General features: G+C 39.0%; 66 protein-coding genes and 3 pseudogenes. 54 read left to right on the top strand and 15 right to left on the bottom strand.

Translation table 11 applies throughout. The features are described 5' to 3' along the window. Nucleotides 1-190 precede the first annotated feature (190 nt). From B0I26_RS12255 to B0I26_RS12225, 8 genes are all read left to right on the top strand, one after another. Nucleotides 191-517 carry an STAS domain-containing protein gene (locus tag B0I26_RS12255; RefSeq protein WP_111645717.1) on the top strand — a complete coding sequence of 109 codons (327 nt, stop codon included), beginning with the start codon at nt 191-193 and terminating at the stop codon, nt 515-517. 74 nt (nt 518-591) lie between these two features. After that, nucleotides 592-957 (top strand): PP2C family protein-serine/threonine phosphatase, encoded by a 366-nt coding sequence (locus tag B0I26_RS12250; RefSeq protein WP_111645716.1) that lies wholly within the window; start codon nt 592-594, stop codon nt 955-957. A gap of 14 nt (nt 958-971) precedes the next feature. Next, nucleotides 972-3,023: a flagellar assembly protein A gene (locus tag B0I26_RS12245; protein WP_111645715.1), complete on the top strand. Its 2,052-nt coding sequence runs from the start codon at nt 972-974 to the stop codon at nt 3,021-3,023. A 20-nt stretch (nt 3,024-3,043) separates the two neighbouring features. Beyond that, nucleotides 3,044-3,370: an STAS domain-containing protein gene (locus B0I26_RS12240; RefSeq protein WP_111645714.1), complete on the top strand. Its 327-nt coding sequence runs from the start codon at nt 3,044-3,046 to the stop codon at nt 3,368-3,370. Nucleotides 3,371-3,402: 32 nt separating this feature from the next. Next, complete coding sequence (locus tag B0I26_RS12235; RefSeq protein ID WP_111645730.1) at nt 3,403-4,146, top strand: LytR/AlgR family response regulator transcription factor; 744 nt, start codon at nt 3,403-3,405, stop codon at nt 4,144-4,146. 312 nt (nt 4,147-4,458) lie between these two features. Further along, nucleotides 4,459-4,629, top strand: coding sequence for a hypothetical protein (locus B0I26_RS18355; RefSeq protein WP_181502885.1), 171 nt, complete (start codon nt 4,459-4,461; stop codon nt 4,627-4,629). A gap of 398 nt (nt 4,630-5,027) precedes the next feature. Then, nucleotides 5,028-6,962, top strand: a complete 1,935-nt coding sequence (locus tag B0I26_RS12230; RefSeq protein WP_111645713.1) for an ATP-dependent DNA helicase — start codon at nt 5,028-5,030, stop codon at nt 6,960-6,962. Nucleotides 6,963-7,102: 140 nt separating this feature from the next. Continuing rightward, entirely contained in the window at nt 7,103-8,620 is a 1,518-nt protein-coding gene (locus B0I26_RS12225) for a carboxypeptidase M32 (RefSeq protein ID WP_111645712.1), read from the top strand. A gap of 33 nt (nt 8,621-8,653) precedes the next feature. Here B0I26_RS12225 and B0I26_RS12220 read toward each other — a convergent pair whose 3' ends face one another. From B0I26_RS12220 to B0I26_RS12210, 3 genes are read right to left on the bottom strand one after another with little or no spacing between them, the layout of a single operon-like run. Further along, entirely contained in the window at nt 8,654-10,300 is a 1,647-nt protein-coding gene (locus tag B0I26_RS12220; protein ID WP_111645711.1) for a b(o/a)3-type cytochrome-c oxidase subunit 1, read from the bottom strand. Further along, a complete protein-coding gene (locus B0I26_RS12215) occupies nt 10,297-10,773 on the bottom strand; it encodes a cytochrome c oxidase subunit II (RefSeq protein WP_111645710.1) in 477 nt (158 codons plus the stop codon). The genes B0I26_RS12220 and B0I26_RS12215 overlap by 4 nt, the downstream gene beginning before the upstream one ends. A 21-nt stretch (nt 10,774-10,794) precedes the next feature. After that, nucleotides 10,795-10,947 (bottom strand): cytochrome c oxidase subunit 2A, encoded by a 153-nt coding sequence (locus B0I26_RS12210; RefSeq protein ID WP_111645709.1) that lies wholly within the window; start codon nt 10,945-10,947, stop codon nt 10,795-10,797. 630 nt (nt 10,948-11,577) lie between these two features. Here B0I26_RS12210 and bluB point away from each other — a divergent pair. Continuing rightward, nucleotides 11,578-12,270 carry a 5,6-dimethylbenzimidazole synthase gene (bluB, locus tag B0I26_RS12205; protein ID WP_062898383.1) on the top strand — a complete coding sequence of 231 codons (693 nt, stop codon included), beginning with the start codon at nt 11,578-11,580 and terminating at the stop codon, nt 12,268-12,270. A gap of 83 nt (nt 12,271-12,353) precedes the next feature. Here the strand turns inward: bluB and B0I26_RS12200 are convergent, their stop codons facing one another. Then, nucleotides 12,354-12,809, bottom strand: a complete 456-nt coding sequence (locus tag B0I26_RS12200; protein WP_111645708.1) for a chemotaxis protein CheX — start codon at nt 12,807-12,809, stop codon at nt 12,354-12,356. A gap of 199 nt (nt 12,810-13,008) precedes the next feature. On the opposite strand from B0I26_RS12200, the gene B0I26_RS12195 reads away from it, so the two are divergent. The 14 genes from B0I26_RS12195 (at nt 13,009) to B0I26_RS12140 (ending at nt 22,767) form a co-directional block, all read left to right on the top strand. Continuing rightward, the gene (locus tag B0I26_RS12195; protein WP_111645707.1) at nt 13,009-14,082 is read left to right on the top strand and encodes a type III polyketide synthase; all 1,074 of its coding nucleotides are present in this window, start codon (nt 13,009-13,011) and stop codon (nt 14,080-14,082) included. 5 nt (nt 14,083-14,087) lie between these two features. Further along, nucleotides 14,088-14,648, top strand: coding sequence for an isoprenylcysteine carboxyl methyltransferase family protein (locus B0I26_RS12190; protein WP_111645706.1), 561 nt, complete (start codon nt 14,088-14,090; stop codon nt 14,646-14,648). A gap of 101 nt (nt 14,649-14,749) precedes the next feature. Beyond that, nucleotides 14,750-18,430: a dynamin family protein gene (locus tag B0I26_RS12185; protein WP_111645705.1), complete on the top strand. Its 3,681-nt coding sequence runs from the start codon at nt 14,750-14,752 to the stop codon at nt 18,428-18,430. Between the two features lie 27 nt (nt 18,431-18,457). Beyond that, complete coding sequence (locus B0I26_RS18350) at nt 18,458-18,634, top strand: hypothetical protein (protein ID WP_181502883.1); 177 nt, start codon at nt 18,458-18,460, stop codon at nt 18,632-18,634. 15 nt (nt 18,635-18,649) lie between these two features. Next, nucleotides 18,650-18,949: a YpbS family protein gene (locus B0I26_RS12180; RefSeq protein ID WP_111645704.1), complete on the top strand. Its 300-nt coding sequence runs from the start codon at nt 18,650-18,652 to the stop codon at nt 18,947-18,949. Next, nucleotides 18,927-19,766 (top strand): sulfurtransferase, encoded by an 840-nt coding sequence (locus tag B0I26_RS12175; protein ID WP_111645703.1) that lies wholly within the window; start codon nt 18,927-18,929, stop codon nt 19,764-19,766. The genes B0I26_RS12180 and B0I26_RS12175 overlap by 23 nt, the downstream gene beginning before the upstream one ends. A gap of 60 nt (nt 19,767-19,826) precedes the next feature. Continuing rightward, complete coding sequence (locus B0I26_RS18345) at nt 19,827-19,967, top strand: hypothetical protein (protein ID WP_181502881.1); 141 nt, start codon at nt 19,827-19,829, stop codon at nt 19,965-19,967. 141 nt (nt 19,968-20,108) lie between these two features. After that, nucleotides 20,109-20,522 (top strand): hypothetical protein, encoded by a 414-nt coding sequence (locus B0I26_RS12170; protein WP_111645702.1) that lies wholly within the window; start codon nt 20,109-20,111, stop codon nt 20,520-20,522. 14 nt (nt 20,523-20,536) lie between these two features. After that, nucleotides 20,537-21,049, top strand: coding sequence for a peroxiredoxin family protein (locus B0I26_RS12165; RefSeq protein ID WP_111645701.1), 513 nt, complete (start codon nt 20,537-20,539; stop codon nt 21,047-21,049). Nucleotides 21,050-21,160: 111 nt separating this feature from the next. Beyond that, nucleotides 21,161-21,292: an FbpB family small basic protein gene (locus tag B0I26_RS12160; RefSeq protein ID WP_111645700.1), complete on the top strand. Its 132-nt coding sequence runs from the start codon at nt 21,161-21,163 to the stop codon at nt 21,290-21,292. 50 nt (nt 21,293-21,342) lie between these two features. Then, the gene (locus B0I26_RS12155) at nt 21,343-21,486 is read left to right on the top strand and encodes an acid-soluble spore protein N (protein ID WP_111645699.1); all 144 of its coding nucleotides are present in this window, start codon (nt 21,343-21,345) and stop codon (nt 21,484-21,486) included. A gap of 105 nt (nt 21,487-21,591) precedes the next feature. Next, complete coding sequence (tlp, locus tag B0I26_RS12150; protein WP_111645698.1) at nt 21,592-21,825, top strand: small acid-soluble spore protein Tlp; 234 nt, start codon at nt 21,592-21,594, stop codon at nt 21,823-21,825. Nucleotides 21,826-21,933: 108 nt separating this feature from the next. Further along, nucleotides 21,934-22,368, top strand: coding sequence for an acyl-CoA thioesterase (locus tag B0I26_RS12145; protein ID WP_111645697.1), 435 nt, complete (start codon nt 21,934-21,936; stop codon nt 22,366-22,368). A gap of 6 nt (nt 22,369-22,374) precedes the next feature. Continuing rightward, complete coding sequence (locus tag B0I26_RS12140; RefSeq protein ID WP_111645729.1) at nt 22,375-22,767, top strand: hotdog fold thioesterase; 393 nt, start codon at nt 22,375-22,377, stop codon at nt 22,765-22,767. 85 nt (nt 22,768-22,852) lie between these two features. Here the strand turns inward: B0I26_RS12140 and B0I26_RS12135 are convergent, their stop codons facing one another. Then, nucleotides 22,853-23,140, bottom strand: a complete 288-nt coding sequence (locus tag B0I26_RS12135; RefSeq protein ID WP_111645696.1) for a HesB/YadR/YfhF family protein — start codon at nt 23,138-23,140, stop codon at nt 22,853-22,855. Nucleotides 23,141-23,250: 110 nt separating this feature from the next. Beyond that, the gene (locus tag B0I26_RS18340; RefSeq protein ID WP_181502879.1) at nt 23,251-23,415 is read right to left on the bottom strand and encodes a hypothetical protein; all 165 of its coding nucleotides are present in this window, start codon (nt 23,413-23,415) and stop codon (nt 23,251-23,253) included. Between the two features lie 187 nt (nt 23,416-23,602). Between B0I26_RS18340 and B0I26_RS18335 the strand changes: the two genes are divergently transcribed. Together B0I26_RS18335 and B0I26_RS12130 are read left to right on the top strand one after the other, a co-directional pair. Beyond that, complete coding sequence (locus B0I26_RS18335) at nt 23,603-23,740, top strand: hypothetical protein (protein WP_181502877.1); 138 nt, start codon at nt 23,603-23,605, stop codon at nt 23,738-23,740. 435 nt (nt 23,741-24,175) lie between these two features. Further along, nucleotides 24,176-25,114, top strand: coding sequence for a magnesium transporter CorA family protein (locus tag B0I26_RS12130; protein ID WP_111645695.1), 939 nt, complete (start codon nt 24,176-24,178; stop codon nt 25,112-25,114). A 60-nt stretch (nt 25,115-25,174) separates the two neighbouring features. On the opposite strand, the gene B0I26_RS12125 is transcribed toward B0I26_RS12130, so the two are convergent. Then, a complete protein-coding gene (locus tag B0I26_RS12125; RefSeq protein WP_111645694.1) occupies nt 25,175-25,753 on the bottom strand; it encodes a DUF502 domain-containing protein in 579 nt (192 codons plus the stop codon). A gap of 421 nt (nt 25,754-26,174) precedes the next feature. Here B0I26_RS12125 and bioB point away from each other — a divergent pair, with 421 nt between their 5' ends. The 6 genes and pseudogenes from bioB to B0I26_RS12100 all read left to right on the top strand — a co-directional run bounded on the left by bioB (nt 26,175) and on the right by B0I26_RS12100 (nt 29,802). After that, a complete protein-coding gene (gene bioB, locus B0I26_RS12120) occupies nt 26,175-27,173 on the top strand; it encodes a biotin synthase BioB (RefSeq protein ID WP_111645693.1) in 999 nt (332 codons plus the stop codon). Between the two features lie 146 nt (nt 27,174-27,319). Next, entirely contained in the window at nt 27,320-28,240 is a 921-nt protein-coding gene (locus B0I26_RS12115; protein WP_245934777.1) for an NAD(P)/FAD-dependent oxidoreductase, read from the top strand. Nucleotides 28,241-28,313: 73 nt separating this feature from the next. Then, a pseudogene (locus tag B0I26_RS18635) lies at nt 28,314-28,487 on the top strand (transposase); the annotation flags it as partial. Between the two features lie 75 nt (nt 28,488-28,562). Then, a pseudogene (locus B0I26_RS19015) lies at nt 28,563-28,661 on the top strand (CoA transferase subunit A); the annotation flags it as partial. A gap of 116 nt (nt 28,662-28,777) precedes the next feature. Then, nucleotides 28,778-29,008, top strand: coding sequence for a YozE family protein (locus tag B0I26_RS12105; RefSeq protein ID WP_111645691.1), 231 nt, complete (start codon nt 28,778-28,780; stop codon nt 29,006-29,008). A gap of 110 nt (nt 29,009-29,118) precedes the next feature. Next, a complete protein-coding gene (locus tag B0I26_RS12100) occupies nt 29,119-29,802 on the top strand; it encodes a BAR domain-containing protein (RefSeq protein ID WP_111645690.1) in 684 nt (227 codons plus the stop codon). 3 nt (nt 29,803-29,805) lie between these two features. Here the strand turns inward: B0I26_RS12100 and B0I26_RS18470 are convergent, their stop codons facing one another. Then, the gene (locus tag B0I26_RS18470) at nt 29,806-29,937 is read right to left on the bottom strand and encodes a DUF3930 family protein (protein ID WP_220084981.1); all 132 of its coding nucleotides are present in this window, start codon (nt 29,935-29,937) and stop codon (nt 29,806-29,808) included. Nucleotides 29,938-30,075: 138 nt separating this feature from the next. Between B0I26_RS18470 and B0I26_RS12095 the strand changes: the two genes are divergently transcribed. Next, on the top strand, nt 30,076-30,252 hold the full coding sequence (locus tag B0I26_RS12095; protein ID WP_111645689.1) for a YozD family protein: 177 nt from the start codon (nt 30,076-30,078) through the stop codon (nt 30,250-30,252). A 154-nt stretch (nt 30,253-30,406) separates the two neighbouring features. Here the strand turns inward: B0I26_RS12095 and B0I26_RS12090 are convergent, their stop codons facing one another. Then, nucleotides 30,407-31,561, bottom strand: a complete 1,155-nt coding sequence (locus B0I26_RS12090; protein ID WP_111645688.1) for a DUF2515 family protein — start codon at nt 31,559-31,561, stop codon at nt 30,407-30,409. A 92-nt stretch (nt 31,562-31,653) separates the two neighbouring features. Here B0I26_RS12090 and B0I26_RS12085 point away from each other — a divergent pair, with 92 nt between their 5' ends. From B0I26_RS12085 to B0I26_RS18330, 5 genes are all read left to right on the top strand, one after another. Beyond that, the gene (locus B0I26_RS12085) at nt 31,654-31,836 is read left to right on the top strand and encodes a hypothetical protein (RefSeq protein WP_111645687.1); all 183 of its coding nucleotides are present in this window, start codon (nt 31,654-31,656) and stop codon (nt 31,834-31,836) included. Then, complete coding sequence (locus B0I26_RS12080; RefSeq protein WP_111645686.1) at nt 31,836-32,669, top strand: serine/threonine protein kinase; 834 nt, start codon at nt 31,836-31,838, stop codon at nt 32,667-32,669. The genes B0I26_RS12085 and B0I26_RS12080 overlap by 1 nt, the downstream gene beginning before the upstream one ends. Next, on the top strand, nt 32,656-33,426 hold the full coding sequence (locus B0I26_RS12075; RefSeq protein WP_111645685.1) for a sporulation protein: 771 nt from the start codon (nt 32,656-32,658) through the stop codon (nt 33,424-33,426). Before B0I26_RS12080 ends, B0I26_RS12075 begins: the two co-directional genes overlap by 14 nt. 173 nt (nt 33,427-33,599) lie before the next feature. Next, on the top strand, nt 33,600-33,917 hold the full coding sequence (locus tag B0I26_RS12070; protein ID WP_111645684.1) for a YodL domain-containing protein: 318 nt from the start codon (nt 33,600-33,602) through the stop codon (nt 33,915-33,917). A 130-nt stretch (nt 33,918-34,047) separates the two neighbouring features. Further along, complete coding sequence (locus B0I26_RS18330; protein ID WP_181502889.1) at nt 34,048-34,218, top strand: hypothetical protein; 171 nt, start codon at nt 34,048-34,050, stop codon at nt 34,216-34,218. A gap of 23 nt (nt 34,219-34,241) precedes the next feature. On the opposite strand, the gene B0I26_RS18325 is transcribed toward B0I26_RS18330, so the two are convergent. Continuing rightward, complete coding sequence (locus B0I26_RS18325) at nt 34,242-34,385, bottom strand: hypothetical protein (protein ID WP_181502875.1); 144 nt, start codon at nt 34,383-34,385, stop codon at nt 34,242-34,244. Nucleotides 34,386-34,483: 98 nt separating this feature from the next. Here B0I26_RS18325 and B0I26_RS12065 point away from each other — a divergent pair, with 98 nt between their 5' ends. The 3 genes from B0I26_RS12065 to B0I26_RS12055 all read left to right on the top strand — a co-directional run bounded on the left by B0I26_RS12065 (nt 34,484) and on the right by B0I26_RS12055 (nt 36,736). Continuing rightward, nucleotides 34,484-34,882 (top strand): hypothetical protein, encoded by a 399-nt coding sequence (locus tag B0I26_RS12065; protein ID WP_111645683.1) that lies wholly within the window; start codon nt 34,484-34,486, stop codon nt 34,880-34,882. Nucleotides 34,883-35,057: 175 nt separating this feature from the next. Then, a complete protein-coding gene (gene deoD, locus B0I26_RS12060; RefSeq protein ID WP_111645682.1) occupies nt 35,058-35,762 on the top strand; it encodes a purine-nucleoside phosphorylase in 705 nt (234 codons plus the stop codon). A 146-nt stretch (nt 35,763-35,908) separates the two neighbouring features. Next, nucleotides 35,909-36,736, top strand: a complete 828-nt coding sequence (locus B0I26_RS12055; RefSeq protein ID WP_111645681.1) for a M15 family metallopeptidase — start codon at nt 35,909-35,911, stop codon at nt 36,734-36,736. A 181-nt stretch (nt 36,737-36,917) separates the two neighbouring features. On the opposite strand, the gene B0I26_RS12050 is transcribed toward B0I26_RS12055, so the two are convergent. After that, entirely contained in the window at nt 36,918-38,243 is a 1,326-nt protein-coding gene (locus B0I26_RS12050) for a Na+/H+ antiporter family protein (protein WP_111645680.1), read from the bottom strand. A gap of 399 nt (nt 38,244-38,642) precedes the next feature. Here B0I26_RS12050 and B0I26_RS12045 point away from each other — a divergent pair, with 399 nt between their 5' ends. The 11 genes and pseudogenes from B0I26_RS12045 (at nt 38,643) to B0I26_RS12000 (ending at nt 45,510) form a co-directional block, all read left to right on the top strand. Beyond that, nucleotides 38,643-39,518, top strand: a complete 876-nt coding sequence (locus B0I26_RS12045; protein ID WP_111645679.1) for a cation diffusion facilitator family transporter — start codon at nt 38,643-38,645, stop codon at nt 39,516-39,518. Nucleotides 39,519-39,696: 178 nt separating this feature from the next. After that, nucleotides 39,697-40,620 (top strand): cysteine synthase A, encoded by a 924-nt coding sequence (gene cysK / locus B0I26_RS12040; RefSeq protein ID WP_111645678.1) that lies wholly within the window; start codon nt 39,697-39,699, stop codon nt 40,618-40,620. A gap of 93 nt (nt 40,621-40,713) precedes the next feature. Further along, nucleotides 40,714-40,854 (top strand): annotated as a pseudogene (locus tag B0I26_RS12035) (YeeE/YedE thiosulfate transporter family protein); the annotation flags it as partial. Nucleotides 40,855-40,943: 89 nt separating this feature from the next. Then, on the top strand, nt 40,944-41,903 hold the full coding sequence (locus B0I26_RS12030) for a magnesium transporter CorA family protein (protein ID WP_245934776.1): 960 nt from the start codon (nt 40,944-40,946) through the stop codon (nt 41,901-41,903). A 24-nt stretch (nt 41,904-41,927) separates the two neighbouring features. After that, nucleotides 41,928-42,287 carry a Sir2 family NAD-dependent protein deacetylase gene (locus tag B0I26_RS19010; RefSeq protein ID WP_111645726.1) on the top strand — a complete coding sequence of 120 codons (360 nt, stop codon included), beginning with the start codon at nt 41,928-41,930 and terminating at the stop codon, nt 42,285-42,287. A gap of 108 nt (nt 42,288-42,395) precedes the next feature. Beyond that, nucleotides 42,396-42,485 (top strand): YjcZ family sporulation protein, encoded by a 90-nt coding sequence (locus B0I26_RS12020; RefSeq protein ID WP_111645677.1) that lies wholly within the window; start codon nt 42,396-42,398, stop codon nt 42,483-42,485. A 333-nt stretch (nt 42,486-42,818) separates the two neighbouring features. Beyond that, nucleotides 42,819-42,980 carry a hypothetical protein gene (locus tag B0I26_RS18320; RefSeq protein WP_181502871.1) on the top strand — a complete coding sequence of 54 codons (162 nt, stop codon included), beginning with the start codon at nt 42,819-42,821 and terminating at the stop codon, nt 42,978-42,980. Between the two features lie 158 nt (nt 42,981-43,138). Next, complete coding sequence (rarD, locus tag B0I26_RS12015; RefSeq protein WP_111645676.1) at nt 43,139-44,074, top strand: EamA family transporter RarD; 936 nt, start codon at nt 43,139-43,141, stop codon at nt 44,072-44,074. 211 nt (nt 44,075-44,285) lie between these two features. Beyond that, the gene (locus B0I26_RS12010) at nt 44,286-44,384 is read left to right on the top strand and encodes a YjcZ family sporulation protein (protein WP_111645675.1); all 99 of its coding nucleotides are present in this window, start codon (nt 44,286-44,288) and stop codon (nt 44,382-44,384) included. Between the two features lie 99 nt (nt 44,385-44,483). Next, nucleotides 44,484-44,621 (top strand): YjcZ family sporulation protein, encoded by a 138-nt coding sequence (locus B0I26_RS12005; protein WP_111645674.1) that lies wholly within the window; start codon nt 44,484-44,486, stop codon nt 44,619-44,621. Nucleotides 44,622-44,751: 130 nt separating this feature from the next. Next, nucleotides 44,752-45,510: an SDR family NAD(P)-dependent oxidoreductase gene (locus B0I26_RS12000; protein ID WP_111645673.1), complete on the top strand. Its 759-nt coding sequence runs from the start codon at nt 44,752-44,754 to the stop codon at nt 45,508-45,510. Nucleotides 45,511-45,587: 77 nt separating this feature from the next. Here B0I26_RS12000 and B0I26_RS11995 read toward each other — a convergent pair whose 3' ends face one another. The 3 genes from B0I26_RS11995 to B0I26_RS11985 form a co-directional block, all read right to left on the bottom strand. After that, entirely contained in the window at nt 45,588-46,958 is a 1,371-nt protein-coding gene (locus B0I26_RS11995) for an MATE family efflux transporter (RefSeq protein WP_111645672.1), read from the bottom strand. A 137-nt stretch (nt 46,959-47,095) separates the two neighbouring features. Beyond that, a complete protein-coding gene (locus tag B0I26_RS11990) occupies nt 47,096-48,364 on the bottom strand; it encodes a two-component system sensor histidine kinase NtrB (protein WP_111645671.1) in 1,269 nt (422 codons plus the stop codon). Nucleotides 48,365-48,430: 66 nt separating this feature from the next. Further along, entirely contained in the window at nt 48,431-49,186 is a 756-nt protein-coding gene (locus B0I26_RS11985; RefSeq protein WP_111645670.1) for a TatD family hydrolase, read from the bottom strand. A gap of 424 nt (nt 49,187-49,610) precedes the next feature. Between B0I26_RS11985 and B0I26_RS11980 the strand changes: the two genes are divergently transcribed. Then, complete coding sequence (locus tag B0I26_RS11980) at nt 49,611-50,816, top strand: MFS transporter (protein WP_111645669.1); 1,206 nt, start codon at nt 49,611-49,613, stop codon at nt 50,814-50,816. A gap of 242 nt (nt 50,817-51,058) precedes the next feature. On the opposite strand, the gene B0I26_RS11975 is transcribed toward B0I26_RS11980, so the two are convergent. Further along, nucleotides 51,059-52,231 (bottom strand): MFS transporter, encoded by a 1,173-nt coding sequence (locus B0I26_RS11975; RefSeq protein ID WP_111645668.1) that lies wholly within the window; start codon nt 52,229-52,231, stop codon nt 51,059-51,061. Nucleotides 52,232-52,715: 484 nt separating this feature from the next. Between B0I26_RS11975 and ilvA the strand changes: the two genes are divergently transcribed. Both ilvA and B0I26_RS11965 read left to right on the top strand, forming a co-directional pair. Continuing rightward, entirely contained in the window at nt 52,716-53,924 is a 1,209-nt protein-coding gene (gene ilvA, locus B0I26_RS11970; RefSeq protein WP_111645667.1) for a threonine ammonia-lyase, read from the top strand. Nucleotides 53,925-54,152: 228 nt separating this feature from the next. Further along, nucleotides 54,153-56,060 (top strand): HD domain-containing phosphohydrolase, encoded by a 1,908-nt coding sequence (locus B0I26_RS11965; RefSeq protein ID WP_111645666.1) that lies wholly within the window; start codon nt 54,153-54,155, stop codon nt 56,058-56,060. The last annotated feature ends 3 nt before the right edge of the window (nt 56,061-56,063 follow it).

Here is a 56,063-nt window from a genome sequence, read left to right as displayed (position 1 = left end):
GGATGAAAAAGCTATATTCTATTAATCGAACTACTTCTACTTTGATTGGGTTATACCTTGCTCATTCAGAAGGTGGAGTCTTCTCGCTTAAGATAACTAAAGTTTCCATTTTGGATAGAAGATGATCGTGAAGTTTCTGATGATATAAATTGCGAAAATAACTAATAAATTGCTGAAAGGAAGGATTCGTATGACGTTGTCAATTCAAAAGGAATCCTCAGGCGGAACGACTGTTTTAAAGATTCATGGAATATTAGATATATCAACAGCATTTATGCTCGAACAGTTCATTCAAGAGATGGAGAATGTGCGAGAGCTGATTATCGATTTCTCTAATCTTGAATTCATAGATTCTACTGGAGTAGGAGTCATTATGGAATTTATTTATTTGTCGCAAGAAAAATGTTTTACTATTCGATTTCAGGGGATCGATGAACAAACATCCGAAATCTTTGAAACAATCGGTTTGTTTAAAGTATTAGAGGTATTTCAGGGAGGTCACTCCAATGTGTTCTAATAGCTCTGCATTTTTAATGACCTCTCTGGGCTCCAAACAAAAAACTTTTTACTTATGCAACAGCTGGACATAACATGCCGTTATGTTTTAAAAGTAAAGAAAAGAAAATAAAAGATCTTCCAAAAGTATCATTATGGTTGGTGTTCTTCGGAATCAAGGATTATGAAGAAGCGAGCATACAACTCGAAGCAAATGATACAATTCTTTTTTATACCGTTGGGATTGTCGAAGCTGAAAATAAATTAGGTGAACCGTTTAAGAGAGAACGACTTACTTTTGTTTTATCGCAACATGGTGATGAAGATGTAGATGGCATTCAAAATTCGCTCATTCATTCTATTTATGAATTTACAGGAGATGTTATCCAAAAAGACGACATTACAATCGTTATTTTTAAAGTAACAGATGAACAAAAGGGGAATGCATCTACTTTTTTATAAAGGGGTAGATTAAAATGGGTCAATCCATTATTGCAAAAGGACGTACGATTCATGATGCTATTCATATCGGTCTTGATATACTCGGGGCAACGCGTGAGCAAGTAGAAATTGAAATTATTCAACAAGAAACAAAAGGGATTTTGCGCATCGGCTCAAAGCCGGCCATCGTAAAGCTAACAAAAATCGAGCAGGCAGAAAAAACAGTACCGGATATAGAGGATATGATTCAAAGCATAGATATAAGTGAAGATTCAAAGACAAATAATCCTGCTAAAGAGGAACATAAAGAAGTGATATCAGATGATCATTTAGAAGGAAAAGTATGGGTTCATAACGGGAAAATATTTTGCAAGACGTCACCCTTATATTATCCGACGATTACAGCCGGACGCGGAATAAAACTTTATAAAAATAATGAATTAGTGAACGGTACTATTGTAGTGACAGAAAATGATACGTTTGAAATCAAGACAGAAGAAGAGGTTGTTGAGACAAAATGGAAGATTATGATAGATGAGAATAAATTAAATGCGATTTTATATATCGAACCAGGGATGCGAAAAACGTATACCATTCAGGATATTGATCCTAGTCCGCATATTGAGCTTAATGGCGAAGAACATATTGAAGTGATAAACGACCTCGATTATGAACAAGTATTGCAAGAACTTCAGCGATTAGATATTGTTCACGGAATTAATCATGAAGCCATTCTGGAAGCGTTGAATGTGACGAAAGCTGAAAAGTTTGTCATTGCTAGCGGTATTAGCCCGATACAAGGGAAAGATGGCTATATTGAACTGTTGATAGAGATTGATTCAGAAAACAAAAAGCCAATGATTCGTACGGATGGTACGGTCGATTTTCGAGAACTGAACAATATACCTACAGTCAATAAAGGACAGGTCATTGCTGTTGTCCATCCGCCGGTACAAGGTACACCTGGCATTACTGTGACAAATGAAACCATTTTGCCGAAGCAAACGCAGCCTATTTTTGTTCAGCTCGGACAAGGAGCCGCATTTGTTGAAAATGGAACAAAAATTGTTGCAACAGAAACTGGCCGGCCATATTTCGAACAAAATGGACTTCTTGTAAAAGTATCTATTGTACCAAAACTTATTCACAGTGGAGATGTAAATATAACTACCGGAAACATTCGTTTTAAAGGTGATGTCGAAATATTGGGAAGTGTTGAAGACAGCATGAACGTACAAGCAGACGGAAATGTTTCCGTTTTAAAAAATGTAAATAAAGCGAACATTACTGCGAAACAGTCCGTTTATATTGGACAAAACGCCATTGGCAGCACGATTATTTCCGGAAATCATAATATTTTTGTTTCCGAAGCCGCTCATTTACTGATGCAAATTCAGATGCAAATGGAAAAATTTATTCTTTCCATTAAGCAAGTCATGAATGCATCCGCGTTTAAAGTGACCGATTTTCATAAAAAAGGGCTGCTTCCTCTATTCAAATTGTTATTAGATCATAAATTTCGCACGTTGCTGACAACAATAAAACAATATATCGAAATGTGCAAACGCGGAAACAATCTTCTCGATGCGAAATGGGCTAAATTAGGCGAGAATTTGCACAGCTGCTTCTTATCCTCTGTTCCAAACGAATGGCATTCGCTAGAACGGCTTAATCAGCTGCTCAATGATATAAAAGAACTGTTGGTCGAACATTCGATACCGAATGAGAAGTATTGTTCGATTGAATTAATGTACGCTTTAAACAGCGTCATTTATTGTTCAGGAGATGTTACAATATATGGTAAAGGATGCCATCATTCAAAAATACACGCCGGCGGAGTTTTAAAAGTGAATGGAATTGTCCGGGGCGGAGAACTATATGCCCGGTTAGGAGCGATCATAAAAGAAGCCGGTTCCGAAGGCGGAGCGCCGACACGCATCAGCGTTCCAGCTGACCAAAAAATAAGAATTGACCTTGTTAGAGAAGGAACCATTATCCAAATTGGAAAAATAAGATATACATTTCAAAAAGAAGAAAGATGGATTGAAGCATTTTTAGATGAACAAGACCGAATCATATTTCGTTAAAAAGGGAGAGAAAAGGGAGTATGTTTTCATATGAACTAATTGAAAGTAACGAAAGAGCAGTCGTTTATTTTAAAGGTGATTTAGACATTGAAGTAACAGAAATTATGGAAGAACAAGTCATTCCTCTTTTAAAAAATTATAAAAAAGTTGATATTAATATGTCTGAAGTGCTCTTTGTTGATTCGACCGGGATCGGTTTATTAATCAATTTAGTCGATACGTTAAGAAATACGGAAAATGGTATAAAAGTGACCATTTCCGATATTCAGCCTCAAGTGCAAGAAGTGTTTGACATCATCCAGCTAAAAGAAATATTAGGTGAGGAGGTTTTTGTGTTAAGTACGTGACAATCATGCAAAATCGAAAAGGGACAATAAAGGTGGAAACGTTAACGGTACTAATAGCTGATGATGATGCAGTTTCACGGTCCCTCTTGCGTCATTTCATCAACCTGTTGCCACAATATCAAGTGGTTGGTGAAGCGGCAAGCGGGGAAGAATTCATCCAACTGGTAATGAGGGAAAAACCGGATATCGTTTTAGTCGATATTCATATGCCTGATTTAAATGGGCTTGAGGCTGTGAAATCGTGCAAAGAAATACTTCCTACGCTGCAAGTTATTTTTACAACCGGCTATGATGAGTTTGCTGTAGAGGCATTTAATATATCTGCTGTTGATTATATTGTTAAACCGATTGAAAGAACCCGCTTATTCAGCGCTTTAGAGAAAGCAAGAACATTTATTCGTCTATTAAGGGAATCGAAATATTCTTCCGAAACGAATCAGAATAAAAAGATTGGCATAAAATCACAAAACGCATTCCTTTTCCTTCCAATGAAAGATATATTATTTATTGAAAAAGAAGGACGTAAAACGGTTATTCATACATGCGATGAAAGATATGAGACGAATGAGTCGCTGCAAGAACTTAGTGCAAAATTAGACGATTATTTTTATAAAACACACCGTTCATTTCTTGTAAATTTAAAGAAGGTTGTAAAAATCGAAAGTGTTGGAGAGACTTTTTTAGCTCATTTTTCAAACAGCAATAAAGTGGCTCATATTTCTAAGTTAAAAATTAACGAAGTTCAAGAGAAAATTCTTAAATATCACGATATATGATCGTTAGCGGATTTTTCATGCGAAATCATTCTGAACACGATTCAGTTTCCGGTGAGGCTGACCCAAAAGACGAGTGTCCGACCCCATAACACGATGGGACATATTTAGTGGTGCGTGAGGTCGGATACTCATGGGTCAGCCTTAATAATGATTGCTGAGAAGTTAACATTGCCAGAAATATTGTCCCCGTACTTTATCCTTCTTTATCGGCGATTTCCGCTTTTATCAACGAATTTTTCGGAATGATTTTTTGTTTTTTACATACAATACAAATATTGTCAAAATATTACTTTCTCGGAGAGGTGATTAAGCATGAAACACCCGTCCATTGATTTAATCAAAATTTCACAAGCGATCGACCATACTTATACTCTTTTACAAAAACATGACGTTGCAACGGAAGGAATCAAACAGATCGAAGTGGCCAAAGATGTATGGAAACAGGCGTTTACACATGTATTGTCAAATACGTTACGGGTATGATAGTGTTACGATTAAAAATAGTCAAACAGCTTTCAAAATACACTATTTTCTTGTCTTTTGCAGATGAGAACGTTTTTTCACTACCTATTGCATAAGGAGAGAATAAAATAGTTGAGAGCAGTTCATTAATAGAACAACTAAACATCAGAATAAAGCAAGAGGCTGTCTCAAGCCCAAGGTCAGATCCCGCAGCACAATATAGGACATCTAGGATAAATGAGCCTATATATTGTGAAATACGCGTAAGGTCAGACCATGATGAGACAGCCTCTTCAATTGTCATGGAGGGAAACAAACATTTTAGGGGGAATGATTTTATTATTGTTATTGACTTATTTGTAAATATCGATGATAATAATAGCTTGTTATTCTTAATTTTTTGGAGGGTTTTGTCGACGATGAGCCATGAGCGATATCCGTTTTCTGTAGGGAAAAACGAGAATTTTTTTGACAAATTAAATGAATGGATTGGCGATGTGTTTTATGATATTTTACCTGAAGCAGGATTTGAGCTGCGCGATGAACAAGTTTATATGGCCTTTCAGCTGGAACGGGCTTTCAAGGAAAAGAAAGTCATTTTTGCCGAAGCAGGGGTAGGAACGGGAAAAACGATTGTTTATTTGCTTTATGCGATTTGTTATGCACGCTATACAGGGAAACCAGCCATTATTGCCTGTGCGGATGAAACGCTGATCGAGCAGCTCGTGAAAAAAGAAGGGGATATTGCTAAGTTGTCAGATGTGCTACAGATGCAAATTGATGTTCGCTTAGCCAAATCCCCTGACCAATATTTATGTTTACAAAAACTAGATAACGCTTTGCTGGAAGATGAAGATATAGAGCTTTATGAGCAAATATTTGACGAACTCCCTGTCTTTGTGCATGATACGCAGCCATTACAAAGTTTTTACCATTATGGCGATCGCAAAGAGTATCCGCACTTAAACGATGAGCAATGGAGTAAAATTGCGTGGGATCCGTTCCAAGACTGCTTTACGTGTGAAAAGCGTCATCGTTGCGGACAAACGTTATCGCGCGAACATTACCGAAAAGCGGCCGATCTCATTATTTGCTCCCATGATTTTTACATGGAGCATGTGTGGACATATGAAGCACGCAAGCGGGAAGGGCAGCTTCCTCTTTTGCCGGAAGCGAGCTGTGTCGTATTTGACGAAGGGCATTTATTAGAGTTTGCCGCGCAAAAAGCGCTCACGTATCGGATGAAAGAAACAACGCTTGAAAAATTGCTGAGCCGTTTATTAGAAAATGATATTCGTGAAGAGTTAGCATATTTAATCGAAGAAACGCTGGAAATAAGCGCGCACTTTTTTGATGAGTTAATAAGATGCGGACGCGAAGTCGTTGGCTCAAATCGGCAAGAAATCCATTATACCGATGAATTAATTCGCTTGGCAAAACAGTTACATAGCAACATTGTGCAAATCGGTAACGAACTTGTTTTTGAAAGTGAAACATATACCATTGACCATTATGTATTAAATATTGTTGATGAATATTTAGAGCAAATTGAACACTCTCTCACTCTTTTCATTCATAATCGAGAAGCGATTACATGGCTTGAAGCGACAGAGGAAGAAAACACGCTTGTGATTATGCCGCGCACCGTTCAAGAAGTGCTGCGCGAAAGAGTGTTTTCCAAACGCATACCGTTTATTTTCTCCTCTGCTACATTATCGAATCAAAAATCATTTGCATATATGGCAGAAAGCCTTGGCATTGATGAATATTTATCATTTAGTGTTGACTCGCCTTTCAACTACGACGAGCAAATGACCATCTATATGCCGGTCTTTAAAAACGATGAAAATTTATTTGCGAATAAATATGAATATGCTCTCGCGAAACTTAGAGAAACAAACGGTCGCGCTCTTATCTTGTTTCCTTCTAAACAGGAACTGAAACAGTTTAAAAATGCAGTGAACGAAGAGCATCAATTTACGTTTTTGTTTGAAGGAGATATGGAAATAAGTGAACTTGTGAAAAAGTTCCAACATGAAGAAGAGACGATTTTATGCGCAGAGCATCTATGGGAAGGATTGGATGTACCAGGACCATCTTTATCGAACGTCATTATTTGGTCGCTTCCATATCCGCCAAATGATCCAGTGTTTCAGGCGAAGCGGAAATCAAGCGATAATCCATTTTGGCAGGTGGATGTACCATATATGATTTTGCGCCTTCGTCAAGGAGTAGGCCGCCTTGTGCGCAGCCACCAGGACAAAGGCATTGTTTCGATTTTTGTGACGAGCGATGAAGACGCAAAAGTCATCGAAACGATTAAAAACGTATTACCGACTGATGTAAGCGGCTGAGTCTAAAGAAAAGTGTCAGACCCCGTACCACGATAGGGCATATTAGTGGTGCGTGAGGTCAGACACTTTTTTATATTAAAAAAAGGATTTTTTTTCATTTTATCGAATGATCTGTTATGAGTGAGAATAGGAGGGACAGCATGGTGAATCGTATTCAAAAAATAGAAGAACAATTTTTAAACTATGTAAGAAAGATGATGAGCTATAATGAAGCAATTAGTTTAATGTATTGGGATTTGCGCACCGGCGCTCCGAAGAAAGGTGTCGAGCAGCGTTCTGAAGTGATTGGCGTGCTTTCGCAAGAAGTTTTTAAAATGTTGACATCAGAGGAAATGGCAGCGTATATCGCCAAGCTGTCGCCAAAAGATGTGCAGGAACAGCTTTCTCATATCACGCGTTATACGTTAAGAGAATGTATGAAAGAATATGAACGAAATAAAAAAATTCCTGCTGAGGAATATAAAGAATATGTTGTGATGCAATCGAAAGCTGAAGCGGTATGGGAAGAAGCGAAAAAAAGCGCCGATTTTTCCATGTTCCGGCCTTATTTGGAAAAACTGGTACAATTCAATCAAAAATTTATCCACTATTGGGGATACAAAGATCATCCATATAATACGCTTTTAGATTTATATGAGCCTGGCATGACGGTTGAAATATTAGACGACGTCTTTAGCTGCCTGCGTGAGCGCATTGTTCCGCTTGTTAAAGCGATTGTACAATCAAGCAATAAACCGAGAACATCGTTTTTATTTGCAAAGTTTCCAAGAGAGAAGCAGCGCGAATTAAGTTTAGCCTTGTTAAAAGAGCTTGGTTATGACTTTGAGGCAGGACGTTTAGACGAAACGGTTCATCCGTTTGCGATCGGCTTAAATCCAGGCGATGTGCGGATTACAACGAAATATGATGAAAACGATTTCCGCACGGCTTTATTTGGAACAATTCATGAGTGTGGGCACGCCTTGTATGAACAAAACATATCAAAAGAGCTTGTCGGCACCCCATTATGTTCGGGGACATCGATGGGGATTCATGAGTCACAATCGCTTTTTTATGAAAACTTTATTGGCAGACATTATGCGTATTGGAAACGAAACTATCGTTTATTAAAAGAATATGCCCCGGAACAGTTCGCTAATGTTTCACTTGATGAATTTTATCGTGCGATTAATGAAGCAAAGCCTTCACTCATTCGCATTGAAGCGGATGAATTAACGTACCCGTTGCATATTATGGTTCGTTATGAAATTGAAAAAGGATTGTTTAACGGAACGATTGAAGTGAAAGACTTGCCGGACATTTGGAACGATAAGTATGAAGAATATCTCGGCATTCGTCCTGACAATGATGCTGTTGGTGTGCTGCAAGATGTGCATTGGGCAGGGGGAAGTTTCGGCTATTTTCCTTCTTATGCGCTTGGTTATATGTATGCGGCTCAATTGAAAAATGCGATGGTCAAAGATCTCCCGCACTTCGATGAATTGTTAGAAAAAGGCGATCTTCTTCCAATTCGTGAGTGGTTAACAGCGAAAGTACATTGTTTTGGAAAAATGAAAAAACCTCTCGAAATTTTGCAAGAAGCAACAGGCGAAGGGCTCAATGCCGATTATTTAATTTCTTATCTGGAAGAAAAGTACAAAACGATTTATCGGTTGTAATAAAAACCCGCCCTCTTAGAGGACGGGTTTTTATTACCATAGCTTATAACCTTTGGAGCCTGGCGGAGCGTTTTGAATCATATCGATAAACGGAATTGTGTAAGCAATTAAAATGAGCGCTACGGTAATGCCAATCCAAAGTTTCCAGTTTTCAAAAACAAGCGGCGTACGTTCTGCTGTTTCTGCGACTTCGCCGACAGGGAACTCTGTTTCACCTTTAGGCGCAAAGAACGCTAAGTTAGTAACAATGATGAGTACTAAAATAATACCGATGAAAAGAATTGTTCCACCGATTGCTTGAGCGATTTGATATGGAATCCACTCCAATGCCTGCGGTGAGTTGCCGTATGTTGAGAACGCAGAGCGGCGCGGTGCACCAAGCAATCCGGCAAAATGCATCGAACCGGACATGAATAACATGCCAACTGCCCAAACAACAGTTTGTACAATCGCTAAACGATTCATTGTTTTTGTCATGACACGTCCTGTTAAGTGCGGAATGAGCCAATATGCCGCCCCGAAGAATGTTAAAACGACAGTTGTTGCTAATGTTAAATGGAAATGTCCTGTTACCCAAATTGTATTATGGACGACTTGGTTTAATTGGTGGGAAGCGTTTATAAGCCCACCTGCTCCAGCAGGAATGAAGAATAGCATCCCAACAAACGGCGCGAAGAACCGTGCATCGCCCCAAGGAAGTTTGCGCAACCAGCCGAAAAGTCCAGCAGCACCTTTTGAACGGCCGTACATTTCAAATGTCGCAAACATTGAGAACGCCGTCATTAAAGATGGAATCACAACCATGAATGTCAAAACAACCTGCAAGTATTTCCATGCCGGATCAATACCTGGTTCCACTAATTGATGGTGAAAGCCGACCGGGATTGAGAAGATTAAGAATAAGATAAACGATAAACGAGCTAATGAGTCCGAGAAAATTTTTCCACCAATGATTTTTGGAATGACAACATACCATATCATATAAGCTGGTAATAGCCAGAAATAGACAAGAGGGTGACCAAAATACCAGAATAATGTCCGGCTTACTAATATGTTAATTCGCTCAACAAAACCTAAAGACCATGGTAATAATTGAATAAGCACGGTTGCTGCAACACCAAGAGAACATACTAGCCATAAAATCATGTTCACAACAGACATAAATGTAAGCAGCGGACTTGTTTTTCCTGGGTTCGCTTTTTTCCATTTCGCATAATGAGCAAACATTGCAAAGCCGCTAAGCCAACTTCCGACAACAACGAGTGTTAAGCCGATATAAAAGCCTGGATGCGCTTGCAATGGAGCGTAGAATGTATAAAGGACAGATGCTTCACCAATAAGAATATAGAAAGCAGTTAACGCTGTACCGATTGTCATTACCCAAAAACCGAGCCAGCCGGTCGTGCGTGCCTTATCAGAAAGAGTGCCTGCTGTCCGGCTCACTGCTGCAAATTGGAAACCGATGATAAAAAATGTTGTTAACACAAGACCAAGCAGTACACCATGAGTAGTTAATATGGTATAATAATTAATGTTTGCCGGCAGAGTAAATTTTCCTGACCGGACTAATACTTGCAATAATCCGGCTAAGCCACCGAGTGCTAATGCGATAAAGGCAACGTATATATGTGCCATTGCCAGTTTTGCATCGCGGCGGTCGACTTTCATTGTTTCGTTCATTGTTTATCCACCACCTTTACTTTTGCTGTCATCAAGTGATGACCTGTACCGCAATATTCGTTACATAAAATCGTAAATTCGCCTGTTTCGTTAAATGTTTTTGTAAACGAGTTCACATATCCCGGTTCAACCATCATATTCACGTTTGTGCCTACCATCTCAAAACCGTGGATCACATCTTTTGTTGTCACATTGATGGTCACTTTTGCTCCTTTTGGAATTTCAATTTGATTAGGCGTATAAGCAAAAGCAGAAGCAACAATGTTTAATTGATATTCGTTATCTCCGGTTTTCACTAAACCTGGTTTGTTAAATGGAGGAGTTTGGTCTACTTTTTCAGGATCAATCGTTGTTAAACAGCTTGGGGGCTGATTTCCTTGGGCAAATGCGCTCACACCGACAATGGTTAAAAACAAGAATAATGAACCGATTCCGAAAAACAACCAAATCTTCTCATACTTGTGCATATGCATATCGTCTTACTCCCCTTTCTCTCATAGACGATCTAAAAACAGAAAATATACGCCAACCCATGTGAAAATAAGGAAAAATCCAAGTAAAAACACAGATGCAAGAGTACCTTTTAATGAGGAATGTTCCTCTGTTTTTACTTTTGTTTTCTTATCAGTAAGCTGTGGCATTGCCATCCTCCCATTCACTCCTTTCCGTTAATCCCCAAAAAAATCAACATCTACACTTTGATCATACAAAACGCTTTGTAAAATGCTAGGTGATTTTCAACGTTTCACAAATTGTTCATTGATCACTTTATCACTATGATAAACGTAAGAAATTGATATGATAGGGATTTTTCTCACCTATCGCATCATTTAAATGTGAAGATATTGTGAACATAAAAAATGGAGAAAGTGATGATTGGAGAGTTTTAAATGGTTGCCCTTTAGAAGGAAAACGCGTTATTGTACAGTGCGGAAAAATGAAAATGTATTTGCATCTAGAAAAATGCCCATTAGAATCAGTTGATTAGAGAACAGTTAATCGAAAAAAATAATTAATTAAACGAACATTAAACAGAAGTCTAAATTTTTTATTTTTGTCATCACCTCTCTCACTGTTTTTTGATACAATCTATACAAATGTTAAATTTTATGACTAACACGTCAAAAATAAGACACTTGGAGTGTTTCCAATCGTCTCAATGGAGGGCGGATATGGCACTTACAAATAATCACAATAAAACAGAACGTCATTATCAATTTAACAACTTAACAATAATCTGAATTACATAAATTAATTATAAAAAGGAGGGAGAAGCGGTGAATCGTCTTTCAAAGGAAGAAAAAATGGGGGTATATAAAGCGATTTATAATCGTAGAGATATTAGAACGTTTTTAAAAAATCCCATTCCTACAGAAAAAATTAAAAACATATTGCTGGCAGCTCATCATGCACCTTCCGTTGGTTTTATGCAGCCTTGGAATTTTATTTTAGTAACAGAAGATCACATAAAGAAGCAGTTAGCGGAAATTGTGGACAAGGAGCGGCGTGCATTGGCCATTCATTATGAAGGTACAGAGCGGGAGCTAAAATTTCTTGAATTAAAAATAGCAGGTATTACTGAAGCTCCTTTAACGATCTGTGTAACGTGTGATCCATTTCGGGGCGGTGATCACGTATTAGGAAGAAATTCAATCCCCGAGACAGATATTATGTCCGTTAGCTGTGCAATTCAAAATATGTGGTTAGCGGCATATGCAGAAGGATTAGCAATGGGATGGGTGAGCTTTTATAAAAAAGCGGACGTTAGAAGAATCCTTCAAATTCCATATCATATAGACCCAGTTGCACTAATTTCCATTGGTTATACCGAAAATTATCCGGAAAGACCAATACTCGAAATGAAAAACTGGGAAACACGCAAAGAATTACAAAAATTAGTATTTGACAATACATGGGGAAAAGAAACAGATATGTTATTGAATACAGATGAAACAAACGAGGTTAAATAATTTTAGCTCGGTTCATTTATATAAAAAACGTCATTTTCTTTTTCTGATAGATGAAAAGGAAAATGACGTTTTTACATTAAAAACTAATCCGATTCAACCGTTACAATAATTTGAATTTCTCCAATATTTTCAATAAGGATAGGAACACGGAACGCTTTCTTAAATCCGTACAGTTTCGCTTGCCCGACTAAAACAGTCGGCGGGGTAATATCCATTGTGATTCCTTGTTGAGATAAAGTAGTCGCAAGATTTCCGGCAATCATATTGCCAAGTTCGCCTGTAAACGATTGGAGCATTTCTCCTTCAAGTGCCATTCCGAACATCATTTCGCCGATATGGCTGAACGAAGAGACATCTCCTTCGATAATAAGCCGCCCGCGTACATCGCCTGTCATACCGATTAATACACCAATGGATGATTGAGTAAGCGGAGCGGTAAAATGAGAAGGTTTGTCGACGGTAAATTGAAGTGGAATTATTCCTTTTGCTGCTTCAATTGTTCCGTTTAAAATAATCATCACCTTGTCCCCTAAAGACATCATCACCCATCTCCCTTGTACACCATGCGAACTTACTTTATCATAACAAATATTGATACAGTTTTACATAGAAATTGACCAATTCGCAAAATTTTTTATATTTCATCAACAAATAGTGCCTTTTTTACGATCATAATTTACATAATTATTACATTTTTGGATAAAGTAACATTATAAAAAGCGTTGCGAGGTGTTGCCAATGCCAACTATTGTATCGGTAGGGACAGCGAAATTACCGCATCAGCTGAATCAAGATACGGTTAAGGAATATACGAAGCAGCTGTTCAGCCAAGCCTTTCGCGATATTGATCGCTTAAGGGGCATTTTCGATAATGGACAAATTGAATCGCGCTATTTTGTAAAAAATCTAGACTGGTATAAAGAAAAACATCGTTTTTCGGAAAAAAACGATACGTATATTGAGAATGCCTTGCAATATGGTTGTGAAGCCATTAAAAATTGTTTGCAAAATCCGCGTTTTTTACCGTCGCCCATTGATTATGCAGAAATTGAGGCGATTTTTTATATATCGACAACCGGGCTTGCAACGCCAAGTATCGAGGCAAGGTTGATGAACATGCTGCCGTTTTCGCCGCATACGAAACGGATTCCGATTTGGGGGTTAGGATGTGCCGGAGGAGCGGCGGGGTTGGCTCGCGCTTATGAATATTGTCTGGCTTTTCCGAACGCAAAAGTACTTGTGCTTGCGGTTGAATTTTGCAGTTTAACGTTTCAGCCAGAAGATCGTTCAAAAAGTAATTTAATTGGGACTTCTTTATTTGCTGATGGTGTTGCTTGTGTTTGCGTTGCGGGGGATGGGTCCGCTGCTCAGAGGAAAAGACCGCGTATTTTGGCTTCGCAATCGACGCTGTTGCACAATGCGGAGGATGTCATGGGCTGGGATATTCGCGATGATGGTTTTTTTGTCGTTTTTTCAAAAGATATTCCTTCTCTCATTTTGTCGTGGCTTAAACCGAATGTCGAACAATTTTTGCGCTTGCATTGTTTGACGATAGCTGACATCGACTATTTTATTGCTCATCCCGGTGGCAAAAAAGTATTGGAAGCTTATCAAACAGCGCTCGGAATCGATGAAAAGAAAACAGCTGTATCATTTCAAATTCTCAAGCAATTTGGAAATATGTCGTCCGTCACCGTCTATTTTGTACTGGAACAATTTATGAAGCAGCCGGTGAAAGAAGGAGAACATGGTTTGCTGCTTGCGCTCGGTCCGGGGTTCAGTTCTGAATTGGTGTTACTGCGCTGGGGGTGAAAACAATGGTTTTTTATGCATTCTTTCTGTTCATCATCGTTGAACGGCTTAGTGAACTGGTAATTGCGAAAAAAAATGAACATTGGCTGAAGGAAAAGGGAGCAAAAGAATTTGGCAAAGACCATTATAAATATATCGTCCTTCTCCATGTTTTATTTTTACTATCGTTTTGGCTCGAAGCAACGCTGCAGGGCGCCGAGATATCGCCGTTTTGGCCCGTCATTTTATGCGGATTTTTCATTACGCAGCTATTGCGCGTATGGACGATTTTATCACTTGGCCGCTTTTGGAATACGAAAATTCTTGTCCTTCCGAATGCGAAAGTAGTAGCAAAAGGACCTTACCGTTGGCTGCGTCATCCGAACTATGTGATCGTTGCCTTTGAATTTGTTCTCATTCCTTTGTTGTTTCAAGCATATTGGACAGCTGTCATTTTTAGCCTGCTAAATATCATTGTATTATCGGTTCGCATTTCTGTTGAAGAGCAGGCGCTATGCATAATGACAAATTATAAGAGTGAGTTTCATCAACGCAATCGCTTTTTCCCTGTTCGTCCCATCAAATAAACGGATGGGATTTGTTATTTTCTGTTGGGAAAATTGCGTAAATACAGTAAAATGAGTGTATACGATGTTAAAGGGGACAAAGGACAAAGGGGTTATGTTTTATGATTGGTACAAAAGAAACACCGTTATTGCAACAATGGATGAGTAAGTTACTTTATGTTTACGATGAAATGACAAAAAAAGGGGATTATGTAAACGCGGAAAAAGTGAAACAGTTGATGAAAAAAGTGAATAATGAAGAGTTTATCATTGCTTTTTGCGGGCATTTTTCCGCGGGAAAATCGAGCATGATTAATGAGCTGATTGGTGAACCGATTTTGCCATCAAGCCCAATTCCAACGAGCGCTAATTTAGTAAAAGTAAAGTCAGGAAAAGAATACGCCCGTGTATATTACAAAAACGAACCGCCCATTGAATATCCGGCACCGTACAATTATGACGAAATTAAATCATACTGCAAAGACGGAGATGCGATTGAAGCGATTGAAATCAGCCATCGTACCGACAGGCTGCCGCACGGTATTGTCATTATGGATACGCCGGGAATCGATTCAACAGATGATGCGCATCGATTAGCTACTGAATCCGCGCTTCATTTATCGGATGTTGTCTTTTACACGATGGATTACAACCATGTCCAATCAGAACTGAATTTTCAATTCACAAAAGAACTAACCGACCATGGAAAATCGGTGTATCTCATTGTCAACCAAATTGACAAACATCGCGAAGAAGAATTATCGTTTGCCGATTTCAAGCAGTCGGTTGTTCAGGCGTTTCGCGATTGGAACGTCAAGATAGAAGAAATTTTCTTTACGTCATTAAAGCAGCCGGATTTGCCGTACAATGAATTTAACCGCTTATGTAACTTTTTGCAAAAACTTTTTCATGAAAAAGACGAACGGTTTGCCTTAGGAATCAAAACAGCACTAAAGCAATTGCTGCATGACCATCTGTTCTTTTTGCAAGAACAAGACGCTTATGAGGAAGAACAATTAAAGGCACAGCTTCGTGATGAAATCCAGCTTGATGATTTGTCTGAACGAATAAGCCGCATTGAGCAGGAAATCAAAACAGTCGAAAAACAAGGCGGGGAGCTCGAACGGCAATTTACAGCTGAATTAAATAACGTACTAGAGCACGCCTATATTATGCCGTTTGAAACAAGAGAGCTTGCCCGATCGTTTCTTGAATCAGTGCAGCCGGATTTTAAAGTAGGGTTATTTTTTGCAAAAGCGAAAACGGCAGCCGAACGGGAAAAAAGGCTTCTTTCGTTTTATGAAAATGTAAAAGAAAAGGTTCGCACCAATATGGAGTGGCATGTTCGTGAGCTGCTCGTTCGTTTTTTGAAAGAACATCATATGGCTGAACATGATTTATTACAACAATCCCAACAATTAACCGTGCCGTTTACTGAGGAGCTGCTCGTACGCATTGTGAAAAAAGGGGCAGGAGTAACAGGCGATTATATTTTGACATATACGAGCGATGTCGCAAACGAATTCAAACGGCTCTATCGCGATAAGGCGATGCGCCTATTTGAACAATTTATCATGAAATGGCGGGAAAACGCGGAAGCCGAAATCAAAGCCTTAGAGAGCCGCTTGAATAAGGAAAAGGAACAACGGAACATCCAGGCTCGTTTAGAAGAATTGAGTCAACTCCGCAAAGAGGCGTACGAAAAACTTGTTGAAGTGATTGAAAGAGATGTCCCGCTTCAGGAACATGCGGAAGAACGGATCGCCCGTCTCGTTAATGAAACATTTGTCATCGGCGCAAGCAAACATCAAGAAAACACGACAAATGTGAAAAAAACAGAAGAGCGCCAAACGAATGAAGCGAAAAGCGGAAAAACAGCTGTCAAGCTCGAAGCAGAAAAAGCGATCGCAGATTTATATCATACTGTTGAGCTAATTAAAGATGTGAAAGGAATGAAGCGGTTTATCGACGAGTTAAACGAAAAAGCGCAACGATTAAAAAACCGTTCATTTACCGTTGCATTGTTCGGGGCGTTCAGCGCAGGAAAATCATCGTTTGCCAATGCGCTGATCGGTGAAAAAGTCTTGCCTGTTTCACCGAATCCGACAACGGCAACGATTAATAAAATTGTCCCGCCTGCGCCGGGCTATCCACATGGTACAGTTATTGTGCAATTAAAGACGAGAGAACAAATTTTTAACGACTTGCAAATGTCATTACGTTATTTTGGTCTTAAAGCAGAAACGTTAGAAGAGGCATTTAAATTGAGTAAAAAAGCGCTTGACATCGAATCTGTTGATGCCCGGGAAAAACCGCATTATTCGTTCATTAAGGCTGTTGTACATGGATATGAAGCGATTGAAAATGATCTTGGTACAAAGCTTTGTGTCGATTTGGAGGCGTTTGGGCAATATGTTGCCGATGAAACGAAAGCATGTTTTGTTGAATGGATCGAGCTGTACTATGCCTGCCCGCTTACGGAACAAGGAATTACGCTCGTCGATACGCCGGGGGCCGATTCTGTCAATGCGCGCCATACCGGGGTTGCCTTTGAATATATAAAAAATGCCGATGCGGTGCTGTTTGTCACCTATTATAATCATGCTTTTTCAAAGGCGGATCGCGAATTTCTCATTCAGCTCGGCCGCGTCAAAGATGCGTTCAGCATGGATAAAATGTTCTTTATTGTCAATGCCGCTGATTTAGCCCATTCACACGATGAATTGGCGGATGTGCTTGCGTATGTGAAAGAGCAGCTTGTTCGCTTCGGCATTCGTAATCCGCGGCTTTATCCGCTTTCCAGCCGCTTTGCCTTAGAAGAAAAAACAGGAAAGACAGGAGAAACAAACTACGGTATTTTAACGGAATCAGGCATACGCCGTTTTGAAGCGGATTTTCAACGCTTTATTATTGATGAATTAACTTCTCTTGCCATCGAGGGTGCTTATGCGGAAATGAACCGCGTGCGCCGGACAATTTCCGAATATATTGCCCAGGCGCAGTTAGATATGAATGCAAAACAAGCGAAATTACAAAAAATTAGGCAGGAACAAGCAGAGATGAAGGAGTTGTTTCAGGAGGCGGCAGCAGAAACGGAATTATATGCGCTTGAACAGGAAATTGCAGAATTAGTTCACTATATTAAGCAGCGTATTTTCCTCCGCTTCGGAGATTGGTTCAAAGAAATATTTAACCCGGCTGCCTTGCGTGAAGATGTCCGTGATGTAAAAAAGGCGCTTGAAGCGTGTCTTGACGAATTATTAAGTTCCATCGGTTTTGATTTAGCGCAAGAAATGCGGGCGACAAGTCTCCGTGTTGAAAAATTTATTGTCGAACAATTGCGTGAACGATTTAAAAGACTTTATGCGAAAGCAGCAGCGATTCATCACGGGATCACTTTCACTGATTTTGAACATTACGAGTTTGCAGCATTACAATTTGAAACAGGTTTACATAATATTGACCGTTCCCGATTCAAAAAAGCATTATCTTTTTATAAAAATGCTAAATCTTTTTTCGAGCGTGATGAAAAACGTTGGATGAGAGAGGAATTAGAAAAGCAATTACAAGAACCTGTTGACGATTATTTACAGGAGAATAAAGAATTTCTTTTACGTGTCTATCTCGAGCAATATGTTCATGCCGTAAACAGATTGAACGAACATCTTCAGCAGCAAAGTACGGACTATTTTGCCGGCTTCATTTCCGCGCTGACAGAGCCGGTCAATATGGAACATTTGCAATTGATTGAAGCAAAACTGGCCGATATGTCAGCTCATATAGAGACAGGTACAAATGATTAACCATTTAACTAAGCCGGAGGAATGTGGATGAACAATCGCTTTCGCGCCTGTGCAACCTGCGTTCATTATGGAATTATCAAAACTGCAGCCGGACAGCAATTTCTTTGCACACGTTTGGGCTATGAGACAAAGCCTTTTTACAAATTTAATTGCTGGGTGCCGAAAGAACAAGTAAAAAGGCGGATGGAGACAGAGGGATTATGAAAGGAGTATATAAATATGAGTGAGGTACATCATGCCATTACCGCGCATTCAAATAAACAACATATGATTGTGAAAAGATTTTTGCAGTTAGATACTGAACGTGAAAAATATATTGAAGAAGCGGTATCTCTCTGCTTAAAAGGAGAGCCGTTTACGGTAGATCGGATCAATGCGGTCACAAAGCAAATCAATGACTTGGCGAAACAAGGAATCGTTCCGCAGCGGAAGTATGTGACGCCTGCGATGGTTCAAGAATATGTCGAAAAATTGCGGATAAAGGGGGAGATGAGTCATGAAATATGTTGTGACAAATGAGTGGCTGGCGAATCGGTTAAATGACGAGCAAGTTCGCATTATTGACTGCCGTTATTACATGGGAGATGCATCGCGCGGACTGAAAGAGTATATACGAGGCCATATACCGGGAGCTTTATATTTTGACTTGGAAATCGATTTATCCGCCCCGGCGGGAGAGCATGGCGGCAGACATCCATTGCCGAATATGGACGAATTTATTGAAAAGCTATCGACGGCAGGAATCGATAAACAGACGATTGTTGTTGCTTATGACAGTCAGGCAAGCTCCATGGCTTCCCGTTTTTGGTGGATGCTGCGCTATCTTGGTCATGAACAAGTCTATGTGTTGGACGGCGGATATGAAAATTGGGTCGAGGAAAGTTATCCGGTGACAACGGATGTTCCGCTTTTTCCAAGAAAAACATTTGTCGCCAACATTCAGCCGCAAATAGTGGCTACCGTGGAAGATGTTCGGGAGGCAATGAAAAATAAAACAGCACTATTGATTGACTCACGCGAGCCGAAACGTTATTTAGGAATCGAAGAACCGATTGACCGAGTTGCGGGACATATTCCAAGCGCAAAAAACTATTTTTGGCGAGAAGGCCTAACAGAGGATGGGCATTGGAAAAAATCCATCGAACAAGAGCAACGGTTTGCGGATATCCCAAAAGATCAAGCGGTTATCGTCTATTGCGGTTCAGGTGTCACAGCCTGCCCGAATGTGCTTGCATTAACTGAAGCAGGTTACACAAATGTTAGGTTATATGTCGGCAGCTGGAGCGATTGGATTTCCTATCCGGAAAACCCAATTGCGGCGGGAAAAAATGAGTAACATAACTTGCCTGCACCCCGCTCATACTACAAATGAATTTCTTGACAAGGGGTGATTTGCATGGGACGCACAAAGCTTGGCAACGCCAATGCGCAGCGAAATAATAACGCAAAACAAAAAAACGGCTTTAACAATGAATTCGCTTCATATGCGGAAGTAGAAGCGGAAAAAATGAAAAATAAACATAAAAACATTCGTTAAATAATGAATGGGGCTGGCACTTTGCTTTTGAGTCAGCCCCATTTCCATGTTTGCTTGCATGTTATCAAGCAAAAAATACAACTTTTTTTACTTTTTATGATTAAATAAAAATGGTATAAAGATGAAGGAGAAAGTCAGCTCATGCTTCAGGAAACGATCCAATTGGGATCGATTTTAATCAAAGTTTCTTGGCTTGTCATTCTTTTTTCATTATTGTGCGCATATGCTGTTATTGTCATTTATTTGCGAAAGGACGAGCGGTTATTAGACCAATTAAGTTCCATTCTCGGCCATGCATTTTTTCTCTACGTTCTTATTTTCAAATTCAGCTTTTTACTTTTCCGTCCTTCTATTTTGCTTCATAATTGGAAAGGGCTCTTATTTTTTACCGGGGGAACAAAAGGAGCGATGCTGGGGCTTGCCATAAGCTTATTGTACATAATCGTTCAACTTTATAAACGCCGATTATTTGTGCGTAAAGTGTTATTGGCCCTGTTTTACGGAGGAATGACGGCATTAACAGCAGAAAGTACATGGATAGTTGTTTTGCAATAAGGAGGAAATGAAAGATGAAAAAATTGCTTGCAACATTATTGCTGCTTGGACTTGTTAGTTATGGGCTGTGGCAAGTATTGGCAGCGGGCAATGAAAAAACAACCGGACTGGATATCGGAAATGCTGCACCGGATTTTGAATTGAAAACTCTTGATGGGAAGTCGATTCGTTTATCTGAGTTACAGGGAAAAAAAGTAATTCTTAATTTCTGGGCGACATGGTGTCCGCCATGTCAAGCGGAAATGCCGGAGATGCAAAACTTTTATGAAAAATATAACGAAGATGTCGAAATTTTAGCTGTTAATTTGACATCGCAAGATTCCCGGGATAAAGTTGCTTCTTTTATTAAAGAATATGGCTTGACGTTTCCCGTTGTGTTAGATGAGGAGGGCGATGTATTAAAGCTGTATAAAATCTCGCCGATTCCGACATCGTATATGATTGATCGTGAAGGAACGATTCGCCATAAGTACGTCGGACCGATGACATATGAGCAAATGGTTGAATTCACGAAAAATATTAAATAAGAGAAAAAGGCGTCCGTTTAGGATGCTTTTTTATTATTTTCGAAAATTTGTAATAATTTTTATGAATTGTGGGAATTAATAAAATTATAATTAATAAATGAGGTGGGAAAAATGAGAAAAATACGGAAAGTGACGTTAGAAGAATTAATATTGGAAAACAAACAGCAGTTGTTAAATGATCGCGAGGCAATGGAAAGAATTGAAGAAAAGCTGGAAGAGCGGATATTGAAAAAAGTGGAATAGCACATACTGTGAATCTTTGCGGGCAGACTAGATGGTGAGGAGGCGAGAAAATGAGCAATCCAAAGAGACATCCAGAGCATTTCGTTCCGAACCATCTAGGCACACAACCGCGTGCGGCGGGTGGAAATAAAGGAAAGAAAATGCAAGACAATTCAGGACAACATGCACAAGTCATTCAAACAAAAGGCGAGTAAAATTTGTTAACATAATATATTTATTGGTAAATAAAATCTCTCATAAACTTCATCACAATGTTTTATACTACTTTTGTACTACCTTGAGCATACAGGAGGGTTATGATGGCACACAATCGACCAAATCCGGACGATCGCAGCGATAATGTCGAGAAATTGCAGGATATGGTGCAAAATACAATTGAAAATATTGAAAAGGCACATGAAACAATGCAGTTTTCAAGCCCGGAAGAGAGAGCAAACATTGAAGCAAAAAACGAACGACGCGAAGAAGCGATCGCCGCAATGCGCGCCGAAATGAAAGATGAAGCTGCCGCACGTGAGCATGGATATCAATAATAGCGAAATTAGCCGCCGATTTGTGCGGCTTTTTTCCTTTCTATCCTTTTTGCGGTGAATATGTTAAGATAACGTTAGTATATAAAAATGGAAAATGGGGGAAGAAGCTTGAAAGTCGCTGAAAAACAAATGGAAGTACGATATTCAGAAACAGATCAAATGGGTGTTGTTTATCATGCCAACTATCTCGTTTGGATGGAAGTAGGAAGAACACAATTCATTAAAGAATTAGGCTTTCATTATGCTGATATGGAAAAAGAAGGAATAATATCACCGGTCATTGACCTGCAAATTTCCTACAAAAAACCGCTCCGTTATGGAGAAACAGCGACAGTAAAAACGTGGATTGAGTATTATGACGGCATTCGCGTTACATACGGTTATGAAATTTTAACGCCTGATGGAGAGATCGCAGCGATTGCTACTTCACAACATGTTTGTGTCAAACGTGATTCATTCCGGCCGATCTCGATAAAAAAACATTTCCCTGACTGGCATAAAGCATATGAGCAGGCGAAAAAACAAACAGGAAGAAAGGGATAGAAGATGATGGAACGATGGAGAAAAAACACATTGTTGGAAGCGCTAGGGATAGAATTTATGGAAATTTCCGCCGGGAAAGTTGTTGCCACTATGCCGGTTGATGAACGGACGCGCCAGCCGTTTGGAGTCCTTCATGGCGGTGCGTCTGTTGCTTTAGCAGAGACAGTTGCAAGCATCGGTGCTTATGAGCTCGTTGATAAAGAAAAAGAACTCGTCGTTGGACTAGAGATTAATGCCAATCATATTCGCAGTGTTCGCGATGGAAAAGTGACGGCAACGGGAACAGTGCTTCATCGCGGCAGAACAACAATGGTTTGGGATATTAAAATCGTCGATGAAGAAGAACGGCTCGTTTCCGTTTCCCGCTGTACGATTGCGATTTTACAGAAGAAGCGATAAAAAAGAGGCTGTTTTTCATAAAGGTCCGGCTTCTATCCATCTTGCCGCTGCCGGGTCCGCCCTTCAGCCTCTTTAAGTATGTACATTATTCGTAAAGAAAAACAGGTTCGCCCCACTGTTCATCGAAATCAACAATTAAATTATGTTGATCAAAGTACCACATGTCACCTTCTTCAATAAAAAATGTAATCCCGTCGATGACCGTTTGCACTCCCGGAGACAACGGTGCTTCTTTATTAATTCCAAGGGAAAACCCTTTTTGCACGTTGCTGCAACCGCCATAGCGAGCGAAAAAACGCACGAAATCACCTTGCTTTAAATCCAGTTCCTCTTTATACCATTTGAACGCTTTCGGTTTAATGATAATCTTCATCTTGCAACACCACCTTTCAATATCTCCATTATAGAGAAAATGGGATGAGGATGCCAGAATTAGCTGCATAAAAAGAGACGGTTGCAACACCGCCTCTTTTTCACACGCGATTATTGGTTTTCGTTTGCTTCTTCTTCCGTATTTTCGTCCGTTTGTTCTGTTTGCTCTGCTTCTGTACCGTTGTTTTCTTCCTCCGCATTGTTACAAGCTGCCATGAGCATTACGGCAAGTAATGAAGCCCCGACTTTTAACAATAAACTTTTTTTCATTTTCATTCCTCTTCCCTCCCCCGGCGGTTTGATAGGCCAAAATGAATCGGCCTAATTCAGATTATATGGTAATTAATCTAATATTTGTATTTTTTAACCAAATTCATACAAAAAGATAACGAAATGAAAACAATATTGATTAAATGTTTAAATTTTTACATAGATTAAACATAGTGAAAGGAGTGGAAAAACGATGAAACAAAAGCCACATTCGATAAAGCTGAGCTATGAATCAGACGGGGTCATGGGAGAAAAAAGAACGGCAAAAGCAGCATCTAAGCAGCAAGATAAAGGAAAAGATTTTTTTAATACAACACAATCAAGCGAATAAAGCGGTCAGGTGTGTAGATTAACCAATAAAATCCAGATAAAGCATTTCTCGTGGCAGAAAAGCGTGAGTCACCGAGAAAATAGTTATAAATAATGGGTCATCAACACTCATGGTAAGCGGTTGCTATAAGGCAGCTGCTTTTTATTTTTATGAAATTAACAGAGAAAAGAAAAAATCGTAAAAATGATGATTTTTATTCGATTTTTGCTATACAAATACGCATTTGAATGTTATCATTAATCGAAAAAGACATTTTAATGAGAGGAGTGGAGTTTTCGAATATGAGTAGGCAAAGTTCATCAGAACCAGAACCAGAATCTTACGAGGAAGCACTCTCTTCTTTTCAAATGAACGAGCTACTCAAAGATCGAAAACGAGCTCCATTTGAAAAGAAAAGATAGAAGCCTTCCTCGTCTGTAAAGGAGGAAGCTGTCAATGATGAACATCTATTTATCAAATAGCGATGGCAGGCTAGAAGAAATTCATGAACTGCAAAATGGCTGTTGGATTAAATTAGTGGCGCCGACAGAAGAGGAAATTCGTTATATTGCCAATCATCTTGATATCCCGATCGATTCGATAAAAGACGCGCTCGATGATGAAGAACGTTCACGGGTTGAAAAAGAAGATAACCATGTTTTAATTATCGTTGACATTCCAATCATTACACATGATGAAGTGGATGGAGCCATATACGAAACGATTCCAATTGGTATGATTATTACTAATACATGCTTTATTACCGTCTGTTTACAAGAAAATCCGATTTTTGAGGAGTTTACAAAAAATAAAATAAAAAATTTTTATACATTCATGAAAACGAGATTTGCGTTGCAAATGTTATATATGATCTCCGCGTATTATTTACGTTATTTGAAGCAGATTAACCGCAAAACGAGCGAAATCGAAAAAGCGCTTCATCAGTCGATGAAAAACAAAGAATTATTTTCGTTATTAAGCATGGAAAAAAGCTTAGTCTATTTTATGACATCGCTTAAGGCGAATAATATTGTAATGGAGCGGCTCCTGCGGCTTAACTATTTGCGGATGTATGAAGATGACGAAGATTTGTTACAAGATGTCATTATTGAGAACAAGCAGGCGATTGAAATGGCTGAAGTTTACAGCAGTATTTTAAGCGGAATGATGGATGCATTTGCCTCTGTCATTTCCAACAATGTGAACATTGTGATAAAGTTTTTAACGGCCATTACCATTGTCTTGTCATTGCCGACAATGGTGGCAAGCTTTTACGGAATGAACGTGCCGATTCCATATCAACATTCCCCTTATTCTTTTATCATCGCGATGTTCATATCAGTATTGTTATCCAGTATTACGGCGTTTATTCTTTGGAAAAAACGTTATTTTTGAGCGGGAAAAGCAAGTCCTTCTCGTTCCATAAAAAATAGAGGATACGGTGGGATGGCAGCCTCATTTTTTTGCGGCTGTCATCCCGCCGGAAAGAACGAATTTCATTGCATCTTCAGGTTTTACATCTAAAACCTGAATTTGTTCTTTCGGGACTAAACATGTAATACCAGCAACTTGAAACGTTTGCGGAATATATACAGCAACATGATCTTTGAGCGGATCGAGAAACTTCCCTACTTCTTCTGATGTAATAAAGCCAATGCATTTCATTCCGGTATTTGGCAGCTGAACGAGCACGACTTTGGAAAATGAACGCTTTTCTCCGACAAATGAAGCGATCGTATCTTTTATAACAGAATAAACAGTTTTTATGAACGGGATGTTTTCTAACAGACGGTCAATGAGCTTAATAATACGACCGCTGATATATTGAGTAGAAAGCCAGCCAAGGAATGTGATTAACATCACCGTGCATAAAATGCCAATCCCCGGTATATATGAATCTTGTAAATACGGTTTTAAGTATTTTCCTAATAATCCATCAAAAAACGAAAACACTTTATAAAACACATAAACCGCAAGAATAATCGGAACAATCGTTAAAACCCCATTTAAAAAGTTTTTTAACAAAAATTTCATTCACATTTCTTCCTTTCCTGCGCATCTTCATGATTAAAGATTAACAATATTTCCTTTCATTCACAAGACAATCGCTCATAAATATTCAATACAGTTATGTAATTAAGTGGCAAAATGAACGATTAGCATTTCACAGACAACTGTAAAAAGGATGATAGTGTTAGCGCGTAAAAGTGAACATATAACCTTCTATATATCGTTAATGATGATCATCGGATACTTATCTTTGACCCGCATGAAAACGTGGCTGCTCATAAGTGTCTGATCATGTACGATATATGGTGGTTGAGGGGCTGATACGTTGTTTTTGGCCATCCTCTTATTTTTAACTAAAATAGTTAACTTTTATTTAATAAAGGTTGACAATTATAGCTTAGATGAAATACGATGATTGTAATAACGTGGAAAGGGGAGAAGGAGAATGGCAGATTGGTTAGCGTTGGCTGATCGCGTGCTAGAAGGCGGAGAAATAACAGATAAAGAAGCTGAAGCGATTTTAGACTGCCCGGACGAAGAGCTGCTTTTATTGTTGCAAGGGGCTTATAAAATTCGCAGAGCTTACTATGGAAACAAAGTAAAGTTAAATATGATCATTAACGCCAAGTCCGGCTTATGTCCGGAAAATTGCGGCTATTGTTCGCAATCATCCATATCTACAGCGCCGGTGAAAACATACAAAATGGTTGATAAGGAGACGCTCATACGCGGCGCAGAAGAAGCTTATCGTATGCAAGTGGGGACATACTGCATCGTCGCAAGCGGACGCGGGCCCAGCGAAAAAGAAATCGATACCGTCGTTGCCGCTGTTCAGGAAATTAAAGAAAGATTTGGTTTAAAAGTTTGTGCCTGTTTGGGAATTTTAACGCCTGAACAAGCAAACCGTCTAAAAGAAGCCGGGGTTGACCGTTACAATCATAATATTAATACTTCAAAGGAACATCACCCAAATATTACTACCTCACATACATATGACGACCGTGTGAGGACCGTTGAAACGGTGAAACAGGCGGGAATTTCTCCATGTTCCGGCGTGATTATTGGAATGAAGGAAACGAAACGGGATGTCATCAATATGGCACGCAGTTTAAAAGTGCTTGATGCGGATTCAATCCCGGTTAACTTTTTACATGCGATTGATGGTACACCGCTTGCCGGCACGAATGAATTAAATCCGAGATACTGTTTAAAAGTGTTAGCGCTGTTTCGCTATATTAATCCAACGAAAGAAATCCGCATTTCCGGAGGCAGGGAAGTGAATTTGCGCAGTCTTCAACCGTTGGGATTATATGCAGCGAATTCGATTTTTGTCGGCGATTATTTAACGACAGAAGGCCAGGAGAAGTCAGAAGATTTTAAAATGTTGGAAGATATGGGGTTTGAGATTGATTTTGCGAATAAGGAACACGCTGTTCAATTGTAAGAAGAGGCTGGCTCTGCATGGTGCAATCCCATGCTTGAGCCGCCTTTTTTCTTTATCGTCTTTATTTGTTTGTCTGAGATGATGGTTAGAACGGCAGGAAAAGAGGAAAAATGAATATGTAAATAAACTGATAAGCGGGAAGTGAAATGGTGAATTCTTCTATTTACGAATGCATTATCATTGGCGGCGGAATTGCCGGATTGCAAGCAGCGATTCAGCTCGGAAGGTATCGCCATCATGTGCTTGTGGTCGATTCTAATAACGGGCGTTCAAACCTTTGCCGGGCTTATCATAATGTACTTGGCTGGCCGGATGGGGTTAGCGGTGAAACATTGCGTGCTCTCGGCCGTAAACAGGCAGCAAGGCTCAACATTCATTTTGTAGAAGATGAGATTATCGATGCTGAAAAAAAGGAAGACCTATTCTTTTTACAAGGAAAAAGCGGCTGTCATTACTTAGGAGAACGGATTTTATTAGCGACCGGTGTGAAAGACCGCATCCCGCCGATTACCAACTTGCTCCCGTGCTTAGGAACGAGCGTATATGTCTGTCCGGATTGTGATGGATACGAAGTGACAAATAAAAAAGTGATTGTGCTTGGCGCAGGAATAACAGGAGCCAATATGGCCATCACATTGCTTTATTGGACAAAAAATATGATTTACATCAACCATGATGGAGAAGATTTATCGCTCAACCTAAAAAGCGAACTAAGACAACAACAGATTCAGTATATTCGCGAGCCTATTGAGGAAGTGCTTTTGAATAAAGAAGGACAATTTTCCGGAGTGCGCCTGCAAAGCGGAATAGAGCTGTCGGCGGAAAGAGGCTTTATTGCCTTTGGCAGCAACAAAGTCAATACGGAATTAGCGAAACGGTTGGGGGTGGAGCGGCTTGAAAATAAACATATTCCAACCGATCCGCGCACGAAGCAAACGAATATAGAAAATGTCTGGGCGGCAGGAGATATTGGTGTTCACTCCGAACTAGTGCCACTTGCTATGGCGGAAGGCGCACAAGCAGCGATTTGGATTCATAAAAGCATTTTAAATTTAAAAAAGAAATAAAATGATAAGGGGCTGATTCTGAACTGCACCCCAATTGTTAGACATAACTAACCATTGGAGGTGCAGTTTTTATATGACTAAATACAGTTTAGAAACTAAATTAGCTGCAGTTAAAGCTTATCTTGAAGGAGTAGATTCCTTTAAGGTAACAGCACAAGAGTACAATGTAAGTGTATCGATGTTAAAAAAATGGGTGACTAAGTACAGAGAACATGGATCAGAAGCATTTCAAGAAATGTATACAAGAAGGAGACGCCCCCATCTTCCATTCCGAGCAAGGTTGGCATTATCAATTAAAAAGTATCAACACACATTAAAATTTACAGTCGATGTTTCTATTGTGTATGCGAAAAAGGGCGATCCATTTGGGAATTTAATTTACGACAAAAGCGCGCGCAATACGAATCCATCTGTTGCAATGAACGAGCCGAGAGTCTTAAAAAGAAACTATTTTAAATTTATGGATTAAAAAGCTTCACAAAATGCAAAAAAGTCATTACAATATGTAAAAATTAAGTATATAAGAGGTGAGAAGAAATGAGAAAATCGTTTTATCATTATTTGCTCACGTTTCGCGATGGTCAAAAAGATGATCCGTTTGTCAGCTTTGCGAATCATGTCTATCATGATCACGGTTTTCCAAAATTATCGTCGAATTATGATGAAATTAGCAGATATCTTGAGCTGAATGGAGATTATTTAGAGAGTATGAGCATATTTGACCAAATTTGGGATCGGTATATGCAAGAAATGTCAGTTGTTTATTGAAAGCGCTAACAATTATACTTTATACCCTGGCACAATAAGTGTCGGGTTTTTTTTGTATGCATATAATACTATACATCAACTGGAAAATTTCCATAGGGGGAGGGAAAGTAATGGATTTTGCGCAAAAGCCGAAGTTTGCCATAGGGGATATTGTTGTGAATACGTTATATGGCACCGTTGGAACAATTACCGATATAAAAATGCTCGATGGAACATTTTTATACGAAATTAATCATAGCAATAGTCTATTTCTTGAACATACATTAATATTACTTTCCGATTTTGATGGGCATTTATTAGTGATAGAAGAAATTGAAATCGAATTGCCGTATTTTTTTGGAGAAATTGTTCAAGTGAAAAACCAAGGTTCCGATTTATACAAAATCGTAGGCGTGCGTACAGAAATTTGGCGTTATCAAGACGAGAGATGGGAGGAAGTTATATACGAGCTCACACATCTTACAGATGGAAAAATGCTTGAAGCAAGTCCGGATGAACTCACACCAATCGCTCCTAACGATCACTCGCTTCTGTTTGTGCAAGATATTGCTTGGCTATCACCTGTTTCCAAAGATGAGCCGGAACGAGAGGAACGAATGTATATGTATAAAAAATCCGAACAAGAATGGCGGCAAGCAAAAAAAAAGTATAAAGAATTAATTGACGAACTTTTAGATACTTACAATGATTATCAAAGATTATATGAGTGGTTTCATGATGAAGAGTATAAAAAAGCGATGGAGATGACACTGAAAAATTTGCAAAATTTAGTCACTAAGAAACAGAATAGATAGAAGCTATATTTGGAAAAACTGGATAAGTATATACAGAAAATAAGGAATGCCGAAAAAAACAACGATTTTAAGCAGACACTCTATCATTTCTTCATCCATCCACTCCTCATTTGTGGCCTCAACATGCTTGTCCATTTCTTATATTCCTCCTTTCGTGTTTAGCTGCCACTAATTTATTTTGCTGGAATGGATATGATACATAAGATTCAAAAAAATTCTTTTGGCATAAAAAGATGTACATGGACATAAAACAATACTAAAGGGGGCGATGTTGTGAAAGAAATTGAAGTAGTGATTGATACGGAAGAAATTGCAGAATTCTTTTACAATGAGCTGATTCGTCGCGGCTTTTTGCCGACAAAAGCGGAACTGGAGGAGATTGCTGATATTACGTTCGATTATTTAATTGAAAAATGCATTATTGACGAAGAATATGAAATAGAAGACTAAAGCGGCTGATCCGGCAGTGTCTGACCTCACGTGAAATCCATCATATATAGTGTTCTCATCCAACTGTGCTATATATGGAGGCTGTGGGGCTGAGCTTGGATCAGCCCTTTTATATTGCCTATCCATGCTCGAACAGGCTTAACGATAGGAGCTATTAAAACAGAAGTTGTTTTGATAGGGCTAATGAAGATAACTCAATGATATTCGTTAAGTAGTTATCAGTGATGTCACAGTTTTTGACAACAGGAACTGTATGAAGATGTTTCAGCATTGATAAATCGCGAAACCAATCATCTTGCTGCGGATAGCGGTGCTTGATGTTAGGCCACGCATTCACCAGCTTCGGACTATAAATAGAAGCATTTTTCCGCATTTTTGCAGTGTGAAAGAAAAGGTGCGGCCAAAAGTCAGCGCGTGAGCCTGTATGCGGCGTGTTCAACGCAAACTCGTAAGCCTTGTTATATACCTTGTTATGATAAAATAATATTCCATATAGCGTTTTGCCGATGACGATGCGGTGGTCAACATTGGCAAAATCGTGAACAGTCGTTCCGACAAGCCTTACCTTATTTTTGGCGTAAAAAGGGATGATGACATCAGCAAACCCCAGCCATTGTTGAAGCAAAAATGATAATGTTTCAAGAACATGATTTTGAAAAAACGGCTCCTCAATAACATGTTTTTGAATATGCTGCTGTTCATTAATGATTAATGCAACAGTCAGCAACGATGAATTTTTTGTAAGTAAAAAATCCTCCCAAAACGGCTGCATAAACGAAGACACCGAAAAATGCGGCAATAAATGAAACATATTTTCTCCTCTTCGTTTACTTTCTTCATATAAAAGAAGCTGAGGATAAGCATCTTGAAAAATGAATGCATTCGCCCGTTCGAAACATAAAAAAAGCGGCTCGATTTGCTTTTTAGAAAGAATCTTTCCAATGATATCGCCTTTTAAATCTGTCATATTCCAGCCGCCATTTCTTGAAACAGTATGGGCTAAAAACGCCCAATGCACTTCTGGGCAGCGCTGAAAAAACGAAAAATATGCTTTTGTGCGCGTAATATTATTCAAATTGCTTTCTTCTGTTTGCTTTTTTATCAATGAAACGAGCTCCTTCTCTTTTTCTGCTTCGATGGAAATTTTTGTTTGCGTGCAATTGAAAATCAGCATTTTTTCTAATTGTTCGTTAATGAATGTTAAGTTGTCGTGTGCGGTGATGGTCCATTCTGTTTTTTTTATGAAAAGCTTTGCCAACGTATCGAAAGGTTTAGCAAGATAGGAAACCATTTTTGTTAAAAAATCCATTTGAAAAATCCCCCTAGAAAATGTTTGATGAGGTGAAACTTTTATCGTTGCGGTCCGTATATATGAATAGTCTGGTATAGAGGAGAGATTTTATGTTAAAGAAGCTATTAAAAGCGATTTTGCAAAAAAATTCAAGTCATCATAAACACCGTTGGAGCAGCAGCGATCATTTGAAAATGTACAATTCTAAAACACATCATTCCAAATATGGCCATCATCATTATAAAAAGAAATATCGTAGCGGAAGTTTCTTCTCAAGCTTCCTTGATAGCTGATGAAAAGATGGAGTTGGCTTTATGCAGGCATTGAGCGTTTTTTCGAGCGTCCGTATCGGGCTGGAAAGCTCATCAATCGCCGCTATCGTATAGAAAATTGTCTTGGAATGGGGAGTTATGGAATTACGTATATCGCATGCGACATTGTAACGAATCAGTATGTTGTGCTGAAACAGATGCGAAAAACAAAAAGAAACAAAGGAGCATTTTCCTTTCAACGCGAAGCGCAAATATTGAACATGCTTAAGCATCCGCGCATTCCAAAACTTTATGATTCGTTTATAATAAAAGACATTCCCCATCTTGTCATGGAACTCATTTCCGGAAAAACGGTCGAAGATTTGATTTTTAAAGAAGGAAAAACGTTTACAGAACGAGAATCTTTTCAATTGTTAATGGATATTTTGGCAATTGTACAGTATATTCATCAAAACGGAATTGTTCATCGCGATTTACGCATTCCAAACGTTATTATTAAGGAAGGAAATGCGTATATCATTGATTTTGGCTTAGCGCGATTTTTAACAGAAAGCGGGCGGGAGGATAGCGGTGATGTGCTCGAACAAAAGCTGCGAAGAGAAATCAGCGTAAAAAGCGACTTTTATGCATTAGGCCATTTTATGCTGTTTTTATTATATTCGACATATGAACCAACGGTGAAAGAAGAGCGGAGTTGGGAAGAAGAGCTTTCTTTATCGATGAAGGCGCGCTATATTTTGCGGAAGATGCTACAAATGGATGCACCATATGAAGATATTCATGAATTAAGCGCAGATATTCATCGTTTATTGCGAAACTGGGGGAATGGAGGGATAAATGATGTCATTGTTTAACAAAATGTTGGCCAGCATCGGAATTGGAGCAGCGAAAGTAGATACAAAACTGGTTTCTGAGCGTATTGCTTTAGGCGGTGAAGTGCAGGGAGTTGTGCAGATTATTGGCGGAAGCGTGGAACAAACGATTGATGAAATTTATTTGTCGCTTTATTCAACTTATACGGTTGAAGTCAATGACCAAAAGACAACGCGTCAAGCATTAATTGAAAAGTGGAAAATTACCGAGCCATTTACAATTGGGGTGAACGAAAAAAAGGAAATTCCGTTTTCATTCAAACTTCCGCTTGATACGCCAATTTCCGTTGGAAAAACGAGAGTATGGCTTCATACAGGGCTCGATATTAAAAACGCTCTTGATCCTGCCGATGAGGATTATATTCGCATTGAACCAACTCCGGTTATGAATGCCGTTTTAGCAGCGCTGGAAGGAATCGGTTTCCGTCTTCGTGAAGCAGACTGCGAAGAAGCACCGCTTCATCTTCGCCGCCGTCTTCCGTTCGTGCAGGAGTTTGAATACGTTCCAAAAGGAGGCATGTTCCGCGGGAAATTTGATGAAGTTGAAGTGATCTTTTTGCCGGAGTCCGAACAAGAGACGGAAGTGCTGATGCAAATCGATCGCCGTGCCCGTGGTCTCGGCAGCTTTTTAGCGGAGGCGCTCGACTTGGATGAATCCTTTATTCGCTTCCGCGTTACAAATGCGGACATTCCGAAATTGCGTGAAAAACTTTCAACACTCATACAGCGATATTGCTAATCGAAAACGAGGTTATCTGATAAGAGTCAGCCAGATAACCTCGTTTTTTATTGGTAAAATGGATAACGAAATAGCTCATTTGTTCGACAAAAGAAGCTTTATTTTGATGAAGGAATCGACAATCATGAAAGCTAATATATTCATAAAAAATTTGCTTGAAGGAGTGAATAAAGTTGGTGCGATTATTCATGAGCAAAATGTTGAAAGCAAAACAAACATATAATGTTACATTGTTTCAAACGCCAAAGTTTGGTCAAACGAAAGGATATCAACAAGTATATGACTTATCGGTCGACGCTTCTGACCATCAGGAAGCGTTAGCGATTGTGTACAAAATGTTTAATGTTCAAGATTTAATGCCAAAAGATTATCATGCCCGCTTTTTAAGTACTGGGGACATATTGTTAATTGATAAAGGAGGAAGAGGATCGTCGTGCTATAAACTTTGTCCTGGTGGATGGAAGAAAGTGAGCCGAATTTACATCAGTTAAAAATATTAAGAAAATTTAAATAATTATCTTGAAACAAGCGTTAATTATGTTATATTTTTATGTAAGATAAAGAATAGCTTATTTGCTTTCGGGGAAAGCATAAATGGGAAAGGAGGTATAAGTTGAGTACATGATGACATTAAGAGAACGAGAAGATGATAAGGCAAATTTCCCGATGTTTGCCCCTGGAATGGATGATGAGAAAGAACTCAATCAAGACGCGACAAAAGCAGAAATTGCATGCGGAGAGTATACGAAAGTTTATAAATTATCGTTTGATGAAGTAGAATCTTCACAATAAAGAGGCTGTTTGTCTTCAGCCTCTTATAAGTTCGGATCGGGTCCGTTTTTTCTGCCTGTAGCGGAATATTCTTTTGCATGTGCCGCTTCTTCAGCAAGTAATGCTTCTTTAGGGATATGGTTATTCTTCTTTTGTCCATTAATGCGATTGCGGTGCTTTTTACCCATGATCAATTTCCTCCTTTATCTTATTCAATGTTTAGTTTGTACGTTCAAAGCTGATTCATTTCCGGAATTTGTTGACAAATAGAAATGGAGAATGTGAAATGTGGGCGGTTTTTCTATCTATTTGTTTAGGCAGCATTTCGATTGTTGCGTCGTTGTATGTGAAATCAGAGTTAGAGCGAGCGTTTAATCGCCGCCGCAAAATATTTGCTCTACATATTGCAAATATCTGGATCATTAATATTGTCATTGCCGGTTCGTACTACATTTTTAGCGGCTTATTTTTAAAAGAAAACGGTATCGAAGTGGTAAAAGCATTTTCTTATATTTTTTTAGTTTCTCTTGAATTTTCAGTTCCGTTTTATATGATTGCCGCTTTTCTGTTTGAAGATTGGAAAAAAAGACAGAAGAAATATACAACAAGCGAAGATAAAAAAATCCTTTATATTAAAGAGAAATATTTATCTAAAAACAACCATTATAATTCAAAAACTTCATGAGTGGATTTAGATCTAGCCACACGAGAGAAGTTTCTATCCTAATGTTGTATGGGGGTCTGGCACTTCATTATGTCAGACTCCTTTTTGTTTACTAATTCTTGCTTTTGCCGGGAATCGTAAATATGGTAATATAATAAAGTGTTTGTTGATTAGATAAAACAAGGAGGAATAATAAATGAGTATTCATATTGAAGCGAAAGAACATGAAATTGCTGATAAAATATTGCTGCCTGGCGATCCCCTTCGTGCAAAATATATCGCGGAAACGTTTCTAGAAGGAGCGACATGCTACAATAATGTCCGCGGTATGCTCGGATTTACCGGTACATATAAAGGGCATCGCATTTCTGTACAAGGAACAGGAATGGGCGTGCCTTCCATTTCAATTTATATTACAGAATTAATGCAAAGCTATCATGTTCAAACGTTAATTCGTGTTGGAACGTGCGGAGCCATTCAAAAAGATGTGAAAGTTCGCGATGTTATTTTAGCGATGAGTGCTTCCACTGATTCACAAATGAACCGCTTAACATTCGGCGGAATTGACTATGCGCCTACCGCTAATTTCGAACTGTTAAAGAAAGCATATGACATCGGAGTCGCGAAAGGTTTAAATTTAAAAGTGGGGAACGTCTTTACTGCGGATATGTTCTATAATGATAATGCCGATTGGGAAAAATGGGCCCGCTACGGCATTTTAGCGGTTGAGATGGAAACAGCGGCTCTTTACACATTAGCAGCCAAATTCGGCCGCAAAGCGCTTTCCGTTTTAACAGTCAGCGATCATATTTTAACAGGAGAAGAAACAACAGCCCAAGAACGACAAACGACATTTAACGAGATGATTGAAGTAGCGTTGGAAGCAGCGATTAAAGAATGATAAATGGACCTATATCTGACCTCACATGCGCATTCGAGGCTGTCTCATAAGGGTCAGACTCTTGACTTTTGGGACAGCCTCTTACGGGGTCAGCCCCTTCGCTTTTGGGGCAGTTTATGTATTAGTAAAGAGAAAAAGGTGGAACGATGAAACGATTGTTTTTTTTGCTGATCATTGCTTGTTCCATTTTATTGAGCGGCTGTATGCCGTCTTACTTTCAGGGACAGGAAACAAACGATACAACTTACGTCAATTCAGAAACAGAAAGAGAACAAAAAGCACCGCAAACGCCTAAAAAAGCAGAGCAGGAGCCAGCGATTGCTCCCGATTTACTTTTAGAATCACAATATTGGAATGTCACTGAAGTACAAAACGGAATAAATGTCATTATGAATCCTGAAAACATATTGGCTCTTGTTAACAAGGAAAATAATTTGCCGGAAAATTACAAACCAAACGATTTAGTCGTACCGAACGTTCCGTTTACATTTGCTGAACAAAACGTAGAGAAGCGTTTTATGAGGACTGAAGCAGCCAAGGCGCTTGAAAAGATGTTTTCAGCCGCTAAACAGGCTGGAGTTTATTTAATAGCTGCTTCGGGGTATCGTTCTTATGAAAGACAGAAGTCATTATTTGAGCAAGAAGTAGAAAAGGCAGGGAAAGAAAAAGCGATTCATGCTGTTGCGCTGCCGGGACAGAGCGAACATCAAACAGGCTTGGCAATGGATATTACAAGCCCAAGCGTGAAAAATGAAATCACAATCGCATTCGGAGAGACAAAAGAAGGAAAATGGGTCGCTGCACATGCCCATGAGTTTGGCTTTATTATCCGCTATCCGAAAGGGAAAGAGCAAATTACCGGATATCAATATGAACCTTGGCACATTCGTTATGTCGGCAAAAAAGCGGCAAAAGTCATGTTTGAGCGCAGGCTTACGCTCGAAGAGTATTTCCAAGTGGTGAAAAAAATTTAATGCGCCAGTTTATGACGATATGTAACCAAGACTAGAAAAAATACGCTTCCTTTCATGTTATGAAGCATGAGAGGAGGCGTATTTTTGTTCAACACAAAAAGGAAAAAAAATACACGTTACAACGTGTATTTTTTCATATTGTATTGTCTGACATTTTTCAGGACAGCCTCTTCGCCAGCGTTTATAATACCATTGCTGCAATCCAGCCGAAAATAATGACGGGAATATTATAATGGATAAATGTCGGAACACAAGTATCCCAAATATGATTATGCTTTCCATCTGCATTTAAGCCTGATGTTGGCCCCAGCGTGCTGTCTGAGGCAGGAGAACCGGCATCACCAAGCGCTCCGGCAGTTCCAATGATCGCAATTGTTGCTATCGGACTAAACCCCAGCTCGATACAAAGCGGCACAAAAATCGTTGCAATAATCGGTACTGTTGAAAACGACGAACCGATTCCCATCGTGACTAAAAGTCCGACAAGCAGCATAAGGAAAGCTCCCAGACCTTGGTTGCCATCAATCAACCGTACCGATTTTTCCACTAGCAATTGTACATGTCCTGTTTCATTGATGACATTGGCAAATCCGGATGCTGTTAGCATGACAAAACCGATAAATGCCATCATTTTCATGCCTTCGGTTAACAAAACATCGCTATCTTTTAATTGAATGCTGCCGCTTAAATAAATTGTGATAATTCCTGCTAATGCTCCGAATATCATTGAATCAAATGTAAGCTGCACAGCAAGAGCAACGACTACTGCAAGGACGGCAAAGAAAATGTCTCGTTTGGTGAACGCCGCAGCGGCTTCATTTGTATACAAGTTGATTTGTTTCACTTCGCCATACTGCCGCGGCTTACGGTACGTAAAAAAGACGGCAATCAATAATCCGACAATCATTCCTAACGACGGAATCATCATCGCTTTTGGAATGTCACTTTTGTTTACGTTAAGCCCTGCTTCGGCCATATTTGTTTGTAAAATATCATGAAAAATCGCACCAAAGCCTGTCGGAAGCCACATGTATGGCGTGATTAACCCAAAAGTGATAATGGAAGCGACAAGCCGGCGGTCGACTTGCAGTTCATTGAGCACTTTCAATAAAGGCGGGATTAAAATCGGGATAAAGGCAATGTGAATCGGAATCACATTTTGCGAAAAGCAGGACATAAGTAAAATAATAAATAGAATAAGCGCCTTTGAATAATTTTTTTTATGGCTGGCTTTATTTGCACCGACCAATTTTAACGCCAAAGAGACGATTGCATCCGGAAGTCCTGTTTTTGAGATGGCCACGGCAAACCCGCCGAGCAAGGCATAGCTTACAGCTACTTCTGCGCTGTTCCCTAGACCTGCCGTAAATGTCTCAATCGTCTTTGTGAGGCTAAGACCGCCTGTTATCCCCCCAACGATGGCACCAATAATAAGAGAAAGTACGACATTGACTCGTAATAAACTTAATATGAGCATAATGAACACTGCTGCGATGACTGCATTCATGATGTACCTCCAACTGTTGTTGCTTTAGTTTGTTAAATTGGTAGAGTGATGAAACGCTAAAAACTTTATCATACTTCTCTTTGTTCGTCAACAAAAAAGAGCGAACTTCCCCTCTTACAATCACAAAATTAGATTTTCAAAGAGGGAAGCACTTGTATGCTCTCGGCGTTTCATTATACAGAGAGCCATCATTCTAGGCTTCCGGTTAGGTTATAGAGCAATTTTGTGTGGAGGAAACCTTTTTGGTATGATTAAAAAAAATTATCTATAGATGAAAAAGTTTGTTTTAATCTATATTCATTCATCAAGCCAATTTTGTTGCTGTAGACCCACATGGTGTCAACTTGGTAAACTAATACATGCAAAATACAAAATATGAATGTAAGTTAGGTGAACGAAATGAACAAAAATATGACACCAGAGGCAGGAGCTTGGCTAAGCATAGGGGCATATATCGGATTATCGGTTATTAAACTCATCGTTGGTTACATAGCGAATTCACAAGCTTTAAGGGCAGATGGACTGAATAACTTGAGTGATATAGTTGTTTCGGCAGCTATATTAATCGGTTTAAAAATTTCTAAAAAGCCGCGTGACCATAATCATCCATATGGACATTCACGCGCTGAACATATTTCTTCATTGGTTGCTGCTTTTCTTATGATGTTTATCGGCATGGAAGTTCTTATTGAAGGCTTTTATTCTATTGTTCATTTTAAAAAAGAGGCTCCTGAATGGTTAGCCGCATGGACGGGAGGGTTTTCGGCACTCGTCATGCTTGGGGTCTATGCATTTAATCGGCGTTTAGCGAAGCAAACAAAGAGTCAAGCGATGGAAGCAGCAGCGAAAGACAACCTTTCCGATGCTCTTGTAAGCATAGGTACGGTCATTGGCATCATTGGAGCGCAGTTTCAGTTATTTTGGTTTGACCCGCTTGCCGCGATCATCGTAGGTATTATGATTTGTAAAACTGCTTGGGAAATTTTTTCAGAAACATCGCATATGTTAACGGACGGATTTGACGAGCATATTTTAAATGAATACAAAAAAGAAATTGCTCTTGTTCAAGGTGTGAAGAAAGTAGCTGACGTGAAGGCGAGAATGTTGGGAAATGAAATTATTCTTGATGTGACGATTCAAGTCGACCCGCAGTTAAATGTCGTAAAAAGCCATGAAATTGCTGATCGAATTGAAGCGATGATGAAAGAACAACATAATATTCAAACGACCCATATTCATGTGGAGCCAGCTGTCCATGTTCCAAAAAGGAGCTGACCTAAAGCGTCTGACCTCACGTGCATAGATTGTGTTGTGGGATTGGCACTTTGCTTTAAGATCAGCTTCTTTTCTATTGCAAATGCAAAACTAAGTAATTTGAGTAAAATAGTTGGTCATTTACAAAAAAATCGGTATAATCATTTCGAAATGATAAATATAGAGGTTGGGAGAGACGATGAAACTTTACGATTCAATTCTTGATTTAATTGGCAATACACCGATTGTGAGGCTAAACAACATTCCTCATCCCGATGGAGCAAAAGTCTATATGAAATTGGAATCATTTAATCCCGGCGGGAGTGTCAAAGACCGTGCGGCTTTGAATATGATTCGCCGTGCTGAAACAGAAGGAAAGATTATACCGGGGAAAAGCACGATTATTGAGCCAACATCGGGAAATACAGGCATTGGCTTAGCGATGGTATGTGCCGCGAAAGGGTATCGCTGTATTATTACAATGCCTGATAACGCAACGGAAGAACGTGTGAAAATTTTAAAAGCATATGGGGCAGAAGTGCATTTAACCCCTGCGTCATTGCGAATGCAGGGAGCAATTGACAAAGCGGAGCAATTGGCGGACGAAATTCCGGACAGCTTCATTCCGATGCAGTTTGAAAACGAGGCGAATCCCGATGCGCATCGAGGTACAACCGCCGTGGAAATTCTTGAAGCGTTTGAAGGAAAACTGGATGCTTTTGTGCTAACGGCAGGCACAGGTGGCACTGTAACGGGAACGGGGGAAGAACTAAAAAAACATATTCCTGATTTAAAAATTTATGTCGTTGAGCCGTATGGTTCCCCCGTTCTATCAGGAGGACAGCCCGGTCCGCATAAAATTCCGGGAACCGGACCAGGATTTATTCCAAAAATATTAAATCGGGAGATTTTTGATGAAATTTTACTCATTAAAGATGAAGATGCACAAATGATGGCTCGGCGTCTTGCAGCAGAGGAAGGGATTTTTGTTGGAGCATCGGGGGCGGCAGCAGCCTATCATGCTGTTCAAATCGCTAAACAGCTTCCGCCAACAGCCCGCGTCCTTTGTATCGCTCCAGATACAGGCGAACGCTATTTATCATCAGATTTATTTGCTGATTGATGAGACCGTTTGAAAAATGTCAGACCTCACAATAAATGTCAGGTCTGACATTTTCTCTGAAATAAATCCTATAAAAACGATGTATTTTATTGTATTATTTTTGGTTGTAACATTGGTGCTTATTTTGACGGAATTGCTTCATTTAGTCTGCACGGTTGGCTTTGGTTTGCAGCCGCTTTTGCCGGCAGTATCATCGGGGTAAAACTGCGCCCATACTGCGCGTACAAAAATTAGCGGTGAAAACGTGATTTTCCGAAAGGAAAATCACGTTTTTTTATTGTAGAAATGAAGACACTATATACTAAAAATGGAAAGGGATTCATATGATGTTATGTTATAATGCCAATACAAAACAAATACAGAGTTTGAAAATGCTGCATTTACCTCAAGATCACGAAGTATGCTGGCTGCATTTTACAGAACGGACAAAAGAAACGCTTCCATCGCTGTTGGAGCAGCTTTCTCTTCATCCGCTAGCCAAGAAAGCGTTATTAGACGGAAGTGATTTTCCAAAAGTTGATCAATACGAAAAGTGTGCATTTGTTTCCATCTTTATTGTTAATGACCAGTTTCAAAAAACAGAGCTGCGAATCATTGCGGCCGAACGATATGTCATCAGCTATACAGAGAAGGAAATCGAATTAGTCAAGCAGCTGTTTATGCATCTTCAACACCATCCCGATGACCTTTCTCATCCGGGATATGTTTTATATCAGTTTTTAAATTCAGCGGCAATGGAGTATTTAGAGTTGGTCGATTACATTGCCCGCCATACTCAAGCGTTGGAAAAGCAAGTCTTTAAAACACCGTTTGCCAACGAAATTGGTCATCTTGTATTCCGCTGGAAAGTATGGCTGCATGAACTGCGGCAAATCGCTGAAGCGCAGGAAGAAATGATGAAAACGGTTGGTCATTCCAATTTTCCTTATGTGAATGAAGAAAGTAATCCTTATATTCAAGATGTCATTGCCCGGTTTGCCCGGGTAACGTCGGCTTTAGATACGTTCAAAGAAACGCTGACAGGCATCTTTGATTTACAATTATCGTTAAAATCTGACCATATGAATGTCATTATGAAAACATTGACATTAGTCAGTGTTGTATTTCTCCCGATGACATTTATCGCCGGACTGTATGGAATGAATTTTGAAAAAATGCCGGAATTAAAATGGGAATATGGTTATGTCTATGCGTTGCTGCTAATGGCGGGCCTTGGCGGCGGCATTGCCCTCTATTTTAAGAAAAAAGGCTGGTGGGGTGAACGCAGCAAACATCAAAAATAATAAAGTTTCTAAAAAGGTTGACCAATTGTTACGGTCAATCTTTTTTTCATTGTTAGAAAATATCATTTATCTTATATTAATGCACATGATGTTCCAAAATGCGAAAACTGTCACACGATTTTAAAGCCTGATGTTGTTCTTTTTGGCGATGCGATTCATCATTTTGAAGAAGCGCTTGATGCTGCGTATAAAAGTGATTTATTTCTTGTCCTTGGTTCTTCTCTTGAAGTAACACCTATTAATCAAATCCCTATCATCATTGCAACTGAAACAAATATTCCAACTGTCATCATCAACAAAGACCGCACCCGTTTTGATCATTTATTTGATGTATGCATCCACGAAAAGATTGGGAAAGTACTTCAGCAGCTGCATATATTATAAGATGAACTTTTGGATTCCATCTTCACTGGATGATCTTTTTATAAAACCTGCTCTTTTGTATAGGTAAATGCATATGTTATGTTTAAACGGTTACAGGAGGTGTGCGTGGTGAGCGGTGCTTACGGTGGGAACTTTACGTTAATAGTCGTCTTGTTTATTTTATTGATTATTGTTGGCTGTGCATGCATAGTTCGTTAATAAAAAATAAGGTGAACAGCAGATGTCGTATCAGTTATCGTCCTTATGGCTATGATTATCCACTTGCTTGATTCATTTTTTAATTTAACAGCAGTACGACAAAAGGCTGTCTAAACGGACGGCCTTTTTGTTATTTGTTAATGGTCATCGCTCCTGGAAACATGAGCGTGTTTTCTGTTGAAAAAGAAGATTATCAACTAATTTTATTGTCTCGTTCTATTTTTTGTACAGTTTTACATCAAAATATCGATTGATTGTTGACATTTCTTTATTTTGTTATACAATAAATATAAAATATATAATTCTGTTATAATACAGAAAAGGGTGATGAAAATGATTGATATGGAGAAATGTCAAATTGCATGGAACTTTTTCTTGAAAAATTGTGAAAGACATGGTATTTCAACAAATCTAAGTTTTTATCAATTTTTGCAATCCGTCACGATTGAACAAATTGAATCGATGGTGCAACATGCAGAAATGATTTCATTGTAAAGGACGATCTTCAAAATGAAAAATCCATTATTCGTTGACATATGAAAACACCTGTTGTCCAAAGATGGAAACAGGTGTTTTTTCGTGGAGAAAAAAATAAAAAAACATTATAATTATTCATATTGTATGATAACTAACATGAATAGAGGAGACTGAACATGAAAGACTCGATAAACAATGAAAAGACGGGAGTTTTATATGTGGCACTTGCCTATTTCATGTGGGGAGTTTTGCCGCTGTATTGGAAATGGTTAGATCATATTGCGGCAGGTGAAATTTTGGCACATCGTATTTTTTGGTCATTTGTATTTATGATTTTATTGCTTATGTTCAATCGGCAGCTGACATTGTTTTGGAAGCAATTACAAATGGCTGTGCAAAATCCGAAACAAGCTATCAGCGTGATTACCGCTGCGCTGCTTATAAGTATGAATTGGTTTATTTACATATGGGCTGTAAACCATGAACATATTGTTGAGACAAGTCTAGGTTATTACATTAATCCGCTTGTCAGCGTCGCATTAGGGATGATCGTTTTAAAAGAACGCCTTAATATTTGGCAGTTGATTTCTTTTATTTTAGCGATGATCGGTGTCTTGATGATTACAATTCAGTACGGCAGCTTTCCTTGGATTGCCATTTCGCTTGCTGTCAGTTTTGGGTTTTATGGATTAGCGAAAAAGGTAGCAACGTTTGATTCGTCTATTGGTTTAACGTTTGAAACGATGGTTGTTACGCCTATTGCGCTGCTTTACATTGTTTATGCACAGGCAAAAGGTATCGGCTCCTTTGATATAACAGATTGGTCTACTCTTTTATTGATGGGAACCGGTCCGGCAACAGCATTACCTTTATTATATTTCGCTAAGGGAGTAAAACGAATCCCGCTAACTATGATCGGTTTTTTGCAATATATTGCTCCGACGATCACTTTATTGTTGGGAATTTTCCTATTCCATGAAACATTTACAAAAACTCATTTGTATTCTTTTAGTTTTATTTGGGCTGCTCTCATTATTTTTTCTATTTCAAAGACGAAACAAATGGAATTACTGCAAAATAAATGGATAAATCGAAATTCCCTTCACACTTAGAGGCTGGCTCATAAGGGTCTGACCGTACGCGCGTGTCACAATATATCGCTCATTTATTCAACATGATGTCCTATATATTGTGCTGCTGGGTCTGACCCTTGGTTGAGACAGCCTCTTTTTTATCAGCAAACACCCATTTTTCTGAAATCGCCTAACCATTCTATGATGACTTGAATAGTCTACTATTACAGAAGTGAAGGAGGTGCTCAAGATGGGTGCAGCTTATGGTGGAGGTTTCTCTTTAATTGTTGTATTGTTTATTCTTTTAATTATCGTGGGTTGTGCATGCGTTGGTGGCCGGTTTTGCTAAGTTGAAAAATCTGAGTTTCATCAGTAGGAAATTTTCTTTCTTCTGATGTTACATTCACTAACATTGACTATAAGCTAGAAGTGTTAGGAGGTGGAATGTATGCCATTTGGTTACGGATATGGCTGGGGCGGCTATGGTTATGGCGGCTATGGCTATGGTGGATTTTTCGGCCGCAGCTTCGTGTTAATTGTTGTATTGTTTATCTTACTCATTATTGTCGGCGCTGCTTGGTGCTAGTATAATGAAAAAATGGAAAATAAGCCGGAAGATGCGGAAGAAGCCTTATTTGGATACGGCTTTTTCCGTTCTTTCTTTTATTAATTCGCGGAAGGAATGGTAAAATATTGCGGAGAAGGGAGCAGGGAAAGTGGATTTGCAGTTAAATGGAAAAAACGTATTAGTTACAGGTGGATCAAAAGGAATCGGTAAAGCCATCGCCAAGGCGTTTGTCGAAGAAGAAGCTAACGTTGCCATCATTGCCCGTGATTTAAGCTATTTAAAAGAGACAAAAAAAGAGATTGGCAATATTGTTCTGTATCAGGCGGATTTAACGGAAAAAACGGAACGCGAGAGAGTGTTCCGGCAGTTTATTCACGACTTTGGCTCATTGGATATTTTAATTAATAATGCGGGTGGAAGTAACGGAAGCAGCGTAATGGAAACAGATTTGTCGTTATTTTATGAGGCCATGGAACTAAACTATTTTTCCGCTGTGCACTTAAGTCAACTGGCCGTTCGGGAAATGATAAAAAAGCAATCCGGCAGCATTATTAATATCACATCCATTTACGGAAGAGAAAGCGGAGGCAAAGTTACATATAATAACGCGAAAGCAGCATTGATTAGTTTTACAAAAGCGCTGGCAAATGAAGTAGCGCCATATGGTATTCGTGTAAACGGCGTAGCACCGGGAAGCATTTTGCATCCAACTGGCAATTGGCAGAGACGGCTCGAAGAAAATCCGGAAGGAATCCGCAAATTTGTTCAAGAACAAATACCGGCAGGACGGTTTGGTACACCCGAAGAGATTGCTAATGTTGTTGTGTTTCTTGCTTCTGACAAAGCTTCATGGATTGTCGGAGCGACGATTAACGTAGACGGCGGGCAATCAAAAATGAATTTTTAGCATAAACTGACTTTAAAGCAAAGTGTCGGACCCCATAGAGTATAAGAACAATATATAATGAGGTCAGACACTTTTATTTATGCGGACTTTATATTCACAGATTGCTTTGAGAAACGCCGCTGAATAAAGAACAAACGCGTAAAAAGAAATAACGCACCGGCTGCTAGTCCGGTAATCAGCCCAATCCAGTAACCAAATGCATGAGCAGAAGTAAAATTTGCCAGTAAGTAGCCGAGAGGCAGACCAATCATCCAGTAAGAAACTAAAGACATAAAAAATGTTGAATTGACATCTTTATAGCCTCGCAAAGCACCTTGAATCGGGGCAGCTACTGCATCCGACAGTTGAAAGAAAATCGCATATAGTAAAAACTGTTTTGCTAATTCAAGCACTTCTCTTTCTTGTGTGTATATTGAAGCGACTTCTCCGCGAAAGAAGAAGAGAAACAGAGACGTCAAAACCGCCATGAAGACGGCAATGCCAATGCCTAGAAAGCAATATTGTTTTGCATCAACAAAACGCTTTGCCCCGACTTCAAAGCCAATGGCAATGGTTAGTGTCATCGAGATGCTTAATGGAATCATATAAAGAAGCGAAGCAAAGTTCATCGCACTTTGGTGAGCGGCAATGGTTACCGTATCAAATTCACTCATCAGCAAGGTGACAGCGGCAAAGATACTTGTTTCAAAAAAGATGGAAAAGCCGATCGGAATTCCTATTTTTAGTAAAATTTTCCATTCTTTAAAAGAAATAGCATAAAATTGCTTAAATATTTCATAGCCAACAAATGGTTTGCGGCGAAGGATAATGAAAATTGCCATCATGCAGCTGCACCAGTAGGTAATCGCGGTTGCATATCCGGCGCCAACCCCGCCTAATTTTGGAAAACCAAGTTGACCAAAAATAAGCAAATCATTCAAAAAGATGTTAATTGGTAAAGAAGCAAGAGTAATCGTCATTGTTACGCGTGTTTGTCCCAGCGCATCGATAAAACAGCGAAATACATTGTAAAGAAATAACGGAACGATTCCTATTGAAAGAGCAGCTAAATAATCATGGGCAACTTGCCGAACGACTGGTTCGAGCTTCATCTGCCTTAAAATCGGCTCGAGAAAAAGTGAGCCGCTGATAATGACAATCAATGATATGACGATTGCTAAATAGGCAGCCTGTATAACAGAAAAAGCAATTTCTTTTTTTCGGCCTGCGCCAAGATGCTGGGCAACGATCGGAGTCAACGCAAGCAAAATTCCGCTTAATCCGGTGTAAATTGGCACCCATATGCTTGAACCAATTGCTACTCCGGCTAAATCAGAGGAGCCGGCATGCCCTGACATCATAATATCAAAAAAGTTCATGGCATAAAGCCCGACTTGAGTAATGAGAACAGGAAGTAAAATTTGCATAAATTGCATCGTTTTTCCTTTAAGTGTAGGTGTATACTGCATAGGTGGTCCATCCTTTTATCAAAATATATATAACTATTATTATCGTTTTGGATAAAAGTTGTCAAAGACATAAAATTTATCTCATAATATTGACTGTTGGAGCGAAAAGTACAATGTAAGCAGCCCTCCAATGTTTTTTATTTGGAGGGCTGCTTTTTTATTACAGGTAACTCGATAATAAAGCATGTTCCGTCATTGCTGCTCTCGACTTTCATGCTTCCTTTATGTAGTTCGATAATTTTGCGGGAGAGCGAAAGCCCTAATCCAGTCCCCGTTTCCTTTGTTGAGAAAAACGGATCAAATATATGCTCGACAATCGCTGGAGGAATTCCCGGACCATCATCGCAAAACTTAATTTTTACCATATTATTGTTATGCAATTTACTTGAAATGGAAACGTTCATTGTTTTTGCAACTTTTGCTTCAATTGAATTGCGGAATAAATTTAAAAATACTTGCAGCAATTGATTTTTGTCAATTTCCACCTCGTAATTGGCTAATTGTTCATCTAAATGATAGTGGACGGTTACATTATGGAGTAATGCTTCACTTCGTAATAAAATGCCAAGGTCATCGCGAATAAACTTATTAATATGAATTTTCTCCGTTTTTAGTTCCCTTGGCTTAGCAATGTTCAAAAAGTCGGTAATGATTTCATTAGCGCGATCTAATTCAGGAATGAGCAGCTTATCGATCAAGTTTACGATATCCTTTGGCAATTGATCTTTGAAAAATTGCAAATAGCCTCTTACTGTTGTAAGAGGATTGCGAATTTCATGTGCAATTCCTGCCGCAATTCGTCCGGCTAACGAAAGTTTTTCCGTTTCTTTAATCATATTTAACGATTGAAACATACTAATAACCCGTTTAATCGTTCCATCAGGGTTATGAATAATCCGCGTATTAATGATTCCGTAATAACGGTCGAATACTTCTTGATTGTAAATCGGCTCATTTGTTTCAATCGTTTTTAATGTCATAATTAATTCATCCGGTAATTGTAATAAATCGCGTATATGTTTTCCAATAATAGAATCACGATCCACTCCCATATCGTTTGCGGCCTGCAAGTTGCATAAGGTAATCATCCCGTTACCATCGACAAATACGATATGGTGAGGGACTAAATCAAGAATGGGCGTCAAAAAGCTTTCAATTTGTTCAAATGGACAATCGATTTGTGGATCGATTTGAAAGTTGAACTCCGATGTCTTTGTTTCATCGGGATGAAATGAGTGAATGATTGGGTCAGGGTATTCCCGACATTTTTCTATCGAAAGACCTAGTTTATAATCAACGTATTTAAACGGAAAACAGAATTGTTTTAATAAGCCTTTATAAAGTTGCAATTCTCTCTCTAATGCAGCATATTTTTCTTTTAGTTGCTCATATGATAGCTCGGTCATATAGCATTGCTCCTCATTGTATCAACTACATAAAACTTCCTTTAGTAGTATACAACAAAACGTTGATTACTGGTAGAGTTTCAGCGTGTTGGTCAATACTTGTTTTCGAACACTCTCTACGCTTTTTTGATAAGCTTTGGCCACACATTTCACAGATTCAAATAATAATAGCGGTGATGTCTTTATATTGGCAAATGGACCTGTAAATGGCCAAGGGCCGTCTGTTTCCAATAATAATTGTTCAAGAGGGATGTGCGATAATAGTAATTGATCGCGCTGGCGATAGCATACTTCCGGTGTAACAGAAATATAATACCCAAGCTGAATGATTTTCTCAACAACTGGTAATGGGGCTTTTAACCAATGAAAATGTGCAGAGCTGATGTTGTATTTCCGTAAAATGGTCAGGGCTAATTCAGCATGTTCATGGACGGCATGAAGCACTAAAGGTAAATCATAAGTGTCTGCTGCTTCTGTCACTTTTTCAAGAAATTCAACATAGTTTGCCAAAGAAAAAGAAGATTGTTTAAGAGTATAATATGGCAGTCCTACCTCACCAATCGCTGATAGCCGATGACGCTCCGTTTTTACTAAGTGTAACCATTCGTTCCAATCTGTTTCATTTGGAAGCGTCTGTTCCGGATGAAAACCAATGGCTGCATAGACAAAATGAGGGAATTTAAGCTTTAATTCAAGTGTTCGATAACTGGAACGCAAATCGGTTGAAACAGCGACAACTCCTTTTATTCCCGCTTCTTCCCATTTTTTCATTTCGGCTTCAACATTTGGATACTGATCTAAATGAATATGAGCATCAATCACTTCATCATCAGCCTTTCCATTTTAATTTACAATGAGCTTATAAATGCGGCTGAACCTGTTGTGTTAGTAAATGTTATTTGCACCTGCCGTTTGTTACCTCTGCTTTTTCTGTGAAAATGTGCTTGTGATGTTATGCAATAGAGCCTTTTTGTCATTGTTACTGCTTCCTTTCTCCGGCCATCTCTTTTCATCATATCAATTTTATTGTGAAACTCCCATATTTATAAATGAAAATATACCTTAATCTGTTTTGCCGGGACATTAGTTCCAACATGATGAGATAGCGATTATTTTCAAAGGAAGTATCATAATTATATTTAGTTAAACTATGTTCTAAATAAAAACGAAAAAATATTTCGCAAACCGAAATAATGTGGTAAAATAATGCAACGAAGTATATTACAATGAATGGAGATTAGACAGTATGTGGCACAATCGAAATGTATGGTTGCTATTAGTCGGTGAATTCGTCGCAGGATTAGGGCTTTGGTTAGGAATTATCGGGAATTTGGAATTTTTGCAAAACCATGTGCCTTCTGATTTTTTTAAGTCTTTAATTTTGTTTACGGGACTGCTCGCGGGTGTAGCAGTTGGACCTCTCGCAGGAAGAGTGATTGACAGCACTAAAAAGAAAACAGTGCTTCTTTATTCCGGTTTTGCCCGGATGTTAAGCGTTGTTTTCATGCTGCTGGCATTGAAGTATTCTTCTGTATTATGGATGGTATGTTTTATGGTGGCAATTCAAATATCGGCTGCGTTTTATTTTCCCGCGCTGCAGGCGGCTATACCGCTCATTGTTACAGAAAAAGATTTATTGACGATGAACGGTATCCATATGAACGTAGCTACGATTGCTAGAATACTAGGTACTGCTCTTGGCGGTGCATTGCTTGTAGTGATGAACTTATATTCTTTATATATTGGTTCGATGGTAGCATATGCGCTTCTGTTTGTTTCTACTTTTTTCTTAATGATTCAGGAAGAAACATCACAGCATAAAAGCAAGCAGCACTCAAAAGAAAGTTTTAAAGACATTATCCCGGTTCTTAAGCAAACTCCAATCGTTAAAATTGCTTTAATTTTAATGATCGTCCCGTATTTGTTTATCGGCGGTTTTAATCTGATGGTCATCAATATAAGTGAACTCCAGCACGACACTTCGATTAAAGGGTTATTGTATGCGGCGGAAGGGATTTGTTTTATGATCGGTGCGTTTATTGTAAAACGTATTTCCGTAAATAAAGACTTACTAAAATTAATGTACAGCTTTACCATTACCATTGCCTTGGCGCATTTATCACTTTATTTTGCCTATATAAAAATCGCTTCAGTTGTTTCATTTAGTCTTTTCGGCCTTGCTGTCGGCTGCTTTTTCCCGATTGTTGCGACCATTTTCCAAACGAAAGTCAGCAAAGACTTTCACGGGAGGTTTTTCTCGTTTAAAAATATGTTAGATCGCGTCATGTTCCAAATCGTCTTACTAGGAACCGGTTTATTGCTTGATACAATCGGTTTACAGTGGATGGTTGTCGTATTTGGCGGCATTTCGTTAGCGCTTGTTTTCTACTTCATTGTAAAAAACAAAAAGGGACAGAGCGATTATGTAAGCCGGCCAAATACAATTGCTTAAACCTTTGTAAAGGAAAGAGGATTTGACCTCACGTATAGTGTTTCTATGATGATCGAGGGGGCTGATGCTTTGTTTTTGGTCAGCTCTTTTTTGCTAATAATCTTATAAAATAAAACTATGTTCTAAATGATAGAATAAAAATACAAACAAATCATTCACTAAAGAACCGTTCAAAAATAAAAGGCCAGCCCCCTCAACGACGACGAAAATGGACTTTAAATATTGTCGTGAGGGGCTGGCATTTATATCATTGTTATTTTTTCCTTTTTTGTTTGCCGCGAGAAGAGATAGAATAAAATGAATGCGCCAAATGATAATACAATGCCGGACACATACGGCAGCCCAATCATCATTGTAAACAGCCAACCTGCTATCGGCGGGCCGGCAATGCGGCCGAGCGAATCAAATGAAGACAAAAGCCCTGTCGCGCTTCCTTGTCCAATTGTTGAATGTTTCGTAATCAGTGACGAAAGGCATGGACGAATCACGCCGTTTCCGATGCCGAAAATCGATAAATATAAAGCGGCTGTCAAGAAATCTTTAATCAATAAAATTAATGCAAAACCGATTGCCGAAACGATAATTCCTCCTTGAATGACTTTTCCTTCACCGAACTTTTTAATCAGCTTGCCGATTAATCCGCCTTGAACGAATGCTCCTGCCAAACCCATAATCATAAAAATATATCCTAATTCCGTTGAACCAATATTTGCTCGTTTCGCAGCATAATAAGCAAATGTCGCCTCAAGACCAGATAGCGAAAAAGAAACGAAAAACTGCAATATGTATAAAAAAATAATTGTTCCGCTAAATGCTTTCCAAATGGATTCACGTTGCTGTGACTTTTCGGTACGCATTTCTTTTGGCAGCGATTCTTTTAAAAATAGGAAAACGAACAGGGACGTCATGAGTGAAAGAAAAGCGGCAATAAAGAATGGCATATTTAAACTTGTTTTTGAAAAAATGCCGCCAATCGCCGGTCCGAAAATAAATCCTAACCCGATCGCTGCCCCAATCATTCCCATGCTTTTTCCACGGTTTTCCGGTGTTGTTACATCAGCTACATAGGCCATTGCCGTCGGCATCGTTGCCGAAGAAAGCAATCCGCCTAATATGCGCGCTGCAAAAAGCATCCAAAGTTCAGTAGAAACAGCAAATAAAAAGAACGAAATCGTTAACCCGCTGATTCCAATGAGCAAAATCGGTTTGCGGCCATAACGATCTGACAGCCGTCCCCATATTGGCGCAAAGATGAGCTGCATAAAGGAATATACAGCCATTAAAAGTCCTAATTGTGTAGGATTTGCCCCCACTTTTTCAGCAAAGAAAGGCAATACGGGAATAATAATCCCAAAACCGGCCATGACAAGAAACATAACCGCGAATAAGAGCGGGAGATAACGTTGCTTTTCCATAAATGACACCTCATTATATGACATAGTTGCCTTTATATCATAATCGAAATGTCTTTATTTTTCAAAAGATGAATCATAATGCGTGCAAAAATGGATTTAAAATAGCGATGTTTACAATGAGTGCTTGATTGACCAAGTAAAGGGTATCTTACTTTGGGGCGGCATGATTCGGGATTGCTCGTTTCTCTTTTCGGTTTTTTCATGCAAATTATCCAGTACTTCGAAGCTTTGCCGCTTTTCTATTCCTTACCGTATGCGTCTTAAGTCATATTTTTAACATGTTCACCGAGAAGTCTCCCGCCTCCAAGCGAAGGGTAGGGGGGAGAGGTTCATGGAAGAAAGACGGAATAGGGAGTACAGCTTGCAGGATAAAATACACGAATGTTGCGGCAGCTACTTGATGAAAGCAGTAATATATCGATATAATGTATCTTTGGGATCGTTTAAACTCGTCAATTTTACAGATAGTTAGGTGATTATTCAAATGCTGACATTACATGATGTTTTGCAGGCTAAAAAACGAATGGAAAAAACGATTCATAAAACGCCATTAGATTACTCGTATACATTTAGTAAATTGTCCGGCAACGATGTGTATATGAAGCTGGAAAATTTGCAAAAAACCGGCTCTTTTAAAGTGCGTGGCTCATTTAATAAAATTATGTCACTTAGCGACGAAGAGCGCAAACGCGGTGTGATTGCCGCTTCGGCTGGAAATCATGCGCAAGGAGTGGCCTACTCGAGCAGCATGATTGGCATTCCGTGTACAATTGTCATGCCGAAAAGGGCACCATTAAGTAAAATGGAAGCAACGAAAGGATATGGTGCCGAAGTTATTTTACACGGTGACATTTTTGATGAGTCGCTTGAATATGCTCTTGATTTGCAGCGGAAAAGGGGAGCAACGTTTGTACATCCGTTTGATGACGAAGCGGTTATTGCCGGACAGGGAACGATCGCTTTGGAAATATTGGAACAACTTCCTGATGTGGAAGCTGTTCTTTGTCCGGTTGGCGGCGGGGGCTTGCTCGCCGGGGTTGCCTTTACTTTGAAAGAACATAATCCTTCGATTAAAGTCTACGGTGTGGAATCATCAGCATGTCCTGGTATGACGGCTGCGCTTCGCCATAATAAACCGATTGTCATTCAAGCATCTGATACGATCGCTGACGGAATTGCAGTGAAAAAACCAGGTGAATTAACTTATCAATACATTCAAAAATATGTTGACGATGTGATTTGTGTTGATGAAGCAGAAATTTCCCGCACAATGCTGTATCTATTAGAGCGTAATAAATTGTTAGTCGAAGGTTCCGCTGCATGCTCCCTTGCAGCTGTCTTGTATGACAAACTTCCTTTTAAAGGAAAAAAAGTGGTTTCTATATTAAGCGGCGGTAATGTGGATGTTACACTGATTTCCCGAATTATTGAACGCGGTCTTTTCGAATCAGGACGTTTCGTTACATTTACAACCGTGATTTCCGATAAACCTGGTCAGTTAAATAAACTGCTGCGAATTATTGCTGAGTTAGAGGCCAATGTTCTCTCGATTCATCATCAGCGTGTTGGAGCAAAAGTGCTGCCAGGACAAGCAGAAATTTATTTTTCATTAGAGACGAAAAACCAAGAACATATTGCGAAAATTCATCAAGTATTAACGAATGAAGGATATGTTATTGAAATACTCGGATAAATTAGGTAGGAGTTTGACAGCGAAAGAAGGAGACTGTTTCATAAGGGTCTGACCTCACGCGCGTTTCACAATATATAATTGTGTCGTAAGGTCTGAGCCTGGACTTGAGACAGCCTCTTTCTTTTTTATGCATATTTGTCATAATATTCTTTTTTTTGTAACTTTTTATCTTTTCTATCCAGTTGTAAAATAATGATAGAATGCCATATAAAATAAGGGGAATTGCCAATGAAGCGGATACTTGTGACAGATCAAAATCGGCTAAGACAGTTACAATATACCGGAGTTACAGAAGAAAAGCTTCAATTAATCTATCATCATCGAAATCATTTAATCCCTTTAATTGATACAATTGTCGATGAGCTATATGAAGAAATCATGAAAGTAGAAAAACTTAAGAAACTTATTCATGAACATTCTAACCTTACTCATTTAAAAGAAACACAAAAAGAATATTTGAAAGAATGCTTTTTAGCAACAATAAATGATGAATATATACAAAAACGATATAATATCGGACTGAAACATTCGGAAGTTGGCTTAGAGTTGAAATGGTATTTGTCAACCTATACAAAGTATGCGGACATTATTTCTATTCATTTATCCAGAACAATACCGAATGTCGCTTTGCCTTTATATAATGCCATTCACGCGCTTTTCTCGTTTGATATGCAACTAACACTCGAAGCCTACAGCAAGATCGAACTGCAAAAAGCCGCACATCCTCTTCGTTTCGAATTTGAAAAAGTTCGCCAAATAAATGGATTCACGGATGAAGATGTACAAAACCTAAATCAATTTAGCGGTTATATTTCATTCCAAGTGGAGCAAATTATGACCTATTTCAGGGATATATTTTTGCAACGTATTGGCAACGAACGTGTCTACACATTCGTGGAGTTAGAAAATTTTTTTGCTTATATTAAAACATTCTTACTGCAATTTTTTCAAGAAAAAATATACCAAGATTCTGAAGCGTTTTTTCGAATTATTCGTGATTGGAGCCGCGTTATCATTGAGAGCAAATATCACGAAAATTTTTTTCAAATTACCGGGGAAACGCTTTGCGATGCACTGAGAAAAGTTTTTATGACAAAAGAATATTTGGCTAATCAATATATACTACAATATATTCATTCATTTGAAAGGCTTACAAAGTTTACTTTGTCAATGATTCACGAAATCATACGGCCATATTTATTTTTGCGCGATTTTGATTTTCTTGAGATTTATGCGTACGAAATTAGCACGATTGATTTCGGTCGTCTTACATGGACAGATGAAAAAATGAAACGGTTCGTAAAATCGTTGGGAATGACTGGAGATTCGCCGATTGGAAAGCGCTGCTATGAAGTGTTGCATAAACGTACTGTGCCTTGTTCGGGATGTCCTGTATTAGAAGGAAAGCAAGAAACGATGATGACAACAGTTGAAAGTGTTGATGGATTGCATTATTATAAGGTGCGCCCGCTTCCACAGAACAAAATATTCGAGCTTTCACGTGCGCTTTTAATTATTCAAGATATAACAAGAGAATCAAAAGTCATGTTCCATACAATTGAGAAACTTTTACAATTAGCAGAATATCGTGATGATGATACGAAAAATCATGTTGAACGAATTGGCATTCTTTCTGGTATGCTTGCCCGTTTAGCAGGATGTGATGAAAAATTTGTGGCAAACATCGAAATTGCTGCGAAGTTTCATGATATCGGGAAGGTAGGAATACCTGATTCGATCTTAAATAAACCAGGAAAACTGACAAATGAAGAATGGGACTCAATGAAAACACATGCTCAAATTGGACATCAAATTTTATCTAACTTGGATTTGCCTGTCATCCAAATGGCTGCATCGATCGCCCGTACGCATCATGAGTGGTGGAACGGCCAAGGATATCCAAACGGCTTAAAAGGAGAAGAAATTCCCCTTGAAGGAAGAATTGTCGCCATTGTCGATGTATTTGACGCCTTACTTTCGAAGAGAGTATACAAGGATGCATTTCCTCCAGAACAAGTAAAAGCGATTTTAATGGATGGAAGCGGCCATCAATTCGATCCTAAGTTAATTGATTTATTTATTATGATGTGGGATGAATTTATTACAACAAGGGAACGCTTACTGAGCAGGGACTAATGC

The sequence above is a fragment of the Paranoxybacillus vitaminiphilus genome, assembly GCF_003259935.1.
Lineage (GTDB): Bacteria > Bacillota > Bacilli > Bacillales > Anoxybacillaceae > Paranoxybacillus > Paranoxybacillus vitaminiphilus.
The sequence above is the reverse complement of the archived record's forward strand: the minus strand, read 5'-3'. Positions and strand labels throughout refer to the sequence as shown.

Bases quoted from the DNA above. Each gene is read 5' to 3' on its own strand.
- cysK (WP_111645678.1), top strand. From the start codon at position 39,697: ATGAAACTTTACGATTCAATTCTTGATTTAATTGGCAATACACCGATT.
- B0I26_RS11975 (WP_111645668.1), bottom strand. From the start codon at position 52,231: ATGGAAAAGCAACGTTATCTCCCGCTCTTATTCGCGGTTATGTTTCTT.
- B0I26_RS12190 (WP_111645706.1), top strand. From the start codon at position 14,088: ATGGTTTTTTATGCATTCTTTCTGTTCATCATCGTTGAACGGCTTAGT.
- B0I26_RS12180 (WP_111645704.1), top strand. From the start codon at position 18,650: ATGAGTGAGGTACATCATGCCATTACCGCGCATTCAAATAAACAACAT.
- B0I26_RS12160 (WP_111645700.1), top strand. From the start codon at position 21,161: ATGAGAAAAATACGGAAAGTGACGTTAGAAGAATTAATATTGGAAAAC.
- deoD (WP_111645682.1), top strand. From the start codon at position 35,058: ATGAGTATTCATATTGAAGCGAAAGAACATGAAATTGCTGATAAAATA.
- B0I26_RS12105 (WP_111645691.1), top strand. From the start codon at position 28,778: ATGAGAAAATCGTTTTATCATTATTTGCTCACGTTTCGCGATGGTCAA.
- B0I26_RS12115 (WP_245934777.1), top strand. From the start codon at position 27,320: ATGGTGAATTCTTCTATTTACGAATGCATTATCATTGGCGGCGGAATT.
- B0I26_RS18350 (WP_181502883.1), top strand. From the start codon at position 18,458: ATGAACAATCGCTTTCGCGCCTGTGCAACCTGCGTTCATTATGGAATT.
- B0I26_RS18345 (WP_181502881.1), top strand. From the start codon at position 19,827: ATGGGACGCACAAAGCTTGGCAACGCCAATGCGCAGCGAAATAATAAC.
- B0I26_RS12130 (WP_111645695.1), top strand. From the start codon at position 24,176: ATGATGAACATCTATTTATCAAATAGCGATGGCAGGCTAGAAGAAATT.
- B0I26_RS12085 (WP_111645687.1), top strand. From the start codon at position 31,654: ATGTTAAAGAAGCTATTAAAAGCGATTTTGCAAAAAAATTCAAGTCAT.
- B0I26_RS12245 (WP_111645715.1), top strand. From the start codon at position 972: ATGGGTCAATCCATTATTGCAAAAGGACGTACGATTCATGATGCTATT.
- B0I26_RS12125 (WP_111645694.1), bottom strand. From the start codon at position 25,753: ATGAAATTTTTGTTAAAAAACTTTTTAAATGGGGTTTTAACGATTGTT.
- rarD (WP_111645676.1), top strand. From the start codon at position 43,139: ATGAAAGACTCGATAAACAATGAAAAGACGGGAGTTTTATATGTGGCA.
- B0I26_RS12185 (WP_111645705.1), top strand. From the start codon at position 14,750: ATGATTGGTACAAAAGAAACACCGTTATTGCAACAATGGATGAGTAAG.
- B0I26_RS12175 (WP_111645703.1), top strand. From the start codon at position 18,927: ATGAAATATGTTGTGACAAATGAGTGGCTGGCGAATCGGTTAAATGAC.
- B0I26_RS12220 (WP_111645711.1), bottom strand. From the start codon at position 10,300: ATGAACGAAACAATGAAAGTCGACCGCCGCGATGCAAAACTGGCAATG.
- B0I26_RS12090 (WP_111645688.1), bottom strand. From the start codon at position 31,561: ATGGATTTTTTAACAAAAATGGTTTCCTATCTTGCTAAACCTTTCGAT.
- B0I26_RS12200 (WP_111645708.1), bottom strand. From the start codon at position 12,809: ATGTCTTTAGGGGACAAGGTGATGATTATTTTAAACGGAACAATTGAA.
- B0I26_RS11990 (WP_111645671.1), bottom strand. From the start codon at position 48,364: ATGACCGAGCTATCATATGAGCAACTAAAAGAAAAATATGCTGCATTA.
- B0I26_RS11980 (WP_111645669.1), top strand. From the start codon at position 49,611: ATGTGGCACAATCGAAATGTATGGTTGCTATTAGTCGGTGAATTCGTC.
- B0I26_RS18335 (WP_181502877.1), top strand. From the start codon at position 23,603: ATGAAACAAAAGCCACATTCGATAAAGCTGAGCTATGAATCAGACGGG.
- B0I26_RS12165 (WP_111645701.1), top strand. From the start codon at position 20,537: ATGAAAAAATTGCTTGCAACATTATTGCTGCTTGGACTTGTTAGTTAT.
- B0I26_RS12030 (WP_245934776.1), top strand. From the start codon at position 40,944: ATGATGTTATGTTATAATGCCAATACAAAACAAATACAGAGTTTGAAA.
- bioB (WP_111645693.1), top strand. From the start codon at position 26,175: ATGGCAGATTGGTTAGCGTTGGCTGATCGCGTGCTAGAAGGCGGAGAA.
- B0I26_RS12050 (WP_111645680.1), bottom strand. From the start codon at position 38,243: ATGAATGCAGTCATCGCAGCAGTGTTCATTATGCTCATATTAAGTTTA.
- B0I26_RS18325 (WP_181502875.1), bottom strand. From the start codon at position 34,385: ATGGGTAAAAAGCACCGCAATCGCATTAATGGACAAAAGAAGAATAAC.
- B0I26_RS12080 (WP_111645686.1), top strand. From the start codon at position 31,836: ATGAAAAGATGGAGTTGGCTTTATGCAGGCATTGAGCGTTTTTTCGAG.
- B0I26_RS12055 (WP_111645681.1), top strand. From the start codon at position 35,909: ATGAAACGATTGTTTTTTTTGCTGATCATTGCTTGTTCCATTTTATTG.
- tlp (WP_111645698.1), top strand. From the start codon at position 21,592: ATGGCACACAATCGACCAAATCCGGACGATCGCAGCGATAATGTCGAG.
- B0I26_RS12170 (WP_111645702.1), top strand. From the start codon at position 20,109: ATGCTTCAGGAAACGATCCAATTGGGATCGATTTTAATCAAAGTTTCT.
- B0I26_RS18320 (WP_181502871.1), top strand. From the start codon at position 42,819: ATGATTGATATGGAGAAATGTCAAATTGCATGGAACTTTTTCTTGAAA.
- B0I26_RS18470 (WP_220084981.1), bottom strand. From the start codon at position 29,937: ATGGACAAGCATGTTGAGGCCACAAATGAGGAGTGGATGGATGAAGAA.
- B0I26_RS12255 (WP_111645717.1), top strand. From the start codon at position 191: ATGACGTTGTCAATTCAAAAGGAATCCTCAGGCGGAACGACTGTTTTA.
- B0I26_RS12225 (WP_111645712.1), top strand. From the start codon at position 7,103: ATGGTGAATCGTATTCAAAAAATAGAAGAACAATTTTTAAACTATGTA.
- B0I26_RS12075 (WP_111645685.1), top strand. From the start codon at position 32,656: ATGTCATTGTTTAACAAAATGTTGGCCAGCATCGGAATTGGAGCAGCG.
- B0I26_RS12010 (WP_111645675.1), top strand. From the start codon at position 44,286: ATGGGTGCAGCTTATGGTGGAGGTTTCTCTTTAATTGTTGTATTGTTT.
- B0I26_RS12135 (WP_111645696.1), bottom strand. From the start codon at position 23,140: ATGAAGATTATCATTAAACCGAAAGCGTTCAAATGGTATAAAGAGGAA.
- B0I26_RS12045 (WP_111645679.1), top strand. From the start codon at position 38,643: ATGAACAAAAATATGACACCAGAGGCAGGAGCTTGGCTAAGCATAGGG.
- B0I26_RS12100 (WP_111645690.1), top strand. From the start codon at position 29,119: ATGGATTTTGCGCAAAAGCCGAAGTTTGCCATAGGGGATATTGTTGTG.
- B0I26_RS12215 (WP_111645710.1), bottom strand. From the start codon at position 10,773: ATGCATATGCACAAGTATGAGAAGATTTGGTTGTTTTTCGGAATCGGT.
- B0I26_RS11995 (WP_111645672.1), bottom strand. From the start codon at position 46,958: ATGCAGTATACACCTACACTTAAAGGAAAAACGATGCAATTTATGCAA.
- B0I26_RS12210 (WP_111645709.1), bottom strand. From the start codon at position 10,947: ATGGCAATGCCACAGCTTACTGATAAGAAAACAAAAGTAAAAACAGAG.
- B0I26_RS12005 (WP_111645674.1), top strand. From the start codon at position 44,484: ATGCCATTTGGTTACGGATATGGCTGGGGCGGCTATGGTTATGGCGGC.
- B0I26_RS12140 (WP_111645729.1), top strand. From the start codon at position 22,375: ATGGAACGATGGAGAAAAAACACATTGTTGGAAGCGCTAGGGATAGAA.
- B0I26_RS18355 (WP_181502885.1), top strand. From the start codon at position 4,459: ATGAAACACCCGTCCATTGATTTAATCAAAATTTCACAAGCGATCGAC.
- B0I26_RS12155 (WP_111645699.1), top strand. From the start codon at position 21,343: ATGAGCAATCCAAAGAGACATCCAGAGCATTTCGTTCCGAACCATCTA.
- B0I26_RS18330 (WP_181502889.1), top strand. From the start codon at position 34,048: ATGATGACATTAAGAGAACGAGAAGATGATAAGGCAAATTTCCCGATG.
- ilvA (WP_111645667.1), top strand. From the start codon at position 52,716: ATGCTGACATTACATGATGTTTTGCAGGCTAAAAAACGAATGGAAAAA.
- B0I26_RS12230 (WP_111645713.1), top strand. From the start codon at position 5,028: ATGAGCCATGAGCGATATCCGTTTTCTGTAGGGAAAAACGAGAATTTT.
- B0I26_RS11965 (WP_111645666.1), top strand. From the start codon at position 54,153: ATGAAGCGGATACTTGTGACAGATCAAAATCGGCTAAGACAGTTACAA.
- B0I26_RS12250 (WP_111645716.1), top strand. From the start codon at position 592: ATGCCGTTATGTTTTAAAAGTAAAGAAAAGAAAATAAAAGATCTTCCA.
- B0I26_RS12065 (WP_111645683.1), top strand. From the start codon at position 34,484: ATGTGGGCGGTTTTTCTATCTATTTGTTTAGGCAGCATTTCGATTGTT.
- B0I26_RS12195 (WP_111645707.1), top strand. From the start codon at position 13,009: ATGCCAACTATTGTATCGGTAGGGACAGCGAAATTACCGCATCAGCTG.
- B0I26_RS12240 (WP_111645714.1), top strand. From the start codon at position 3,044: ATGTTTTCATATGAACTAATTGAAAGTAACGAAAGAGCAGTCGTTTAT.
- B0I26_RS18340 (WP_181502879.1), bottom strand. From the start codon at position 23,415: ATGAAAATGAAAAAAAGTTTATTGTTAAAAGTCGGGGCTTCATTACTT.